Raw genomic sequence first — 56880 nt, 5'->3', positions numbered from 1 at the left:
CCACAAACGCACCGGCGCCGGAGCAAGGATCCACGCGGGCGCGGCGACGAGCCCCGACCTCCCGCCGGCGGACCGCAGCGACCTCGAGGACCCGCACAGGCGCAGCGACGAGACTCCGGCTCCGATAACGCGCGCCCGATTTACGTCATCACGACCCCCCGCTGCCACAACCAGAACCCCGTCGACTTTCGGGCCGGCGCGGATCCGGCCAACGGGGCCCGGGCCGGGGCGGGGCGGGTCCGGCTTGCGTAATTCCAGCTCCGCTCAACGAGATCCCGGGGCCGGGGGCCGGTGCGGGCCGGGTCCGGCTTGCGCAATGCGAGCCCAGCGCGACGCAGTCCACCCCACCTCGCGCCGTGCGAGCCCAGCGCGACGAAATCCGCCCCAGCTCGATCCGCGCGAGCCCGCCTCGCACAATGCGACCTGAGGTGACATCACCGAATCGACTCCCCCAGGGGCAGAGCAGCGGCGCCGCCTCCCGCTCGGCGCCGGGACAGCACCCGTCGCCGGGTCGTCGCCGCGGCGCATCGTCACCCGCCTCCCGCTCGGCGCCGGGACAGCACCGCCGCCCCGCGTCCTCCCGCGCCATCACGCCAAGGGACTCAACGACTCCTGCATCAACACGCCCTAGGCTCGGCCCGTGAACGCTCAGCGCCCCCACGGTCCGACGCCCTCCCGCCGCGCCCTCGCCCGCGTCGTCGTCGAGATCGAGCGGCGCGCCGCGGCGCGCGGCTGGGACGCGCCCGTCGGCGTCTTCGCCCTCGTGCGCACGGCGGCGGCCCTGGCCCAGGACCCGGATCTGGCCCGGCTCCTGGACGCCGCCGCCATCGAGGAGGCCCGCGCCGACCCCTGCGCCCTGACGGTCATCGAGCAGGAGGGGCTGCCCCCGGCCGCCGACCTGGGGGACCTGCTGGGCCGGCTGGCCTGGCCGTCCGCCGTCGACGGCGCGGCGGTGAGCGTGGAGCGGATCATGGTCGGCCCGGCGTCCGAGGCCGGGGCCGAGGCGATCGAGGACCCCGACGAGCGGATCGCCTTCCTCCGGGCCCGCCCCGACCGGCAGGACGTGCGCCTGGTGGCGGGCGTGCTGCGCTCGGGCGAGTCCTGGTGCGCGGTGCGCGCCCGCAGCCGGGACAGCGACGGGGCCGTCGTCCAGGGCGAGGCCGTCGTGCCCGGCCTCGTCGAGGCCCTGGCGGCCACCTTCGCGTGAGGATCCGGGCGGCGCGGAACCACCGGCGGAGGCGCGGCCGTCGGCCAGCCGGAAGTTCCGGCCGGCGCCCGTCGGGAAGTCCCGGCCACGGCTGAGGCCCGGGCCGACCAGACGGCCGTCGCCGTCGGCCTGTCAGTCCTGCGCCTGGTCCCCCAGGCCCTGCGGATCGTTCTCATCGGCCTCCCGGGCGCCGTCGGCCCAGCCGAGCGTCCCGTCCAGCAGCGAGGCCAGGTCCGCGTCGATCTGGGTGTCCATATCCGCCGCCGCCCGCCGCATGGTCAGGAAGTCCTCGGGACTGGCCAGCTCGGCGGCGGAGGGCATGACATCGGGGTGGAGCCAGAAGGCGTCGCGCTCGGCGTCGCCCACCTCCTGCCCCAGGCGGGTCCACAGGGCGGCGGCCTCGCGCACGCGGCGGGGGCGGAACTCCAGGCCGATGAGCCGGGAGAAGACCTTCTCGGCGGCCCCGCCCTGGATGCGACGACGCCGGATCATCTCCTGCAGCGGCACGGCGTGCGGCAGGTGGGGCGCGGTGGCGCGGGCGGTGACGACCTCGACCCAGCCCTCGACCAGCGCCAGGAGGGTCTCGACGCGCTCGAGGGCGTCCTTCTGGGCGGCGGTCTCCCGGGGGGCGAACATGCCGGACTCCAGGGCCCGGCGGATCGCCTCGGGGTCGTTCGGGTCGATCTGGGAGACGGCGGCCTCCAGGGCGTCGGTGTCGATGGCGATCTCCCGGGCATAGGCCTCGACGGCGCCCAGGACCTGGCCGCGCAGCCAGGGCACGTGGGCGTACAGGCGCGCGGTGGCCGCCTCCCGGACGGCCAGGAACATGCGCACCTCGTCCTCCTCGGACACCAGGCCCTCGGCGAAGTCCGTCACACCCGCCGTCACGAGGGCGGTGCCCGGCTCGCGGGTCAGCGGCAGCCCGACGTCGGTGGCGGAGACGGCCTCGGCGGCGAGCTCGCCGATGGCCCGGCCGAGCTGGAGCCCGAAGGCCGTCCCGGCCATGGACCGCATAATGCCGCCCAGGGCGCCCACCTGGCGGACGACGTCGTCCTCCTCGGGGGCCAGCCGGCTCATCTGGCTCTCCAGCGCGCCGGCGAGGGCCTGCGTCGCCGCGGCGGCCACGGGCGCGCACAGCTCCTGCCAGGTCGGCAGGGTCCGCTCCACCCAGTCCGACCGGCTCCAGGCCTCCCGCGCGCCGGGGGCGGGCATGAAGTCGGTAGCGGTGTCGAGCCACAGGTCGGCCACCCGCAGGGCCTGGCGGGTCCCATCGGCCAGCGCCGCGGTGACCTCGGGGTCGCCCTGGGCGCGGACGGTCTGCAGGGCCAGGTCCTTGCCCATGTCCCAGTTGACGGGCTCGTCGGAGGCCGAGTCGAGCATCTGCTGCATCTGGGCGCGCAGCGCCATCATCTGCCCGGGACTCATCGAGGACAGGTCGGGCATGGCGCCCATGCGGGCCAGCTCGCCGGGGTCGATCCCCGAGGCGCGCAGCGCGCCCACGGCGTCCGCCGCCACCTGCTGACCGAACAGGGAGGCGAGCATGCGCTCGATCTCGTCGTAGGGGTCCTCACTCATGGGCTTCCTCTCGCGCTCGCGTGTCCGGGCTACCGGAACGCTCCGATCGTGCCATGCATTCCTGAGCATCGACCATGAACCTGCGCATTCTCAGTTCCGTGCGCCATGATGGGCGCCGTGACCACCCACGCCACCCCCGAGCCCGACTCCGTCCGGGAAGACGGCGCCCTCGACCGGCCCGAGCCCGACGCCGCCCCCTCCCTCCCCTCGGCCGAGCCCCTCCCCCCGGCCGGGGCCGACGACGCGATGCCCCAGCCGTGGCGCCCGAGCCGCCGCCTCATCGTGCTGCTCACGATCCTGGCCGTCGTGGTGGCGGTCATCGTGGCGGCGGCCACCGTCCCCATCAATATGGTCATCGAGGCGCCCGGCCCCACGTGGAACGTGCTGGGCAGTGCCGACGCCGACGGCTCGCAGGGCTCGGACGGCCAGAGCTCCGTCATCAACGTCACCGGCGCCCGGACCTACCCGGCCGACGGCGCCCTGCGGATGACGACGGTCTCCGTGCGCGGCTGCCCCGGCTTCCCGGTGACGACCCTGGACGTCATCCTGGCCTGGTTCGACGACGACAAGACGGTCGTGGATCGCAATACGGTGTGCCCGGAGTCGATGAGCGCCCAGGAGGTCGAGCAGGTCAACCAGGCCCAGATGACCAGCTCCCAGGACGCCGCGGTGGTGGCCGCCCTCATGGAGACCGGCCTGGCCACCCGCATGGTGCTCCAGGTCGAGGGCCTCGCCGAGGAGCAGACCTCCACCGAGATCCAGGTCGGCGACGTCCTGACCTCGATCGCCCCGGAGGGCGGACCCACCACGCAGGTGACCGATTTCGGCCAGCTGCGCGCCCTGCTGACCACGATCCCCCCGGGCACGCGGGTCACGCTCGGGGTCGAGCGGGACGGCGCCGCCGTTGAGGCCCACCTGACCACCATCGTCCCCAAGGACGCCGACGGCGACGGCAATCCCGACTCGGAGGGCTCCCTGCTCGGGCTCGTCCTCAGCGCCCGGGCCGACTCCGACATCGACGCGACCTTCGGGCTCCAGGACGTGGGCGGGCCGAGCGCCGGCAGCATGTTCGCCCTGGGGATCGTCGACTCCCTGACCCCGGGCGACCTGACCGGGGGCAAGGACATCGCCGGCACCGGCACCATCGCGATCGACGGCCAGGTCGGGGCGATCGGCGGGATCCGCCAGAAGATGGCGGGGGCCCGGGCCGCGGGCTCCGACTACTTCCTCGCCCCGGCGTCCAACTGCTCGGAGGTGATCGGCCACGAGCCCCGGGGCATGGAGGTCTTCGCCGTGTCCACGCTGCACGAGGCGGTCGGGACCGTCGAGGCGATCGCCGCCGGCGACACCTCCGGCCTGGCCACCTGCGAGACCGTCGTCGCCGCCCCCTCCTCCTGACCGCCCCGCCCCTCCCCTTCGCCGCGACCGGCGGAAACGACGCGCGAGACCGGCGGAGAACGCGCCCGGCGCCCGAGTTATCCACAGGTTGCGGGCGGCGTCTGGCGCCGGCGGCGCTCGCGTGCCACGCTCGTAACCGCCCCGGCCCGGCGAGCCGGGCGCCGAGCGGCCCGCGCGGGCGGACGCCGCGCTCGGCGGCGCCCCGCCGGGCCGGGCACCGAGGAGGGACCATGCGCGTGCGCGGAGACGCCCCCGTCCTGTGGCGGACCACCGGGCAGACCCAGATCGGCGTCGAGCCGGGACGCTCCCTCGTCCTGACCGGGCTGACCGCCGCTGAGCAGCAGCTCCTCGACCACCTGCCCCGCAGGATGTCCCCCGACGACGTCTACCGGGCCTCGCGCCGCTGCCGCGTCCCCCTGCCGCGCGCCCAGGACCTCCTGGGGCGCCTGCGCGCGGAGGGCGTCCTGCGCGGAGCCGGCTCCAGGCCGACGACGCCCGAGGAGCAGTACTGGGAGCGGCTCGTCCACTCGCCCCGCTCCCGCGCGGTCCGCCTGCGCGCCAAGAGGGTCGCGCTCTTCGGCTCGGGCCCTCTGGCCCACGAGCTCGCCGCCCTGCTCGCCGAGGCCGGCCTGGGCGCGGTCCTGCCCGAGGACGAGGCCGTCGGGGCGCAGATCGTGGCGCGCTTCCCGGGCACCGACACCGGCGCCCCGCTCGACACCATCCCCGACCTCACCCTCACGCTGGACCCGCACGTCATCGACCCCGTGCGCGCCCGGGCCCTGGCCCAGGCGGGCGCGCGCCACCTGCCCGTCACGCTGCGGGAGGTGTCCGTGCGCGTCGGCCCCCTGTTCGAGCCCGACCGGCCCGTGTGCCACGACTGCCTGGACCTGTGGGAGGCCGACGCCGACGCCTGCTGGCCCGCCATCGCCACCCAGGCGCGGCTCCTGCCCGAGCCCGTGCTCGAGCGCCTCCTGCTCCACCAGTGCGCGGCGCTCGCCGTGCGCGCCGCCCTCGACTGCCTGGGCGACGCCCCGGACCGGTGGCGGGCCGTCAGCACGGAGCTGAGCGCCGACGAGCCCCTCGGCGTCGAGCGCCGCTGGAGCCCCCACCCCCGGTGCCTGTGCTCCCAGACCTCCCGGGCCGCCGGGACCGCCGGGACCGCCGGGGCTCCCCGGGCTCCCCGGGCCTCCCGGAGCGCCGGGGCCTCTCGGACGGACCCCCGGGCCGCCGGGCGCCCGGCCGCGTCCGGCGTCGACATCGCCGTCGTCGCGCCCGCTACGCCCCGTGCTCCCGCACGATCCGCAGCAGCTGGTCCCCGTACTCCTGGAGCTTGACCGGCCCGACGCCGTGGATGGCGGACAGCTGGGGGAGCGTCGTCGGCTTGATAATGGCGATCGAGCGCAGGGAGACGTCGGCGAAGACCGTGTAGGGCGGGCGCGACCTCTCCTTGGCCACCGCCTGGCGCCAGGCGCGCAGCTCCTCGAACAGGGCGACCGTGGCCGGGTCGTTGTCCTGCTCGAACTCCAGGGCGGCCTGCTTGCGCGTCGTCCTCGCCCCCGCCCCGCCCGCGCGGCGGCGCGCCCCGGCCTCCTCGTTGACGGGCCAGATCCCGGCCAGGAAGCGGGAGGGCTTGCGCGAGGCGCGCCCGCCGGCGTGCCGGGCGCGCGCGTAGGTGATGACCAGGTGCTCGCGGGCCCGGGTGACCGCGACGTACAGGAGGCGGCGCTCCTCCTCGACGGCCTCGGGCCCCTCCGCCAGGTTGATCGGCAGCAGGCCGTCCGAGGCGCCGACGATGATGACCGCGTCCCACTCCAGACCCTTGGCGGCGTGGATGGTGGACAGGGTGACGCCGTCGACCGTGGGGGCGTTCTGGGCCTCCGCCCGGTCCCCGAGCTCGCGCACCAGGCCGTCCAGGTCCGTCCCGCGCACCCGGGCGAGCTCGTCGGCCAGGTCGACGATGGCGTTGAGGGAGTCCCAGCGCTCGCGCACGGCGCCGCGCTGGGCGGGCGCCTGCTCGGTCCAGCCCTCCCGGCCGAGCACGTAGCGCACGTCCCGCCCGAGGTCGCCGGTCAGCTCGGCCCGCTCCGTGCGCATGGCGCCGCGCAGGGCGACCATGGCGCGGCGCACCTCGGCGCGCTGGAAGAAGCGGGCGCCCCCGCGCACGAGCAGGCCGATGCCGGCCTCGGACAGGGCCTGCTCGACGGGCTCGGACTGGGCGCCCGTGCGGTAGAGGACGGCGATCTCGCTCAGCGCCACCCCCGCGGCCCGCAGCCGGCGGACCTGGGCGACGACCCCGGCGGCCTCGGCCTCGTCGTCGTCGAAGGCCTCGAAGCGGACGGCCGGGCCGGAGGGGCGCTGGGCGACGAGCTCGACGGCGCCGGCCGGCAGCACCAGCCGACCGGCGCGCCGCGAGCGCGAGAGCACCCGGTTGGCCAGGGACACCACCTGCGGGGTGGAGCGGTAGTCGCGGGTCAGGCGCAGGGTGCGGGCGCCGTCGAACTCCCCGGTGAAGCCCGTGAGGTAGTCGGGTGTGGCGCCGGTGAAGGAGTAGATCGTCTGGGAGACGTCGCCGACGACGCACAGCTGGGAGCGGCGCGGCCCGAGCCACAACCGCAGGAGGCGGTGCTGGAGCGGGGAGACGTCCTGGTACTCGTCGACGACGAAGTGCTTGTACTGGCCGCGGACCTGGGCCGCGATGTCCTCGCGGCTGCGCAGCATGCCGACCACGGACAGCAGGACGTCCTCGAAGTCGATGACGCCGCGCTCGTCCTTGGCGGCCTCGTAGCCGGCGTAGACGCGCGCCACGGCGTCCGCGTCGAGGCCGCCGATCTCGTCGCGCCGCGCCGCCCGGGCGCGCTCGGCGTAGACGGCGGGGCGGATCATGGTGACCTTGGCCCACTCGATCTCGGCGGCCAGGTCGCGCACGAGGGCGCGGTCGGAGGGCAGGCCCAGGCGCCGCGCCGCGACGGCGACCAGTCCGGCCTTGTGCTCCTCCAGGGGCGGGCGGCGCCCGCCGACGGCGCTGGGGTAGAAGTAGTCGAGCTGGCGCAGGGCAGCGGAGTGGAAGGTGCGCGCCTGCACTCCGCCCACGCCCAGGTCGCGCAGGCGCGAGCGCATCTCGCCGGCGGCGCGGGCGGTGAAGGTGACGGCGAGGACCTGGGTGGGGTCGTAGGCGCCCACGGCGACGCCGTAGGCGATCCGGTAGGTGATGGCCCGGGTCTTGCCGGTGCCGGCGCCCGCGAGCACGCACATGGGCCCCTCGAGGTGCTCGGCCACCGCCCGCTGGTCGGGGTCGAGGGCGTCGAGGAGCTCCTGCGGGCTGCGCGGGCGCGGCGCGGCGGGGCCGGGCGCGGGGCTCGGGTCTGTCTGGCTCATCGGGTCCAGCCTGCCACGGGCCGCCGACACGGGGGTGGACCCGGCCCGTCCGTCGCGCGCCGGGCGGCGGGCGCGGTCCGTCGCGCAACGTGCCGGGCGGGGCCGCGACTCCGGCGACGCGCCGGACCGGCGGCCCCGGCGGGCTCAGGTCCAGTCGGAGCGGGGCCCGACCGGCCCGCCGTACCAGTCCTCGATGAGCATGCGCGCGATCGACGTGGGACCCGGCAGGACGATCCGGCCGGCGGCGACGGCCCGGGCGAGCTCGGCGCGCGAGAGCATGACGGCGTCGGTGACCTCGTCGCCGTCGGGGCGGGGCAGGCGCTCGCCGTCGGCCAGGCGGGCCCGGTAGCCGAGCATGAGGGAGCGGGGGAAGGGCCAGGGCTGGGTGGCCACGTGCTCGACGCGGGCGACCCGCAGGCCGGTCTCCTCGGCGACCTCCCGCACGACGGCGGCCTCGGCGCACTCCCCCGCCTCGACGAAGCCGGCCACGACGGAGTAGCGCCCCGCATCCCAGCGGGAGCCGTGGACCAGGAGGAGGCGGTCGGCGTCGTCGGTCACCGACATGATGACGGCCGGGTCCGTGCGCGGGAAGCTCAGCGCGGCGCAGCCGGTGCAGCGCCGCGCCCAGCCGGCCTGCACCGGCCGGGTGCGGGCGCCGCACCGGGGGCAGTGGCCGGCGCGGGCGTGCCAGGCGGCCAGGGCGACGGCGGGCGCGGCCAGGCCCGCGTCCCGGGCAGACAGGTCGGAGCCCACGGCCCGCAGGGCGGACAGCGGGTAGCGCTCCAGCAGCGCGGCCAGGTCGGTGCGGGGGCGGGCGGCGCCCTCGGCGTCGTCGGGCTCGGCGCCGGGGGCGTCCTCGGGCGGGACGACGACGGCGATCCAGGCGGGGCGCCGGTCGGAGGCGGGGCCGGGCGCCGGACCGGGACCGGGCGCCAGCGCCTCGCGCCCCAGGTAGCAGGTCAGCAGGCCGGTGACGTCCAGGTCGGCGGCGCTCAGCGGGGGCAAACCAGGGCGCGCCTGCGCGCCGGCGGGGAGGGCGGGCCCGTCCGCGGGCGCAATGGCGGGGGCCGGCGGGGTCAGGCCGTCGTCGGGCAGGTCGGGGTGGACAGCGGGGACGTCGAGGGCGACGCGCCCGCGGGCGTCGACCAGGACCAGGCGGGTGCCGCGGTCCGCGGCCAGTGCGGCGAGCAGCCCCGGCTCGCCGCGGCGGGCGGCGTCGCGGTCGATGGTGGTGCGCGACAGGGACCGTCGGCCGTAGTCGTCCTGCTGCCGGCGGCTCAGGGGGCGGGGGCGGGACGCCGGAGTGCTCATGCGCCCCACCCTAGGGCCGCGCGGCGCCGGAGCGCGCAGCGCCGATATCCTGGCGCCCCGGCCGGCCCCCGACGCGCACAAGGACGAATCGACCATGCCCACCTCCGAGCCCGCGGCACGCAGCTACCTCGACCACGCGGCCTGCGCGCCGGTGCGCCCCGAGGTGGCCGCCCAGATCACCCGGGACCTCGCCCGGGCCACGGCGGGCCGGGCCAACCCCGCCGCCCTGCACGCCTCCGGGCGCCGCGCGGGCGCCGCGCTCTGCGAGGCCAGGGCGCGCCTGGCCGCCGCCCTGGGCGTCGACCCCCACGAGGTCCTCTTCACCTCCGGGGGCACCGAGGCGGACGGCCTCGTCGTCGTCGGGCGGGTGCTGGCGGCCCGGGCGGCGGGGGTCGAGCGCCCGCACCTGGTCGTCTCCCCCGTCGAGCACCCGGCCGTGCTCGACTCGGCCCGCCGCGCCCGGGCCCTGGGGGCGGATCTGACCCTCCTGGACGTCGACGCCGCGGGCCGGGTGGCGCCCGGGGACGCGGGGCGGGCGGTGGAGCCGGGGCGCACGGCGCTGGTGAGCGTCATGACGGCGAACAACGAGACCGGGCTCGTCCAGGACGTGGCCGGGCTCGTCGCCGCGGTGCGCGGGCGCACCGGCCCGGCCCGCCCCGGCGATCCCGGCTGGGTGCCGGTCCACTCCGACGCGGTGGCGGCGGTGGGGCGGGTGGACGTGGACATGGGCGGGTGGGGCCTGGACGCCATGACGCTGTCGGGTCACAAGCTCGGGGCCCCGGTGGGCACCGGGGCGCTGGTGGTGCGCCGCGAGGTGGCGCTGACGGCGCCCACGGGCGGCGGCGGGCAGGAGCGCGGCATCAGGTCGGGCACGCAGGACGTCGTCGGCGCGCGGGCCCTGGCGCTGGCGGTGGAGCTGGCCGTCGCCGAGCGCGAGGCGCAGGCGGTGCGCCTGGAGGCGCTGCGCCGTCGGATCCTGACCGGTGCGACGGCGCTGCCGGGCGTGCACGCGACGCTGCCGGAGGGGGCGTCCCACCTGCCGGGGACGGCGCACCTGTGGTTCGAGGACGTCGACGCCCAGGCGCTGCTCATGGCACTGGACCTGGCCGGCATCGACGCCTCGGCGGGGTCTGCCTGCCACGCGGGGGTGTCCCGGCCCAGCGGGGTCCTGCTCGCCATGGGCTTCGCCGAGTCGGCGGCGCGCTCGACCCTGCGCTGCTCCATGGGACGCGAGACGACGGCGGCCGACGTCGAGCGTCTGCTGAGCGCGCTGCCGGGGGCGCTGGAGACGGCCCGGCGCGCGGCCAGGGCCGCGGGGGCGGGGTGAGCGGCGCCCCCGTTCACCGTTACCGGGCGGTGGTGGAGCCGCGCGAGAAGCTCAGGCGGCTCCTCATGAGGACCCAGGACAGGACGAGGAGGAGGCCGGCGTACACCGCGAGGACGACGAGCGCCGCGCACGGGGCGAGCCCGATCGCCCGACGGGTCGTCTCCTGGCCGACCCCGGCGGGCCAGGAGACCGCCCAGTTCAACGGCCCCGGCAGCCACTTGACGATCCTCATGACCGACGGGTCGGCGTTGCCGGCGGCGCTGATCGTCGGCTCGATGAAGATGGCGAAGGCGAGGACGCCGCCGATAACCGCCGTCTGATTGCGCACGAGCCACGCCAGCCCCGCGCCGATGGCGGACCACAGAACCCCGAGCGCCAGGATGCCGCCGTACATCGCGAGATGCCGCGGCGTCGCGAACCTCGACTCCTGGCCGTTGAGGGCGAATACGGCGCCCGAGGCGAGGTGGGCCAGAGTCGCGAAGACCGCGCCCAGGACACTGCCGGCGAGGGCCGCCGTCACGACGTCGGCCGCGAAGGCCCGGTCGCGCCCGCGCAGAATGACGATGGACCTGGCGATCTGCCCCGACCGGTACTCGGAGGTGACGATCAGGGACGCGACCGCGAGGGGAACGATGTACCCGACGCGGCCTCCGAAGGAGTACACGTAGCCGTACGAGACGTCCTCGACCTCGGTCCCGGCGTACCCGCTCGCCACCAGGTGAGTGATCACGCAGTCGAGCCCGAGGAGGACGACGACGAGCGCGCAGACGGCGAGGCGGAGCCGCCGATCCCGGTAGTGGAGCCGCGCCTGATAGACGATCGACCTCATCATCGCGGCGGCTCCCATCCCTCGGCCCCGCTCGTCTCGAACCGGTGGGACAGCCACGCGTACGCCGTCTGCAGGGACAGGGTCGCGCCGTCGACCGGCTCGAGACCCGGCTCGGCGCCGGACGCGCCGGAATCCGTCCTGGTTGCGGGGTCGACGACGATCCGGCGCCCGTCGTCATGGGCGAAGCGGTACTCCTGCGGGGGCGAGGCGCCGCCGGCCGCGCCGGAGGGGCCGGGTGCCAGTGCGCGCAGGCGCTGGGCCAGCAGCTCCCGCAGCCGCGAGAACTCCCCGTCGTAGAGCAGCCGCCCCTCCCGCAGGAATATGCACGCGTCGATGAACGACTCGACCTCCTGGAGGAGGTGCGAGGACAGGATGACGGTCTTGCCCCGCTCCTTCAGACCCCGCAGGACCGTCGAGAACCAGCGGATCCCCTCGGGGTCGAGCCCATTGAGGGGCTCGTCGAAGACCATGAGGTCGGCGTCCTCCACGAGCATGAGCGCGATCATCAACCGCTGCCGATTCCCCATCGACAGGTGCCTGACCCGCGTGCTCATGTAGGAGTCGATGCCGCAGGTGCGCGCAACGTCGCGCTCGACGCCGCTCCTGGCGACGACCCCCGCCGTGGCGGACAGGTAGTCGCCCACGGTGACGTCGCCCAGGAGCCCCGCGCTCTCCATGGAGGCGCTCACATTGTCCAGGGGGAACAGGGCGCGGCCCTCGGTGGGGCGCACGAGCCCGAGCAGCATGAGCAGCAGGGTCGTCTTCCCCGACCCGTTGGGCCCGAACAGCCCCACCACCGAGCCGTGCTCCACCCCCAGCGACAAGGGTCCGAGGACGAAACCCGGATATGACTTCTTCAGGCCCTCGCACAGGGCGACTGCGCGGCCGGAGGCCCTCACCTCTGACCGCTCGGCAGGTAGACCGACGCCCAGCACACGAGGGAGACGAGGGCGGAGATCCCCGCGAACATGGGGGACCCGGCGATCCACAGAACGGGGATGCCGATCAGTCCGCAGACCCCGCCCGCGGTCGCCGCTTTCCTATTCATGATCCACTCCTATACCGGCAGGGACTGAATCAAGTTGACGGATCAGACTATACCCGTGACATCGGACACAGGCAATGCCGGGGATCTCGGCGCCCCCGTTCACCGGGGGCGGCGGCTCACCGGGGGCGCTGGATCGTCGCCAGGGCGCGGTTGATGCGCCCCGGCCAGGCGGGCCCGTTGTAGATGAAGGCGGTGTAGGCCTGGAGGAGGTCGGCCCCGGCGTCGAGCATGAGCTCGGCGTCCATAATGGAGGAGATGCCGCCCACGCCGATAATGGTGGGCCCCTCCCCCAGCCGCGAGCGCAGGCGGCGGACCACCTCCAGCGAGCGCGGCAGCAGCGGGGCGCCGGACAGGCCGCCCTCCCCCAGGTCGTGGTCGACGGTCGTGTTGGTGGCCACGACCCCGTCCAGCCCCATCTTCAGGACGAGGTCGGCGACGGCGTCGATGTCCTCGTCGGCCAGGTCCGGGGCGATCTTGACCAGGAGGGGCACGTGGCGGTGGGCGGCGGCGTCGGCGGCCTCGCGCACGGCGGCCAGGATGGGTCGCAGCGCCTTGACGTTCTGCAGGTCGCGCAGGCCGGGGGTGTTGGGGCTGGAGACGTTGACGACGAGGTAGTCGACCCAGCGGGCGACCCGCGAGGCCGAGTAGCGGTAGTCCTCGACGGCGTCGTCCAGGGCGACGGCCTTGGTCTTGCCGATATTGGCTCCGACGACGATGCTGCGCCCGCGCACGGTGGAGCGCAGGGCGCGCAGGCGGCGGGCGGCCTCGTCGGCCCCGGAGTTGTTGAAGCCCATCCGGTTGCGCAGGGCGCGCGTGGCGGGGTGGCGCCACATGCGGGGCCTGTCGTTGCCGGGCTGGGGCCAGGCGGTGAAGGTGCCGACCTCGATGAAGCCGAAGCCGAGCATGTCCATGCCCTCGACGGCCTGCCCCTCCTTGTCCATGCCGGCCGCCAGTCCGAGCAGGCCGGGCACGGGCCGGGCGAAGGGGCCGCCCCGGTCGTCGCCGGGCACCGGGACGGCGGGGCGACGGCCCCACATCTGACGCACGGCGTCGCGCACCAGGGGGACTTTGCTCGTGACTTCGATGGCCTTCACGCAGATGTCGTGGATGACCTCGGGGTCGATCCTGGTGAAGACGGTCTTGTACATCAGGTCGTAGAGCACGCGCCCAACAGTACTCGGTCGCGGGTCGCCCCACCCGGCGGCGGCGCGCTGGGCGGCGTCGTCCGCGGCGCATCCGACGGCGCGCCGGGCGCCCCCCATCTGGCGATGCGCTGAACGGCCCCGCGGCGGCGCGCTCGATCACACCGGGCCGGCGGCACTACGCTGGGCGCATCACGTCCCTTCGACCCCATGAGGCCGACATGTCCTTCAACCGCGATATCAAGATCGATTCCAAGCGGGTGAGCACCCGCGGCGGCCGGGGCGCGCTGATCGGGGGCGGCTCGATCGTGGCCGTCATCGCCGTCCTCCTCGTCTCGCGCCTGACGGGGCTGGACCTCAGCGGCCTGCTCGGCTCGAGCGCGGGGTCGGCGGGCTCCTACGCGACGTCGTCGAATATCGACATGTCCGTGTGCGACGACGGCGCCTCGGCCAATGAGTACACCCAGTGCCGCATGGTGGCGGTGGCGGAGTCGCTGGACGCCGTGTGGGGCGAGCAGCTGCCCGCACAGGGGGGCGCCACCTACCAGAAGCCGGGGTTCGTGCTGTGGGACGGCGCCCGGGTGTCCACGGCCTGCGGGAACGCCTCCTCGGCGGTGGGGCCCTTCTACTGCCCGGGCGACTCGACGGTCTACCTGGACATGAGCTTCTTCTCGCAGATGGAGTCGACCCTGGGGGCGACGGACACCCCGCTGGCCGAGGAGTACATCGTCGCCCACGAGTTCGGCCACCACATTCAGAACCTGCTGGGCGTCATGAACCGCGCCGACCGGGCCGGGGCCGGCGCGACCTCGGACTCGGTGCGCGTGGAGCTGCAGGCGGACTGCTACGCCGGGGTGTGGGTCCACTACGCCGCGACGACGGCGGACCCCGACACGGGCACGCCCTTCCTCGTCGAGCCGACGCGGGAGGAGGTCCAGACGGCGCTCGACGCCGCCGCGGCCGTGGGCGACGACCACATCCAGCAGCGCTCGGGCAGCGGGGTCGACTCCGACACCTGGACGCACGGCTCGTCGGAGCAGCGGGTGCGGTGGTTCACCACGGGCATGGACTCCGGCTCGCTGGCGCAGTGCGACACCTTCGCGGTCTCCGGCTCCGAGCTGTAACTCGCGGAACCGGCGGAAAATCACGCGAGACCGGCGGATATGACTTGCGATTCGGTGCGTCGGGTGATCGACCGCCGCGCCCCTTCGCCCTCGCCGCGCCCGTCCACCCCAACATAATCCGACCCCATGTCCAACCCCTCGGCTTCTCCCCCGCCGCGCCCGTCCGCCCTCTACTACGCCCCTTCACCCTCCGCTGTACGGGAAAAAGGGGCGTAGCGGAGAGTGAAGGGGCGTAGCGGACGGAAAAGAGCGCAGCGGACGGATCCCGGGTCGGCGGCGTCACGACATGCGAGACGCCGTCCCGCCATGCAAGACGACCGGCGGGACGGGGGCGCCGGGCGCGCTCGTCGAGCGCCGCCGGCCCCGTCGCGGGGACGACCGGCGGGGCGGGGGTGCCCGAACCGGCCCGGCGCGCCGCCCCGGAGGGCCCCGCCGCCCTCATCCGGGTTCGCCGTCGCAGGGGCGCCGGCGCGGTGGTGCGCATGGGGCTCCTGGGACGACTCGGGGCGGGCAGTTGTCCAAATCTGTTGCAAAGGCGCCCCGGGCCGGGATCGGCCCCGAGAAGAAGCGCGGAATATCAACGATTCGCTTCCGGCACTTCGACGGGATCCGGGCCTTTGCAACAGATTTGGACAACCCGCGCCGCCGCGGGCCCCCGGGACGAGGACGCCACCCGTCTGACGGCGACCACGACGAGCACCCCGACGACCAGGCGGGCCCCTGACGACCGGACGGGGTCCGCCGGGACGTCACGCCCCCGGTCGGACGACGGCGACGCGATCCTCACGGTCGGATGGGGCCCACGGGAGCGCCGCCCGGCCCGCGAGGACGCGCGCCCCCGCCCCGCCCGTGCGCCCTGGGCCGCCCGTAGACGCGCCCCGCGACGCGCGAGATCGTCACTTGATCCGCGAGAACGTACCTCTAGCAGACGTGCTCGCGGGTCAAGTGACGATCTCGGCGGTTACCCGGCGATCTCGCGGGCAGCGGCGCCGGACCGGACGCCGGGTCACCGAGCCGCCCCGTCAGTCCGGTCGGATTCACCGGCTCCGCTTGCGTGCGACGTCGCGTCACACCTCAGGCTGCGGTCATGGCACCCGCACTCAGGAGGACACCATGACCGCAGCGACGACGGCAGCGACGGCACTCGTGATCGTCGAATCGCACTTCGGCAATACCCGCACCATCGCCCGGGCCGTCGCCGCCGGGCTGGCCGACGCCGGAGTGCGGGCCTCCGTCCTCGACGCCGACCGGGCCGGCGCCCCGCCCGCGGACCTCGACCTGCTCGTCCTGGGTGCCCCCACCCACAACCGGGGCCTGCCGACCGCCGGCAGCCGGGCGGCGGCACGCAGACAGGGGGCGACGGCGGCGGTCGGGGACGGAGGTGTGCGCGAGTGGCTGGCGACGGCGTCGATCCCGGCCCGCACCCGTGTGGCCATCTTCGACACGGTCACCGCGAGGAACTGGTTGAGCGGCTCGGCGGCCGGGGCGATCGCCAAGACGCTGCGGCGGGCGGGCCGGGGTGAGCCGGCCGTCAGGAGCTTCGTCGTCGACTCGAGCCGTGGCCCGCTGGCCGACGGCGAGGAGGCGGCCGCCCGCGCCTGGGGGCGCGAGTGGGCCGGCGCGCAGGTCGCGCAGACCGGCCAGGCTGGCCCGGGCGCCGGTCGGTGAGAGAAGAACGAACGGAAGGAGACGGACGATGAGCGCGAGGCGCGGAACGGGCGCGGACGAGAGCATGAGGAGCGGAGCGACCGGGAGCGGCACGACCATGGGCGGGAGGACCAGGAGCGGAACGGCCATGAGCGGTCGCGGCATCACCGGGATCTGCCTGGCGGTGTGCGGCGTCCTGACCGTGATCTGGGGAGGCGCGCAGGGGCCCGTCGACGTGATGAACCCCGATTTCATGTCCTTCGCCACCGGCGGGATGGTCCTGCTCGTGATCGGGGCGCTCCTGATCCCGGGGCTGCCGAGCGCCTGCACCATCGTCGCCGTCTGGGCGGCGGCGCTGACGTCGGTGGTCTACATCTTCGCCCTCCCGGACACGGAGGTGCTCGTGAAGCTGATCGGCGCCGTGCCGGTCGTCGGCCTCGCCGCCTGGCTGACCATCAGGGTCCGGAACTGACCCCTCGCCGAAACCGGAGGAAGTGACGCGCGAAACCGGCGGAAGTTGCGCGACCTGCGGTCGGTCGACCGGCTCCGCCCCCGTCGTTCTCCGCGAACGCGCAGGTTTCCACGCCGGGCCGCCGAGCGGGACGCCAGCCGGCGACCGTTCTCCGCGAACGCGCAGGTTTCCAGTCGAACGCGCATCTCCCGCCCGCGCGTTCGACTGGAAACCTGCGCGTTCGCGGAAGTCGGGAGAGGCCTTGCGGCGTCGCGGCGGGGCCAGTGGGGCCGGTGGAACCAGTGGGGCCGGCGGGACCCGGCAGTCAGCCGCCAGCGGGGCCGACAAAACCCGGCGGGACTCGGCCGCCGGCGGTCGGCCGCCAGCGGTCAGGAGTAGCGCCACTGGGCCATGTCGTCGTTGTAGACCTGCACGATCGTGGGGTGCAGGAGCGTGGAGGGCTCCATCGGGCTGGTCCGGGCGGGGTGGTCGAGCACGATGAAGCGCATCTCCTCCATGGTCTGGTACCTCAGGCCGCCCGGCAGGGGATGGGACAGGACCAGGTCCGGCGCCCTGGTCGACAGGACGAAGCCCCACTCCCCGAACGAGGGCACATTGACCGCGAACGGGAGGACCCGGCTGTCGGGCTGCCCCGCCGCGACAGTGCTGGCCACCGTGGAGAAGGCGCGGGGGGAGAAGAACGAGGATGTCGCCTGGGTGACCATGACCCCCTTCTCGCTCAGAAGGGCCTCCACCCGGCGGTAGAACTCGACGGAGTAGAGCTTGGCCGGTTTCTCGTTGGACGGGTCGACCAGGTCGATGAGCACGACGTCGTAGGTCCGCCCGCCCTCGGCGGTGAAGCCGAAGGCGTCCCGGTTGACCACGTGCACCCGCGGGTCGTTCAGGGATCCGCCGTTGAGCTCGACCAGGCGGGGGTTGGTCGCGGCCAGGTCGGTGACGGCCGGGTCGATGTCCACCACGGTGACCTGCTCGACGTCGGGGTAGCGCAGCACCTCCCGCGCCAGGAGCCCGTCCCCGCCGCCCAGGATGAGGATCCGGGCCGGGCGGTCCACCGAGGTCATGGCGGCGGCGGCGAGCGTCTCGTGGTAGCGGGCCTCGTCCAGGCTGGAGAATTGCAGCTGCCCGTTGAGGTACAGGCGCATGTCCCGGCCGTACTGGGTCAGGACGATCTTCTGGTACTGGCTCTGCTCGTAGTAGATGATCGGGTCGCCGTAGGTCCTGGCGTCGATGCCGCGCTCGAGGTGGCCGGCGCCGCAGAACAGCGCCATGAGCACCACGACCGCCGCCGCCCCGGCGGCCACCAGCCGGCGGGGCGCGTCGACGTGCCTGAGCACCACCATGGCCACGGCCACGTTGAGCGCCCCGACGAGGTAGGCGCCCCGCAGGAGCCCCAGCTGCGGCAGGAGCACGAGGGGGAAGATCAGCGAGGCGACGAGCGCGCCGAAGTAGTCCAGCGCCAGGACCCGGCTGAGCAGCTCGACGCTCGAGCCGCGGCCGAACTGGGCGAAGGTCTTGATCAGCAGCGGGATCTCCAGGCCGATGAGGATGCCGATGAGCAGGCTGACGGCGCTGAAGACCCACCAGTGGATGCGGGTGAGCCCGAAGGCGGCGTAGAGGATGAGGACCGAGTTGCCGCCCACCAGGCCCAGGAGGATCTCGTTGGCGGCGAAGACGGTGGCGGGGCGTCCGCGCAGGCGGCCGGCCAGCAGCGAGCCGACCCCCATGCCGAACAGCGTGATGCCGGTGGCCAGGCTGAAGCTGAGCACCGAGTCGCCGATGAGGTAGGAGGCCGCTGTGCCCAGGATGAGCTCGTAGATGAGCCCGCCGACGGCGACCAGGAGGGCCGCCGCGAACAGCGCGGTGCTCCGGCGGCGCCGGGCCCGGCCCGCGGGGCGCTCCTGCGCGGGGGGCGTCCGGCCCGCGGGGCGCCCCGGCTCCAGGGCCGGCTCGGAGGACTCGGGGGCCGGCTCGGTGGGCTCGGGAGACTCAGGAGACAATGGTCGCCGCGATGATGATGGCGATGGCGATGGCCGTGCCCGCGAAGGCCAGTCCGAGGCCGATGTTCTGGTCCTCGATGAGCTCGCGGCGCAGGTCGAGTTTGAAGATCGTGTTGATCGCCCAGGCGAAGACCATGAGCAGGAGCACCCCCAGGATCGCGTAGGCCACGGTGCCCGCCAGGGACAGCGCGTCCAGGCCGCTCGCCGCCCTCGGCCCCTCCGCCATGACCGCCAGTGCGTGCAGTGCGTGCATCATTCCTCCTGCGCTACTTGCCGACACCGCCGCCGCCCCCGCCGTAGACGGGGCGCACCACGCCGCCCGACCCGCCGCCGCCCGATCCGTCCGACCCGCTGCCGTCGGCGTGGTGGGCGATGGCGATGATGACGATCATGATCACCAGCATCACCATGACCCAGACGATGCCCGAGTTCACCGACTGGTCCGACCCCGACCCCGGCCGCGTCATCGGCGCCGCGGCTGCGATCGCCTTGCCGAACAGTCGGCGCTGCTCGGCGCGGCCGAGCCTGCGCTTGCGGTAGGACACGAGGTCGCGGTAGCCGTGGCTGTCGAAGGTGACCCGGCTCGTCGCGCCCCGGGCGTCGGTCAGCTCCACCTCGGCGTAGCCCATCTCCTCGCCCCGGGCGAGGCTGCAGCTGGTGGTGCCCGCCGTCTCGTGCAGCACCCCCGCGCCCAGCTCGACGACCCGGGCGGCGTAGACGTCGGTCCCGCTGGTCAGGGTCAGGATCTGGCCCGGGTGGAGCGAGCCGGGGTCGAGCTGCTCGACGAAGCGCAGCGGCTCGTAGAGGTAGACGCGCCCGTCGTAGTGGTCGAGCTCGACCCAGGTGTCGTAGTCGTCCATCCCCGACAGCTGCCACTCCTCCCAGAAGTAGTGCCTGCGGTCCTCGGGGTCCCACTCCTTGAACAGCAGGCACCCCGTGACGCTCAGCGGCCTGCCCTCGCCCCGCAGCTGCTCGCCGGGACTCAGCCGGGCGCGCATGCCGGCGCTCACACGACCACCGTCCCGCTGACGACCGTCCCGGCGCCCAGGTCCCCCTTGAGCAGGCGGGAGACGGACACGATCGTGTCCGCGGGCAGGTCCCGGCAGCTGGTCAGCGTGACGTGGGCGGTGCGCTCCTCGGGCCAGGTGTGGATGGCGATGTGCGACTCGGCCAGGACGAGGACGGCGCTGATGCCCTGGGGCTGGAAGCGGTGGTGGACGGAGGCCACCGGCGTGAGCGCCGCGGCGTCGGCGACCCGGCGCAGGGCCCGCTCAACGGCCTCCAGATCGTCCAGGGTGTCGCACTGAGCCCCGCTGAGCCTGAAACCCACGGAGCAGATACTCGCCGGTTGCACAGCGGAACCCTAGCAAAGACCGCCGACGGCGCGCCAATGCCGGCCCGCCGTCGTGCCGCCCGGAGCCGGGCGGCCGTCGGAGGCCGCCGGGCGCCGTCGTATACGGCCGGACGGGCCGGGCCGTCGGCATCCGGCCCGCGCCCGCCGGACGGGCCGGGCCGCGCGCTCAGACGTTGAAGCCCAGCGCCCGCAGCTGCTCGCGGCCCTCGGGGGTGATCTTGTCCGGCCCCCACGGGGGCAGCCACACCCACTGGATGCGGACCCTGTCGGCGATGAGGGCCAGGGCCTGCTGGGCCTGCTCCTCGATGAGGTCGGTCAGCGGGCAGGCGGCCGTCGTCAGCGTCATGTCCAGCACGATCGTGCCGTCGGGCTCGATGGTCACGCCGTAGAGCAGGCCGAGGTCGACGACGTTGATGCCCAGCTCGGGGTCGATGACGTCGCGCAGGGCCTCCTCGACGGCGGCCACGTCGAGGTCGGCGGCCGGGGCGGGCTCGTGCCGGGCGGCCATGGGGTTGGCCGCGGCGGGCGGCGGGGCGGTGTTCTCACTCATGGGGTCTCCTCGGGTCGGTCCGGGACGGACGGGGCGGCGCCGCCGGGCCCGGCGGCGGGCGGGGCGGGCCGGAGCGGGGACGGCCGGGGGCCGTCGTCGGCGGCGGGCGGGACGATGCCGTCGTCGGCGCCGGGCCCGCCGCCGTCGGGGGCGGGCGGGGCGGCGCCGGACTTGGCCAGGGCGTCCTTGAGGGCCATCCAGCCCAGCAGGGCGCACTTGACGCGGTTGGGGTACTTCGAGACGCCCTCGAAGGCGGCCCCGTCGTCCAACTCGTCGAGGACCGCCTCGTCCACGCCCCGCCCCCGCGAGTGCATGAGCGCGTCGAAGTCCTCCTCCAGGCGGGCGACCGCGGCCAGGTCGGCGCCGACGACGAGGTCGTGCATGACGGAGATGGAGGCCTGCGAGATGGAGCAGCCCTCCCCCTCCCAGCCGATGGCCGCGACGCGCCCGTCGACGACGCGCACCCCCAGGGTCACCTCGTCCCCGCAGGTCGGGTTGACCTGGTGGGACCGGCCGTCGGGGTCCTTCAGCGCGCCCGCCCCGTGGCGCTCGCGCGAGTGGTCGAGGATGACCTGCTGATAGAGCTGGTCGAGTTCGTTCATGCTCACCCCAGGAAGTAGGAGCGGACGGAGGCGACGGCCTGAAGGAAGCGGTCGACCTCCTCCGGCGTGGTCGTGGGTCCGAGGGAGACCCGGGAGGAGGCGTGGACGCCGAAGTGGGCGTGCAGCGGCTGGGCGCAGTGGTGCCCGGTGCGCACGGCGACCCCGGCGGCGTCCAGGACCTGGCCGACGTCGTGGGGGTGGACGCCCTCGAGGGTGAAGGCGACCACGCCCAGGCGCTCGTCGGCGCCGGTCGGGCCGAGCAGGCGCAGACCGTCGATCCCGGCCAGGCCCTCCAGGATCCGTTCGGTCAGCGCCGCCTCCCCCGCGCGGAGGCGGTCCATGCCCAGGCCCGACAGGTACTCCAGGGCCGTGCACCAGCCGGCGGCCTGGGCCAGGGGCTGGCTGCCGGCCTCGAAGCGGGCCGGGCCGCTCATGTAGGTCGAGGACTCCATGCGCACGACCTCGATCATGGAGCCGCCGGTGAGCACCGGGGGCATGGCCTGAAGCAGGTCCTCGGCGGCCACCAGCGCGCCGATGCCGGTGGGGCCCAGCATCTTGTGGCTGGACAGGACCATGGCGTCGACGCCCGCCGCGCTCAGGGCCGCGAAGTCCAGGGGCAGGTGGGCGGCGGACTGGCAGGTGTCGAGCACGACGAGGGCGCCGGCGGCCCGGGCGGCGGGCAGGATGCCGTCCAGGGGGGTGATGGCCCCGGTGACGTTGGAGGCGTGGGTCAGGGCCACCACGCGGGTGCGCCCGGTGATGACGTCGGCCGTGGCCGGGTCGATGCGCCCGTCCCCGGTCAGGTCCAGCCAGCGCAGTTCGGCGCCGGTGCGCGCGGCCAGCTCCTGCCAGGGCACGAGGTTGGCGTGGTGCTCGGCGCGGGTGACCACGATCCGGTCGCCCGGCGCGACGAGGAGGCGGCGGGAGGGGTCCGCGGCGTCGGCGATCGCCCCGCCGCGCCCGGCGGGGCGCCCCAGACTGGCGTGGCCGATGGCCAGCGCCACGAGGTTGATGGCCTCGGTGGCGTTCTTGGTGAACACGACCTGCTCGGCGCGGGCGCCCACGAAGGCGCCCACGCTCTGGCGGGCCCCGTCCCACACGGCGGTGGCCTCGTCGGCGATCTGGTAGGTGGAGCGCCCGGCCGCGCCGTTGCTGCGGCGCAGGAATTCGGCCTCGCGGGCGATGACCGCGGCGGGCTTCTGGCTGGTGGCGCCCCAGTCGAGGTAGGCCAGGGCCCGTCCGTTGCGCGCGGGCCGCTCCAGGTAGGGGAAGTCGGCGCGCACCGCGGCGACCTCGGCCGCGCTGAGCGGTCGGGCCGCGGGGTCGGGCTGGTGGGTCATGGCGGGCGCCTCCTGGTACGTGGTGGGCGGGTGGACGGCGGGTCGACGGCGCTGGGCGGCCGGCGGGGCCGACGGCGGGCGCCGGGCGCGCGCCGTCGGCCGGCCTCTCAGGACAGGAACCGGTCGTAGCCCTCCAGCTCCAGGCGCTCGGCCAGGTCGGGGCCGCCGGCCTCGGCGACGCGCCCGTCGACGAAGACGTGGACGAAGTCGGGCTTGATGTAGCGCAGGATGCGCGTGTAGTGGGTGATGAGGAGGAAGCCCGCCTCGGAGGAGTCGTGGAGGCGGTTGACGCCCTCGGAGACGATGCGCAGGGCGTCGATGTCCAGCCCGGAGTCGGTCTCGTCGAGCACGGCGAAGCGGGGCCGCAGCAGCTCCATCTGGAGGATCTCGAAGCGCTTCTTCTCGCCGCCGGAGAAGCCGGCGTTGACGTCGCGCTGGGCGAAGGAGGGGTCCATGCGCAGGTTCTTCATGGCCTCGTTGACCTGGCCGACCCACTGGCGGACCCTGGGGGCGTGCCCGTCGATGGCGGTCTTGGCGGTGCGCAGGAAGTTGGCGACGGTGACGCCGGGGACCTCCACGGGGTACTGCATGGCCAGGAACAGGCCCGCGCGGGCGCGCTCGTCCACGCTCAGCTCCAGCAGGTCGACGCCGTCGAGCAGGACCTCGCCGTCGGTGATCTCGTAGTCGGGGTGGCCGGCGATGGAGTAGGCCAGGGTCGACTTGCCCGAGCCGTTGGGGCCCATGATGGCGTGGACCTCGCCGGAGCCGACGGCGAGGTCGACGCCCTTGAGGATGGGCTTGGGGCCGTCGTTGGTGGCGACCTGGACGTGGAGGTTCTTGATCTGGAGGGTGCTCATGGATGCTCTTCTCTGGAAGGGTCTTCGTGGACGTGTGCGGGGCCGGCCCGCTCAGGGCCTCTCGGCCGCCTCGGCGCGGGCGGAGACGAGGCCGGTGAGCTCCAGCTCCTCCTCGATGGCGCCCATGAGCCGCTCCTGGACCTCGGGGACCCCGATCTCGGCGACGATCTCGTTGAAGAAGCCCAGGACCACCAGACGCCGGGCCTCGATCTCGGTGATGCCGCGGGCGCGCAGGTAGAACAGCTGCTCGTCGTCGAAGCGCCCGGTGGCGCTGGCGTGCCCGGCGCCCTCGATATTGCCGTTCTCGATCTCGAGGTTGGGCACGGAGTCGGCCTTGGCCCCCTCGGTGAGGACCAGGTTGCGGTTGAGCTCGTAGGTGTCGGTGCCGCGGGCGGCGTGGCCGATGAGGCAGTCGCCCACCCACACGGCGTGGGCGCCCTCGCCCTGGAGCGCCCCCTTGTAGGCCACGCGCGAGTAGCAGTGCGGCTCGGTGTGGGCCACGTAGGGGCGGTGCTCCTGGTGCTGGCCGGCGTCGGTGAAGTAGACGCCGAAGGCCTCGATGCGCCCGCCCTCGCCGGCGAAGCCCAGGTCGGAGCAGATGCGCACGTCCCCGCCGAGGCTGACCACGACGTGCTTGAGGGCGCCGCGCCCCTCCACCCGCGCCCGGTGGTTGGAGGCGTGGACGGCCTTCTCGTCCCAGCCCTGGACGGTGACCACGGTCAGCTCGGCGCCGTCGGCGACGACGATCTCGACCGTCTGGGTCAGGGCCGCGACCCCGGTGTGGTCCACGATGACCGTGCCCGCCGAGCCGGGCTCGGCCACGACGAGGATGTGGCCGGCCGCGGGCGCGGCGAAGCCGTCGGGCCCGGGGGCGTCGCGGCCGACGACGTCCACGCGCACCGCGCGCTCCGGGCGGGCCCCGGCCCGCAGCGTCAGGGCGGTGGCCGCGTCGAAGGCGTTCCAGGCGACGACGCCGGTGCGGTCGATGGGCGCCCCGACGGCGCCCAGCCGGGGGCTGGTGCGATCCAGGGCCTCGACGTCGACGCCCTCGGGCGCGTCCACCGTCACGGCCACGCGGGCGGCGGCGGTCCCGGCGCGCACGGCGTCGAGGTCGAACAGGGGCCGGAAGCGCCTCATGGGGGTGAAGCGCCACTCCTCCTCGCGTCCGGCCGGGACGGGGATGTCCGCGGGGTCGAAGGAGGTGGGGCGGTCCGCCCGGGAGGAGACGTAGGCGCGGCGGGCCCCGTGGGAGTGGGCGCCCTCGAGCGTCGCGCTCGAATGGTCGGTGGAGAGGTCAGGCATATGGGGGTTCTCCTTGACCGGCCTCCGGCCGGTGGTGTCGGATGTGGATCGGATGACTGGGCCCGCCGGCAACTCGGGCCGGTGCGGCGGATGGTCCGGTGCGGCGGGTCAGCCGACCGAGTTCTCCATCTGCAGCTCGATGAGCCGGTTGAGCTCCAGGGCGTACTCCATGGGCAGCTCGCGGGCGATGGGCTCGACGAAGCCGCGCACGATGGTGGCCATGGCCTCGGTCTCGGTCAGGCCCCGCTGCATGAGGTAGAAGAGCTGGTCGGCGCTCACCTTGGACACGGTGGCCTCGTGGCCCATCTCGACGTCGTCGGTGCGCACGTCCACGTAGGGGTAGGTGTCCGAGCGCGAGATCTCGTCGACCAGCAGGGCGTCGCACAGCACGTTGGACTTGGAGTGGCGCGCGTTCTTCATGATCTGCACCAGCCCGCGGTAGCCCGAGCGCCCCCCGCCGCGCGAGATCGACTTGGAGACGATGTGGCTGGAGGTGTGGGGCGCCATGTGGATCATCTTGGCGCCGGTGTCCTGGTGCTGGCCCTCGCCGGCGAAGGCGATGGACAGGGCCTCGCCGCGGGCGTGGGGGCCCATGAGGAAGACCGCCGGGTACTTCATGTTGCGCTTGGAGCCGATATTGCCGTCGACCCACTCCATGGTGGCGCCCTCGGCGCAGGTGGCCCGCTGGGTCACCAGGTTGTAGACGTTGTTGGACCAGTTCTGGATGGTCGTGTAGCGCACGCGGGCGTTCTTCTTGACGATGATCTCCACGATGGCCGCGTGCAGGGAGTCCGTGGAGTAGATGGGGGCGGTGCAGCCCTCGACGTAGTGCACGTAGGAGCCCTCGTCGGCGATGATGAGCGTGCGCTCGAACTGGCCCATGTTCTCGGTGTTGATGCGGAAGTAGGCCTGGAGCGGGATCTCGACGTGGACGCCGGGGGGCACGTAGATGAAGGAGCCGCCGGACCACACGGCCGTGTTGAGGGCGGCGAACTTGTTGTCGCCGGCGGGGATGATGGAGCCGAAGTACTCGCGCACGAGATCGGGCTGCTCCCTCAGGGCGGTGTCGGTGTCCAGGAAGATGACGCCCTGCTCGGTGAGGTCCTCGCGGATCTGCTCGTAGACGACCTCCGACTCGTACTGGGCGGCGACCCCGGACACGAGGCGCTCGCGCTCGGCCTCGGGGATGCCGATGCGGTCGTAGGTGTTCTTGATGTCCTCGGGCAGGTCGTCCCAGGACGCGGCGGGCCGGTCCGTGGAGCGCACGAAGTACTTGACCGCGTCCATGTCGAGGTCGGACAGGTCGATGCCCCAGGTGGGCATGGGCTTGCGCATGAAGATCTCGTAGGCCTTGAGGCGCTTGGCGAGCATCCACTCCGGTTCGCCCTTGAGCGCCGAGATCTCCCGCACGACGCTCTCGTCCAGGCCGCGTCTGGCGTTGGCGCCGGCCTCGTCGGAGTCGCGCCAGCCGAAGTCGTAGGTCGTCGAGATCGAGTCGATGATCTCGTCGTCGCTGACGCGGGGCGCATCGGTGGCTGGTGTCATCGGGTTCCTTCCGTTCGCTGGGCCCGGGCCCTGCGGGTGTGGGCCGCCGCCGCCCGCACGGCGCGCTTGCGCAGGGCGGGCATGGCGATGGGGACATGGGTGGTGCACACGTGGTCGCCCCCGGCCAGGGTGGCCAGGCGCTGCACGGGCACGCCGATGAGGCGGGCGAAGGCCTGCGTCTCGGCGTCGCACAGCTCGGTGAACTGCCCGGCGACGTCGCGCACGGGGCAGTGCCCCTGGCACAGCTGGACGGCGAAGGTGCCGTCGCCGACGTCGCGCACGGTGGCGGCGTAGCCGTCGAGGGTCAGGGCGTCGGCCAGGGCGCGGGCCCGGTCCGAGGGGTCCTTGCCGGCGGCCTCGACGACGGGCATGTAGCGCCGCTCCAGGTCGCGCCCGCGCACGGCGGCGAAGGAGTCGATGGCCTTGTCCCCGGCGACCTGCTGGAGGTAGCCCAGGGCCCGCTTGGCGATGTCGGAGTAGCCCTCGGCGAAGGTGGTGCGGGCCTCGGGCGTGGCCACGTAGTGCCTGGCGGGCCGGCCCCGCCCCCGCTTGCCGGTGCCGGCCGGAGTGCGCACGACGATCTCACCGGATCCCTCCAGGGCGGTGATGTGCCGACGCACGGCGGCGGGCGTCAGCGAGAGTATCTTGGCGAGCTGGGCCGCGGAGACGGGCCCCTTCTCGGCGATGAGGTCGAGGACGCGTGCACGGGTCGAGTCGTCGTCTGTCTGGATCATGACTGCCCCTTCCTGCTCCCGATGCGCCGGGCGCATGTCCGGCGCGCACGTCATGGGGCGAGCGCGCCCCGTCCGGACCGCTCCCCTCGACCGATTTTAACTAAGATCATCGTTCCGAAATTCAACGCCGGCAAGTTCAAGACGGGCTGTCGGAACGTGGGATCCGGCACGCTTCGCAGTCACAGGCAGCACCTATGAGGCGCAGACGACAATCGCGGTGGCGGCTATGAGGGCGGTGCCCGCCCGTCACGACGGCGCCGCCCGCCCCGGAGGCGCCGGGCGGGCCGCTCAGGCCCGGGCGGGCCTGAAGGCCGCGTTGGAGAAGACGGCGCAGCCCCCGTGGGCGTACAGGCGCACGAGAGCGTCGTCGGCCTCGAAGTGCACCTGCTGGGAGAGGACGGCGCCCCCGTCGTCGACGAACACCTCGACGCTCTGCATGTCCACCTCGATGCGCAGGCGCACCCGGCGGGCGGCGGGGTCGATGGGCGCCTCCGCCCGCCAGTAGGGCAGGAAGGAGCAGTCAGCGCGGTCCGAGGGGCCCCGGTCGACGTAGACCCGGCCGTCGCGAACGCCGATATCGGTGCGCCGCGCGTCGTCGGGGGTGCAGCCCACCGAGACCCCGACGTCGTCGGCGGCGTCCCACTCGATGTCCACCTCGAGCTCGTAGGCGCGCCCCGACCAGGGCGCCTCCCACCGGCCCGAGACCTCCTGGCGCTTCAGGGTGCGCGGCTCGCCGAGCGCGTCGCGCAGCGCGGGCACCGGCTCGCTCAGCAGCGAGTAGCGCCCGTCGGGCCGGTGCGCGAGCCGGATGCGGCGCACCACGGACATCTGGCCGTTGTAGCCGTCCGTGGCATCGGTGGGCGCGTCGCGGGCCGCGTACTTCCAGTTGTTCATCCAGCCGATGGCGCAGCGCACGCGCTCGGGGTCCTGGGCGCTGGGCCAGGTCACGGCCGAGTACCAGTCCCAGCCCCAGTCGAGCCACTGCGGCGCGGGGTCGTGCGCCGTGAAGCGGGCGCCGTCCCACCGCCCCACCCAGTAGGCGTACGTCATGGGCAGCCCCGAGGCGCTGCCGTCCATGCTCGCGGCGATGACCCAGTGCTCGCCGCCGTCGTCGGCGGTGATGCGGAACAGGTCGGGGCACTCCATGCCGCCCAGGTCCGCCGCCCCGTCCACGAGGTAGTCGAAGTTCGAGGCCCAGGACCACTCCAGGAGGTCGCCGGACACGTAGACGGACAGGTACTTCCTCCTGCCGATCACGCAGACCCACTGCGAGCGCTCCGGGTCCCGCACGACCTTGGGGTCGCGGAACCACTCGGCGTTGCCGATCTGCTCGGGCGTGACGGCGCCGTCTGCGTCGGGGTTGGCGATGACCGGGTCGGGGCGGGCGGTGAAGCTCTCGCCGTCGCGCGACCAGTACAGGTACTGCTCCTGGTGGCGCGCCTCGCCCCCGGTGGGCCGCGTGGCCAGGACGACGAGCGCGCCCGCCCCGAAGCCGGCGGTGTTCTCCTCGTCGACGACGGCGGACCCGGTCCACACCGGCACGCCGTCCTGCATGGGGATGGCGACCCGGTTGCCGCTGAAGGCGACCAGGTCCTCGGTGGTGCACACGTCCCAGCCGCCGGGGCCGGCATTGGTCCGGGCGTGCAGGTAGTACAGGTGCGTTCTGCCGTTGAGGACGACGGGGCGCTGCCCGTCGCACAGCCAGCCGCTCGGCGGGGTCATGTGGAAGCGCGCGCGCAGGCTCTCCCCGGCCCGCGTCCGCGGGCGCGCGGGGCCGCACGCGCCCAGCGCTCCCGCGGCGCCCAGGCCGGCCAGCGCGGCCACGACGGAGCGGCGCGGGACCCCCGGCCGCCCCTGCGGGCCCGGCCGCTGAGACGGGCCCCGCGGCTCCGGCGATTCCGGTGAGTGCGGCATGCGCTTCCCCCCTTGAGCCCCCGCTCGGACGGCGATGGTCATCGCGCCCGGGGGGCGCCCGGCGCGCCCTCGGGGGCGGGCTCCCGCGGGGCCCGGGCGGGCGGGCGCCCCGGGGCGGCCACCGAGGCGCGCGCCACCGGCGGGCAGTCCAGCTCGAGCCGTCCGCCGGCGGGGACGTCCTGGCACCCCAGGAGCACCCGCACGCCCGCCGCGCCGAGCTCGTAGTGGGGCAGCGCCACGGTCGACAGGGGCGGATGGAGGTGGGCGGCGATGACCTCCTGGTTGTCGAAGCCGACGACCGACATCCCGCCGGGCACGTCCACGCCCCGGTCCCGCAGGGCGTCGTACAGGCCCATGGCCACGCGGTCGTTGTGGCAGCACACCCCCGTGGCCCCCGTGGCCAGCACCGCGTCCGCGCAGGCGAAGCCGCCCTCCTGGTCGGGGCGGGCGTCCAGGACCAGCGCCGGATCGAATTCCACCGAGGCCTCCTGCAGGGCCCGCCGGTAGCCGGCCAGGCGGCCCGTCCTGGCCGGCGAGCGGGAGGTGGTGTTGACCAGGGCGATGCGGCGGTGCCCGGCGTCCAGGAGCATCCGGGCGGCCCGCCGCCCGCCGGCGAACTCGTCGGGGACCACGGCGGGATCCGGGGCGGTCGCGTCGAAGCAGTTGACCAGGACGCCGGGCGCCTCGCCCAGCAGGGGCGGCACCCTCACCTCGTGGTGGTACCAGCGCGAGTAGAGGATCCCGCGCACGTTGTACTGGAGCATCATGGAGATCGCCCGCTCCTCGGCGCGCGCGTTGCCCTCCGTGTTGGTCACCAGCAGGACGTGCCCGCGCGCCCAGGCCTCCTCCTGGGCGCCGTGGACGATCTGCCCGGCGAAGGGCGTGGAGGCGATGGAGTCGGCGACCAGGCCGATGAAGGGGCTGCCTCCCTGGACCAGGGTCTTGGCCATGGCGTTGGGGCGGTAGCCCAGCTCCTCGACGGCGGCCAGGACCCGGCGCCGGGCGTCCTGGCCGATGCGGGCCCCGGGCTTGCGATTGACCACGTGCGAGACGGTGGTCACCGACACCCCGGCCCGCCGCGCCACCTCCTTCATGGTCGCCCGGGACTCCCCCTCAGGTCGTTTGCGCACCGGACCTCACCCCTTCGTCGAGCCGCTCTCCAGACCGTAGATCATCGCCTTGTTGAGCGCCAGGAAGACCAGCAGGAGCGGGGTCACCGTGACGGTGACCGCGGCGAAGGTGGCGGTCCAGTCGGTCTTGCCCATGTTCCCGATGTAGTTCTGCAGGCCCAGCGGGATGGTCTTGAGGCCCTCGGTCAGGACGAAGGTGTTGGCGAAGACGAACTCGTTCCAGATGAAGATCGCGTTGACCATGACGACGGTGATGACCGTGTTGAGCGACATGGGCATGGTGATCCGCATGAAGATGCGGTAGGGGCCGGCGCCGTCGAGGCAGGCGGCCTCGTAGATCTCCCGGGGGATGTAGCTGAAGAAGGACAGGAACAGGAACAGGGACATGGGCAGGGCGAAGCCGGCCAGCGGGATGATGATGGCCAGGCGGGTGTCCAGCAGCCCGATCTGGGAGTAGTCGATGAACAGGGGCACCAGGGCGATCTGCACGGGCACGACGATGCCCATGAGGAAGACGCCGCGCACGATCCCGGCGCCGGCGAATCCGAGGACCTGGATGGCGTAGGCGCCCGTCATGCCGCAGATCACGATGAGGGCGCACGCCCCGGCCGTGACGATCGCGCTGTTGAGGATGTAGGCGGGGATGTCGCCCTGCGCGAAGGCCCTGACGAAGTTGTCCGGGGTGAAGGAGGAGGGCGGGGCGAAGGGGCTGCCCGCCGCGAAGTCCTCCGGGGAGCGCACCGAGGTCAGGACGAGCCACACGAAGGGGTAGACCTGGATGAGCAGGACGAGGGCGAGCAGCGCCCGGTGGACGAGCCGGGCCGTGCGCAGGCGCCTCCTGCGCGCCGCGGGGGCCGGGGTCGGGCCCGGCGCGAGGATGGGCCGGGCGGTGGCGGTGGTGGTCATGATCAGTCGTTCCCCCTGCGCAGCAGTCCGAAGATGAGCGCCACGGCGATGAGGCACTCGATGACGATGAAGACCGCGATGGCCGAGGCGTAGCCGTAGTTCGTGCTGACGAACGCGGTCTTGTACATGTACGTGGTCACGAGCTCGGAGGACTGCCCGGGCCCGCCGTTGGTCAGCAGGTAGGGGACGTCGAAGCCCCGCAGCCCGTAGGTGACCGCCATGACCATGGTGGTGGCCCACACCGGTCGGATGTGGGGGAAGCGGATCCTGGTGAAGATCTGCCAGGCGTTGGCCCCGTCCAGGGCGGCCGCCTCCTCCAGCTCGCGCGGCACCGACAGCAGGGCCGCGTACAGGATGATCGTGTACAGGCCCAGGAACCTCCATCCCTCCGGGATCGAGACCGCCGCCAGGACCGTGCGGATGTCCGACAGCCACGCCCGGCCGAGCCCGTCGAGTCCGACCAGGTCCAGGACGCCGTTGACCAGCCCCGGCGGGTCGAGGGAGTAGATCCTCTGGAAGAGCAGCGCGATCGCCGTCGTCGACACGACCGCCGGCATGAGGTAGAGGACCTTGAGCGCCTCGCGCCCGCGGGTGATGGTCAGCAGCAGGCAGGCGATGCCCAGCCCGGCGCCCATCTGGATGACCACGCAGATGACCAGGTACAGGAGCTGGTTGACGAAGGCCCTCCAGAAGGTGGGGTCGGCGGTGAGCATTCTGGTGTAGTTGCCCAGGCCGACGAACTGCATGTCGGTGATCCCGTCCCACCTGAACAGGCTCAGGACGAGGGACTGGGCGATGGGCAGCAGGACCCCGCCGCCGAACAGGACGACCGGCGGGAGCAGGAAGAGCAGGACGGAGAGTCGGGAGCGGTGCGGGAGCATGAGTGCCTTCTCCAGGTGTGGGGGCGGGGCGGGGCCGGCCGGGGCGGGCCCGGCCGGCGGGGCCTCACTGGGCGAAGTAGGCCGGGGCGTTCTCGGCCAGGGCGGCGTCCATGGTCTGGATGAACTCGTCGACGCCGACGTCGCCCTGGACCAGGAGCACCTGCTCCTGGACCAGCTTGGTGTTGGTGGTGGGGTCGAGCTGGGTGTCCCAGGGCATGAGGGCCGTGCCGGTCACCTTGGCGGCCTCGTCGATGGCCTGCTGGTAGACGGGCAGGGCGTTGTCGGGCACCACCGGGGCGGTGGTGGTCGGCCCGAGCAGCCCCGTGGCCGCGTACTCGTCGGGGTAGCGGCTCAGGGCGAAGCGCAGGAAGTCGTGGATGAGGGGGTCGTAGGTCGCGGCGTTGACGGCCACGCCGATCCCCGAGGGCGCCGCGTACTCGTTGGCCCCCGTCTTGGAGTCGGCGATGGTGGGCAGGGTGAAGAAGCCGATGTTGTCCTGCATGTCCTGGGGCAGGTCGGTGGTGGCCAGGCTCGGCAGCTCCCAGGTGCCCATGTTGTACATGGCGGCCCTGCCGGAGGTGAACAGGTTCTGGGCGTCGGTGTAGCCCACCGAGGAGAAGCCCTTCTGGAAGGCGCCGGCCTGGCCCAGGTCGTGGAGCCACTGGGCCATGGTCCGCCCGGGTGCGTCGGAGAACTTCGCCTCGCCCTTCTTCAGGCTCTTGATGTACTCCTCCCCCGCCATCCGGAAGGGCTGGTAGGCGACGTAGCGCTCCAGGGGCCAGCCGTCCAGGCCGTCCAGGGCGATCGGGGTAACGCCCGAGGCGGCGAGGGTGCGGCACAGCTCGGGGAGCTCGTCCAGGGAGGCGGGGACCCGGGCCCCCGCGGCGGCGAAGAGGGCCTTGTTGTACCAGAACACCTCGATGCCGTACTCCAGTGGGATCATGTACAGCGACCCGTCGTCGAAGCGCTGGTAGTCCAGGGCGGAGGGGCGGTAGTTCGCGGTGATCCCGTAGTTGTCGAGCAGGGCGGCGACGTCGACCATCTGGTTCTTGCTCGCGAGCTTGCGGGCGAAGGGGGTGGCGTCGGTGTCGAAGAGCTCGGGGAGCTTGTTCGCCGCGGCGAGGGTCTCGTACTTCTGGATGTAGGAGGGCCGGTCGGGGGTGGTGATGAGGGTGAGCTTGAAGCCGGGGTGCTCCTGGGCGTACTCCTCGGCGATCGCCTGCATGGTGGTGATGACCGCCCCGCCCGCGGCCCGCGACAGCAGCCACGAGATCTCGCGGGGCTTGATCTCGCCGGGAGGGTCGATGGACACGGGGGACGAGGGCGCCCCGCCCTTGGCGCCGCAGGAGGCGACCAGGGGGGTCATGAGGGCCCCCGCCGCCAGGGCGAGGAACTGGGAACGCTTGAGCTGCATGGTGTGCTCCTTGGGATGGTGGTGGGTTGGCGAGGTGGGATGGCGGCGGGGCGGCCTCAGGCCCGGGTGCGCACGACGAGGGAGGAGCAGGTCGCCTCCCCGTCGAGGCAGGCCAGGCCGACGCGGCCGGCGGCGTGGTCGTAGACGCTGGTGGACAGGCACACGGCGTCGTCGACGCAGCACTGGAGGATCTCCCCGCGCAGGATCACCTCCAGGCGGGCCCGGCCCGCGCTCAGGTCGACGGGGCGCTCGAGCTCGATGAAGTGCGGCACGTCCCCCGACACGTGCCACTGCTCGGGGCCGTGGACGCGCCGCGGCCAGCGGTCCAGCACGAGCCGCGAGGCGCCCGGCTCCAGCCGGAGGCTGTAGCCCGTCTCCCCGCTCGCGTCGGTGCGCACCAGCAGGGAGATCTCCCGCGTGCCCGGCGCCCAGTGCAGGTCGGCGCTCACGCGCGCGTCGGCCGGCAGGTCCGCGCTCAGCACGCGCGAGCGGTAGGAGGCGGCGTCGCCCACGGTCACGGGGGCGGGCAGGGACCACGCCGCGCGGCCGTAGTGGTCCAGGACCTCGGGGGGTATGCGCAGGCGCAGGGAGCCGTCCTCGCGCGGCACGGCCTCCAGGGCCGCCATGGTGCCGGCCCACAGCCACTCGCCGTCGTCGCGCTCCCCCAGGCGCGAGGCGATCCAGCCGAAGAACAGGCGCCGGCCCGACCACGGGGCGGACTTGGCGGCGTAGAGGCCCCGTCCGTCGATGCTGTCGTGGGCGGGGGCGGTCCACGGCCCGTCCGGCGAGCGGGAGATGCGGTAGCGGGTGGTGAAGCGGTCGGTGAACTCGGAGTACACCAGGTACCACCACCGGCCCATGCGGAAGATCTCGGGGCACTCCTGGGTGATGAAGCGGTGCGGGTCCCACAGGGGCTCGACGGGGGTCCAGGTGCGCAGGTCGCGGCTCTCCAGGCGGGCGACGACGCCGCGCCTGCGGTCCGCCCCCCGCGCCCACCGGGCCGCCAGGATGAGGGACCAGGTGGACGACCCGGGGGTCCGGTAGACGAAGGGGTCGCGCCAGTCGGCCGGGTCGTAGCCGTCGGGGGCGCCGAAGGTGTCCTCGGGGTGCTTGGTCCACCGCTCCAGGTCCGGGCTGGTGGCGTGGGCGACCAGCTGGAGGGGGCGCCCGTCGGCGGCCCGCCGCTCGGGGTTGCTGGCCGTGTAGAACAGGTGGTGCAGGCCCGTCTCGTCGCGCACGACGCTGCCGGTGTAGGCGTTGAGGTCCTCCGCCCCGGGCCCGCCCGCCGGCAGGGCCTCGCCGCGGTCCTCGTAGTGGACGAGGTCCTCGGTGACGGCCAGGTGCCACGGCGTGCCCGGCTTGGGGCTCAGGCGCCGCTCGTAGAGGTAGTACAGCCGGATCCGCTCGCCGTCCGCGTAGGGGATGACGTCGCCGACCCAGTGCGGCCGGGGCCGGAAGAATACTTCGTGAACCATCGCCACTTCCTCGTGATCAATCGATTGATCACGAGGATAGGCAGCCCCGGCCGAACTGGTCAAGCGTTTAACCTATGATCGACGACACAGCCGCCGGGCCCGCGCCCGGCCGCCGTCACAGACCCCGGGCGCCCCTACAGGCTGCGCGGACTCCTCAGCCAGCCCGCGCCGGCCTCCCGCAGCCCCTCCCAGCCGCGGGCGCGGGCCCGGTCGGCGGCCAGCACCCCCATGACGGTGGACGGGTTGTGCAGCCTCCCGGCCAGGACGGCGTCGACGACGTCGTCGAAGCGGAACCACGTGGGCACGAACTCGGCCTCCTCGGCCTCGCGCGGGATCCTGGCGGCCTCGGGCAGAGGGCTCAGGCCCCGGGCCAGGAAGGAGCGGCCCCCCTCGGTGGTGAAGCCCGGCGAGGCGTAGACGTCGACCAGCACGTGCCAGGAGGCGGCCTCGTAATCGGTCTCCTCGGCCAGCTCGCGCCGGGCGGCCGTCAGCGGATCCTCCCCGGCCACGTCGAGCAGTCCCGCCGGGATCTCCCACAGCATGGCCCGCACCGGGTGGCGGTACTGGCGCACCATGAGGATCTCCGCGGCGCCGTCGGCCTGAGCGGAGTCCTCCCCCTCCCGCCAGGCGACGACGTTGACGGCGTCATGATGGACCACCGTCTGGCGCCGCACCGGCTCCTGGCCCTCGGACAGGACCAGCCGCTCGTCGTCGACCGCGAAGATCGGGCCCGACCACACCCGGGCGCCGGCCACCACCGCCCGGCCGGAGTCGCGCACGTCGACCAGCTGCTCGCGGCGCCCCCGCGCCCCGCTCATGCCGCCCGCCCCCCGCCGGGGCGGGGCGCGACGCCGCCGACGACGAAGACGTGCGCGAGTGCGGGGGTGCGGGGGCCGGTGCGGCCGTACGTGCTCATCACGGAACGCCACCCTAGCGCCGGTGCGCGCCCCCGGGCGACCTCACCGCGCCGCGCCGGGGCCCGGCGCGGCCACGACCCGGCGCAGCTGGTCGCGCAGATCCCCCTCGTCGGGCAGCCGCGCCCCGGCCTCGGCGGAGCGGTGCCGGGCCCCGGCCAGCGCCCCCGGGTCGCCCAGGAGGGCGGCCACGGCCCCGGCCAGCGCCTCGGCGCGCGGCTCGACGAGCACCGCCCCGCCCCGCGCCGTCTGCGCCGTGCCGCCCACATCGGTGGCCACGACCGCAGCCCCCGCCCGCAGGGCCTCCTGCACGACGATCGGCTGACCCTCCCACAGGCTGGTCTGGACCACGACGTCGGCCGCCCCCAGCAGCGCCGGAACGTCCTCGCGGCGCCCCAGCAGGCGCACGGGCAGACCCCGGGCGCCGATGCGCTCCTCCAGGGCGCCGCGCTCGGGCCCCTCGCCGGCCACGGCCCAGGTCAGCGGGCCCCGCCCGTCCTCCTCCAGCCGGTCGGTCAGCAGCGCGGCCGCGTCCAGCAGCAGATCCAGCCCCTTCTGCGGGGCCAGCCTGGCCACGGTCAGCACGCGCGCGCGACCCCCGCGCCAGGCCGACTCGATGGACGAGGCCGGCGGGGCCAGGCCGTCGGTCGAGCGCGGCGGGGTCGGCACGACGGCGAGCTCGACGTGCTGCGCGCCGCGCTCGCGGGCGCGGCGGGCCAGGTCGGGGCTGACGACCAGGACGTGATCGGCCCGCCCGGCAATGACGGCGGCCAGACGCTCCCCCACGGCGACGGTCAGCCGCCCCCCGACGGGCAGGTTGTGCTCGGTGACCACCAGGCGCGCCCGGCCGGGCCTGCGCCCGCCCAGGGCCAGCGCGGCCAGGGCCCCGGCCCGCAGGCCGTGGGCGTGGACGACGTCGGCCCGCCGCCCCAGCCGGCGCAGGCGGGCCAGGACGCCCGCGTCCCCGGGACTGGGCCGGGCGCCGATGCGCAGGACCCCGGTGCGCGCCCCGCCCGCGTCGGCGCCCGCCAGGACCTGCTCCGGGGCCAGCAGGACGACGTCGTGGCGGTCGGCGGCCAGGAGGCGGGCACACTCCAGGACGTGGCTGCGCACGCCCCCGGCGGCGGAGCCGCACACCTCGAGCACCCGCAGGCACCGCCCCCCGTCGCGCCCGCGGGCGGCCCCGGCGCCCGGCCCGGGGCTCATCGGCCCTCCCGGGTGCCGGCGGGGCGGGGCGCCGGCGCATCCGCGCCCCCGCCCGGGGCCGGACCCGTCCCGCGCAGCGCGCGCAGCAGGGACCGGTCCGCGGCGATCACGGCGGCCAGGACAAGCCCGGCCACGGCCAGGGCCCCGAGCAGCGAGCACGCCAGCGCGGGCGCGGCCCCGCCCGCCGCGAGCGCCACCGAGCGCACCGCGGCCCCGCCGACGGCGGCGACGGGCACGGCGACCCCGGCCGCGCGCGCCACCGGCGCGAGCACCCCCCGCCCCAGCGAGGCCGCCAGGACGGCCAGCAGGCCCGCCCCCGCCACCGTCATGCCCGCGCTCTGCCCCAGCCCCAGCGCCAGGAGGGTGGCCGCCCCGTCCCCCCCGGCGGGCGCCAGGGCGCGCACCATCAGGGCCGAGGCCCCGACGACGGCCAGCCAGCCGGCGGCGGTGGCCAGGGCCGCGCCCCGGGCGCGGTCCGCGGCGAACAGGACCCGGGTGACCTGGTAGATGAGGGCGTAGCCCACCAGGCCCGGCGCCATGGCCACCAGGGCCGCCCCCATGCCGGTGACATCGGTCAGCAGACCGAAGAGCCGCTCCGCCCCCCCGCTCACGGCCACGAGCGCCCCGGCCCCGGCGACGGCGACCGCGCACACCAGGGCCGTGGACGTCGCCGCCAGCCCCCTGGCCCCCCCGCCGGCGTCGTCGGCGGCGAAGGCGGCGGACAGGCGCGGGAAGAGGACCGTGGCCACCGGAACCGCCAGCACCGCGTAGGGCAGGACGTAGACGGCCTGCGTGTACTGGTAGACGGCGACCGTCCCCGCCCGCCCGCCGGCGCGCGCCAGCACGAGGACCGCCAGCACGCTCGCCTGCTGGGCCAGCAGCGTCCACAGGCCGGCCCCGCCCAGGCGCAGCGCCCGCGTGGCGACGGAGCGCTCCAGGCGCAGGGTCGGCCGGATGCGCAGGCCCAGCCGGCGGGCGGGCCGGATCAGGGGCAGGCTCAGGGCCGCCACCCCCAGCGTCGTCCCCCAGCCCAGGACCCGCAGCGCCGCGGCCGAGGGCTCCTGCGACCCGCCGGCGCTCATGCGCCCGTAGACGGCGTAGGCGGCCATGACCACGAGACTGGAGGCGACGGGGGTCAGGGCCGGCCAGGTGAAGCGGCCGTGCGCCTGGAGGACCCCGGTGAGGACCACGCCCACCCCGTACAGGGGCACCTGGAGGGCGAACATGCGCAGGAAGGAGGCGACGAGCCCGTGCTGAAGGGCCGGATCCGCCCCCTGGGAGACGGGGAAGAGCGAGGCCACGGGGCCGGCCAGGAGGGCCAGGGCCAGGCCCGCGGGGACCAGGACCGCCAGCACCGGACCGAGCAGGCCGGAGGCGATGCGCCCGGCGTCCTCGCGCCTGCCCGCGCCCGCCGCCGAGGACAGCAGCGGGACGACGGTGGCCGCCAGCGCCCCCCCGACGACCACCTCGTACAGGACGTTGGGAACCTGGTTGGCGGTCGCGTAGGCCCCGGCGACCGTGCCCGCGCCCACCGTCGAGGCCTGGACGAGCCAGCGCACGAAGCCCAGCGCGCGCGACGCCAGGGTCAGTCCGGCGACCCCGCCCGCCGCGGCGAGAACGCCCCCGCCCCGGGACCGGGACCGGCCGCCCGCCGACCCGGCGCCCTGCGAGGCCGCGCCCATCGCCGCCTCAGGCCTCGCCGCGCCCGACGGCGTCGAGCGCCGCCAGGGCGGGGGTGCGGGCGATGACCCGGGTGAAGGAGACCCTCTCGCTGGCCAGGACCAGGCCGGTGCCGGCGGCGGCGGCCGCGACGCGCACCGGCCGGGCGGGGTGGGCGGCCAGCGCGGTGCCCGCGAGCGCGCCCAGGGCGTTGGCGCCGGTGTCCCCGAGCATGGTCTCCTCCATGAGGTCGCCCGGCAGGGCGGCGGCCGCCGCGCCCAGGCAGCCGGCGGCCAGGGCCCGCGACGCGGCCGCGGCACGGCGCCGGTCGGCCAGGAGGGGCGCGGTCAGCAGGGCGGCGGCCTTCAGGGCCCGGCCCGGACGCAGGTCGAGGAGGTTGTGGACGTCGGCCCACGAGGCGATGGTGACCGCGCTCACGACGGCGTCCAGGGCCGTGGCCGCAGGTCGGCGCAGCGGGGCGGCGGCGGCGCGGTGCCGGGCGAGCAGGACGCCAGCCACCAGGGCCCCCGACCCGATGACGGCGATCTTGACCGCGCCGGTGGTCACGCGCCCGCGGGCCAGGGCGCTCAGGTGCCCCTTGAGGCCCTTGGCGGGGGTCTGGCCGTCGTGGGCCCCGGCGTCCAGGTCGTCGATGAGCCCGGCGGCCCCGGCCGCGCCGGTGGCCGCGACGGCGGCCACGGCCGGGCGCGTCCCGGCGCCAGCGCCCAGGGCCCGGCCGAGCTGCGCGCTCGCGGCGACCGCGCCTGCGGCCACGCCCACCCCCCCGCGCAGGCTCACGGTGCGCCCGCGGAAGTTCACGCGCTCCAGGCGCCGGGCGACGGCGTCGAACTTGGCGATCCCCTGCGACCAGGACAGGGTGGTTCCCAGGGCGGCGAGGGCGGTGGAGACGGCGCCCTCCGGGCGGTGCGGACGGGCTTGGGGTGCGTGGGGCGACATGGGGTCAGCCTATCGGGCCGGTGCGCGGAGGGCCCCGCCGCTAGCCCCGGCCCGGCGCCGGGGGCATGACCGCGTCCGCGCCGTCGTCGAAGCCGTAGGCCCCGCGCGCGCCCCCGATCGTGGCGACCAGGGCCAGGGGCACGGAGACGGCGGCGGCGACCTGGCCGACGGAGTCGACGGTGGTGACCGCGGTCTTGGAGGTGCGCAGCTGGGCGACGAGGTCGGTGGACACGTCGGCGGCCCCCAGGACCACGGTCGGGCTGACGGAGGCCGCGCCGCCCAGGGCGGAGTTCCACGCGGCCGGGGTCGTGCCCTCGGTCGGCGCGGGGCTGGGCGCGGTCCCGGGGACGACGGTCGTGCGCGGGCCGATGACGACCAGGGAGTCGGCGGGGCCGGTGGGCGCGGCGTCAATGGTCATCAGGGGCGTGTCGGAGGCGGTCAGCAGGTCGGACAGCGCGGTGGCGTTCTGGCCGCTCGTGGTCAGGGCGGTGGCCAGGCCCTGGCCGAGGACCGCGTTGGTGTCGTTGGAGGCGGCGCCGCCCAGGTAGCCGGCGAACTGGCCGGAGTAGGTCGAGCGGAAGGTCTCGCGGGCGGCGTCGGCCCACACCGTCGTCAGGGAGACGCGGCCGACGATGGTGGCGCCCGCCGTCTGGAGCTGGGAGGTGACCAGGTCGATGTCGCCGCCCTGGGCCTCGGGCAGCACGACGAGGACGGTCTTGCGCCCCGTCAGGGCGCCGGGCAGGTAGGCGCTGGCGGCGGCCGCGATGTAGTCGTCGCGGTCGTTGACGGCCGCCTCGGTCTGCTCCAGCCGGGTCTTGGTCTCGTTGCGGTCCGCCCGCAGCGAGGTGACCTGGTCGTTGAGGGCCGTCCCCAGGGAGTTCTGCAGCGGGCCGGCGCCCAGGACCACGCCGACGGCGAGGGCCAGGAACACGGAGATGAGCGAGACCAGGTGGTAGCGGAAGTCGATCATGGTGGTGCCTTTACCTGCTCAGACGGAGGGCGTCTTCGGAGCCAGTCCGAGGACGGAGCGGAAGAAATTGATGACGTCGTCCCACATGGCGCCCGACAGCCCCAGGAGGGTCCGGCCCGCCGGGGTGGCCGCCAGGGCGACGAACAGGGCGATGAGCCCGGCCAGGGCCAGGGCCACCAGGTGCCAGCCCGATATGCGGGTGCGGTACAGCCGGGAGACCCCCTTGGCGTCGATGAGGCGCCCGCCCACCTTCAGACGGGTGAGGAAGGTCGAGGACATGCCGGCGCGCCCCTTGTCGAGGAACTCCAGGAGGGTCGCGTGGGTGCCCAGGGCGACGATGAGCTCGGCCCCGGCGGCGTCGGCCAGCAGCATGGCGACGTCCTCGCTGGTGCCCGTGGCGGCGAAGACGAGGTGCTCGACCCCCAGGTCCTCCACGCGCTTGAGCCCGGGCGCCCGCCCGTCGCGGTAGGCGTGGACGATGACCTCGGCGCCGCAGCCCAGGGCCCTGTCGGAGACGGAGTCCATGTCGCCCACGATCATATGGGGCTTGAAACCGGCCTCGAGGACGGCGTCGGCGCCGCCGTCGACCCCGATGATGACGGGCTTGTACTCCCGGATGTAGGGCTTGAGGGCCCGCAGGTCCTCCTTGTAGGAGTAGCCGCGCACGACGATGAGCACGTGCCGCCCGTTCATGTCCGTGCGCACGTCGGGCATGCCCACGCCGTTGAGCAGCAGGTCGCGCTCGCCGCGCATGTACTCCATCGTGTTCGCGGCGAAGGCCTCGAGCTGGACCGCCAGCCCCGCCTTGGCCTCCTCCATGGCGGCCGCCACGCTCGCCGCGGTCTGGACGGTTCCCTGCGCCAGGATCTCATCGGACCCGACCGGGCGGACGGAGCCGCGGTCCGGGGAGTCCTCGGCCAGGTCCAGCACGACGCGCTGGCCCTCCTTGAGGCGCATGACATCGGGGCCCAGATCGTCGATGAGGGGGATTCCCGCCTCTATCAGGATGCCGGGGCCCAGGTTCGGGTAGCGCCCGGAGATCGAGGGGGCGGCGTTGAGGACGGCGGCGGGCCGGCACTCGACGAGGGACTCGGCGGCGACGCGGTCCAGGTCGGAGTGGTCGATGACGGCGAACTCGCCGGCCCTGAGGCGCTTGGCGAGCTTCTTGGTGCGCGCGTCGACCCGGACCACGCCGACGGGCCGGCCCGGTTCCGGGGCGGAGGGCTTGCGGAAGGGGTTCCTCACGCCTGGGATTGTGCCACGGCGGCCTCCTCCAGGAGTTCAGCGGCATGCCTCAGGGCGGCGTCGGAGTCCTCGTGGCCCGAGAGCATGCGGGCGAGCTCCTTCTCCCGCTCCGCCCCCTCGACGGCGGCGACCCGGGTGCGGGTTCGGCCCGCCGGACCGGGCCCGGCGCCGCCGCCCGCCCCGTCCCCGGCCGGCGCCTGCTCCTTGAGGACGACGAGCTGGGTGGCGGCCCAGGCCGCCACCTGGGCCAGGTGGGTGACGACCACCACCTGCGTGCTCCGGGCCAGCCGGGCGAGTCGTCGTCCGACCTCCAGGGCGGCGCGGCCGCCGACCCCGGAGTCGACCTCGTCGAAGACGAGGGTCCGCCGGGTCCCGGCGGCCTCGCGCTCGTGCTCCCCGGCCTCGGCGAGGACCACTTCCAGGGCGAGCACGATGCGGCTGAGCTCGCCCCCCGAGACCCCCTTGCCCAGGGGCAGGGCCGGCGCGCCGGGGTGGGCGGTCAGCAGGAGGGTCACCGTCTCGGCGCCGGTCGGGCCGGCCTCGGCGAGCGGCTCGAACGCGACGCTCAGGCGAGCGCCCCTCATCTGCAGGCCCTCCAGCTCGCCGGTCACCGCCGCCTCGAGCCGCTCCCCCAGGGCCCGGCGGGCGGCGGAGAGCTCGGCGGCGCAGCGGTCGAGGCGCTCATCGGCCTCGGCCAGGGCCCCGGTCAGGGCCTCCGAGGCGTCTTGCGGGCCGTCGAGCTCGGCCAGGCGCTCGGCGATGCGGGCGCGCAGGGCCAGGAGCGCGTCGACGTCCTCGAGCCGCTCCCCGTCGCCGACCTCGCGCAGCACCCGGGTCAGGGCGGCGCGCCGGTCCTGGACCCGGGCCAGGCGCTCCGGGTCGGCGTCGAGGGAGTCCAGGTACTCCCCCAGCTCGGCGGCGATATCGGCCGAGTCGATGGCCAGCCGCCGCATGCGCCGGGCCAGGGTGGACAGGACCGGGTCGACGTCGTGGACGGGGGCCAGGGCGCGCTCGGCCGCGGCGACGAGGGCCAGGACGTCCGGGGCCTGCGAGACGACGGCCTCCTCGTCGCCGGCCAGGGCCGCCCGGGCCGCCGAGGCGGCGCGGCGCAGGTCCTCGGCGCGCTCGAGCCGGGCCGCCTCGGCGGCCAGGCGCGCGTCCTCGCCGGGACCGGGGTCGAGCCGCTCGACGGCGGCAAGCCGGGAGCGCAGCCGGGTCGCCTCGGCGCGACGGGCCCGCGCGCCGGTCCGCCACTCCTCCAGGGCCTCGGCGGCGGCCTGGCGGGCGCGGTAGGCCTCGGCGTAGCGGCGGCACAGCGCGGCGTGCTCGCGCCCGCCCAGGCAGTCCAGGGCGCGCCGCTGGGCCGAGGTCGAGCGGAGCCTGAACTGGTCCCCCTGTCCGTGGACCGACACCAGGTGGGCGCCGACCTCGGACAGGACGGCGGAGGGGACCGCCCGCCCGCCCAGGTGGGCGCGCGAGCGCCCGGAGGCCGGCACGGTGCGCGAGACGATGAGCTCATCGTCCTCCAGCTCGGCCCCGGCCTCGGCGGCGCGCCGGATGGCGGGGGAGTCGCCGTCGAGGGTGAAGACCCCCTCGACGAGGGCGCGCTCGGCCCCCGTGCGCACGATCGTGGACTCGGCGCGCTGCCCCAGCAGCAGGCCGAGCGAGGTCAGCACCATGGTCTTGCCGGCCCCGGTCTCGCCGGTCAGGGCGGTCAGCCCCGGGGACAGGACCAGGTCCGCCTCCTCGATGACGCCCAGGTCCTCGATGTGCAGCGACTCGATCACGAACGCCCCTCCGCGCCGCCCGTCCCCGCCGTCTCGGCCCGCCAGCCCTCGACGGGCAGATCGAATTTGCGCACCAGCCGGGTCGAGAAGGGGGCGTCGTTGAGCCTGGCCAGGCGCACCGGGCGCGGGGCGCGCGTCACCCGGATCCGGCTGCCCGTGGGCACGTCGAGGCAGCGGCGCCCGTCGCACCAGATCTCGGCGCCGCCGAAGCCGGTGCGCTGGACCACGACCTCCAGGCAGGAGTCGGGGCCCACGACGAGGGGCCGGGTGAACAGGGCGTGCGCGGCCAGCGGCACGAGCAGGATCGCCTCGACCTCCGGCCAGATGACGGGGCCGCCGCCGGAGAAGGCGTAGGCGGTCGAGCCGGTGGGCGTGGACACCACCAGCCCGTCGCAGCCGAAGGAGGACACGGCCTGCCCGTCGACGCCGATGGCGACCTCCAGCATCCGGGCCCGGTCGCGCTTCTCCAGGGCGGCCTCGTTGAGCGCCCAGTCGCGGGTGACGGCGCCCTCGGGGGTCTCGACCGCGATGTCGAGGGTCATTCGCGTCTCCACGCAGTAGCGCCCGGCGACGACATCGGCGACGACCTGCTCGACGGCCTCCGGGTCGGCCTCGGCGAGGAAGCCCACGTGCCCGGTGTTGACGCCGACCAGCGGCACGTCGTGCTCGCGGGCGATCTCGCAGGCCCGCAGGATGGTGCCGTCGCCGCCCAGGACGAGGACGAAGTCGACGCCGTCGTCCCCGCCGGGGCCGACGGGCTCGACGCCGTGGGCGCGCAGGGCCGCCTCGGCGCGCGCGACGGCCAGGGCCGTGGGCGCGGCCTTGCGGTGCGGCGGGACGGGCTTGTCGTTGAGATCGCGTTGGAGGACCATGACGCGCCGTATCGGGCGGATGGCGGCGTCGGGGTCGGTCACGGGCGTCTCCCCCCTCTGCCCGCGCCGGGCGATCCGGCCGGGCCCTCGGCAACGGCACGGCGCGCCTCGTCCTCCAGCCCGGGGCCGGTCAGGTCCCCGGGGCCGTGGGCGCGAGCGGCGTGCATGGAGACAAAGTACTCGACGTTGCCGGCGGGCCCGGGCAGCGGGGAGGCGGTGACGGCGTCGACGCCCAGGCCCAGCCCGTGGGCCGCGGCCGCGACCTCCAGCACGGTCTCGACGTGCAGCTCGGGGTCCCTCACCACGCCCCCGCGTCCCAGCCGCCGCCTGCCGACCTCGAACTGCGGCTTGACCATGAGCAGCAGGTCGGCGTCGGGCGCGGCCGCCCGCACGAGGGCGGGCAGCACCAGGGTCAGGGAGATGAAGGACAGGTCGCCCACGACGAGCCCCGGGGCGGGGGCGACCGCCTCGGGCGCGAGGGTGCGCGCATTGGTGCGCTCCAGGACCGTGACCCGCGGGTCGGACCGCAGCGACCAGGCCAGCTGGCCGTACCCGACGTCGACGGCGACGACGTGCTCGGCGCCGCGGCGCAGGAGGACGTCGGTGAATCCCCCAGTGGAGGCCCCGGCGTCCAGGCAGCGGCGGCCCTCGACCCGCGGCGCCAGCCCCCGGGCGCTCAGGGCGTCCAGGGCGCCGGCGAGCTTGTGCGCCCCGCGCGAGACGTAGTCGTCCCCTCCGGGGTCGATGATCTCGATCGCCCGGGCCGGGTCGACCTGCCTGGCGGGCTTGAGGACGACGGCGCCGTCGAGTGTGACGCGCCCGTCGGTCACGAGCCGGGCGGCCTGGTCGCGCGAGCGCGCCAGGCCCCGGCGGACCAGCTCGGAGTCAATGCGTATGAGACGTGCCATGGGGGCGGCGCGCCGCTCAGTCCTCGGCCTCGCGCAGCGCCGCGCTGAGATCCTCGTGGATGTCGGCCAGGGCGGCGGCGCGCTCGTCCAGGGCGAGATCGCCTATGGCCGCCAGGTCCCCGGCGTGGTCCGTCAGGGCCCGACGGGCGGGGGCGCCGGCGCGGGGAGGGGCCGGGACGGGGCGGGGCGCGGGCGGGGCGGGCCGGGCGCTCACCCTCAGCTCCTCGGGGCGCCGACGACGCGCAGCTCGGGGACCTCGGGGGCGCCCCCCGCGTCGAGGCGCTCCCAGACCGCGCAGGCCAGCGCCCGGTAGGCGTCCAGGGCGACGTCGACCGGCCGGCCGGGCCGCGCACGGCGGCGCGCGCCGTCCTCCTCCCACTCCAGGGCGGTCCCGGCCACCCGGGCGCGGCAGGCCCCGGCCCGCCACCAGGGGCCCTCGTCGTCCGCGACCCGGGTCACCCGCGGGTGGGGCTCCAGCAGGCCGCGCAGGTCGGTGTGGAGGAATCCGGGGCGCTCCTCGGGCGCGGCCAGGAGGACGTCGCGGGCGGAGCTGACGCCGGTGAGCACGTGCAGGCCGGCGATGCCGGCGGCGCGGGCCCCCACGTGGTCGGTGTTGAGGCGGTCGCCCACGGCCAGCGGGCGCTCGCCCCCCGCGCGCTCCAGGGCGCGGCGGTAGATGCCGGGGAACGGCTTGCCCGCGGCGAGGTAGTCCTCACCGGTCGCGTTGGCGACGGCGGCCACGAGGCTGCCGTTGCCCAGGGCGAAGCCGCGCTCGGTGGGCAGGGTGGCGTCGGTGTTGGTGGCGACGTGGATCGCGCCCGCGCGAATCGCGTAGGCGCCCTCGCTCATCATGGCCCAGTCGACCGCGGGGTCCCAACCCTGCACGACGGCGGCGGGGTCCTGGTCGGCGCTGTCCACGACGGTGAAGCCCTCGTCCGTCAGGGCCCGGCGCACGCCGTCCCCGCCGACCACGAGCACCCGGGCGCCCGGCTCGAGGCGCTCGCGCAGGAGGGCGGCGGCGTCCATGGCGGCGGTGAAGACCTCGCGGGCGAGGGCCTCGATGCCGTTCGCGGCGAGCTTGTCGACGACGGTCTGCGGCGCCCGGGAGGCGTTGTTGGTGATGAAGGACAGGCCCATGCCCAGCGCCCGGGCGCCGTTGGCGCCCTCGGCCGCGTGCGGGATCCTCGCCTCGCCGGCGAAGCAGACGCCGTCGAGGTCGAGCAGGGCGACGTCGTAGGCCCGGGCCAGCGGCCGGGAGCTGGACAGCAGCGGGGTGGACGGCGCGGAGTCGTCGATCGGTTCGGTCATGTCTCACTCCTCCTCATCCGCCGGGGGCGTCGCCCGGGGATCCTCGGCGTTCTCGACACCGTCGGCGTCGTCGGCCGGGTCCGCGGCCCGGTCCCCGGGATCGGCGGCGCCGACGGGATCGTGGGCGGCGCCGACGGGATCGCCGGACTCTTCGTCGTCGGGCTCCTCCGGTCCCCCCGGCTCCTCCGATTCCTCATCGTCCTGCGCGACGTCGTAGACCTCGATCTCCTCCTCGTCCTCCTGCGGCCCCTCGCCGATGCGCACGCGCACGGCCTCGGCCTCCTCGATGCGGCCGAGCTCCTCCAGCCGATCGGCGCGCACCGAGTGCAGGCGGCGCAGGGTCTCGCGGTCCCCGCGGAACATGAGGATGGCCTCCTCGATGACGACGAGCCCGAGCTCGGTCTGGCCCATCTCGTGGCGGACGCCGGAGACCACCATGGCGATCTCCGCCTCCTCCCGATCGTCGAGCTGAGCGGGGTCCGCCCCCTGGGCCGCCTTGAGCGCGCGGTCCAGGTTGCCCAGGGCGCGCTCGCAGTCCGCCTCGATCGCCCGGTGGAGGTCCAGGCCCGACAGCCGCCTGGCCGCACGGATATCGCGCAGGGCCTCCTGGTAATGGCCCGACAGGTAGGCGGCGATGCCCGCGGACTCGCGGACCACGGCGACGCGCCCGGCGTGCGAGGCGGCGTAGCGGGCGTGCTGATGGGCCAGCTCGGGGTCGGAATCGAGCAGGCGCTGCAGCATGATGAGGTGACGGGCGACGTTCTCGGCGTTGGCGCGTCCGAGGGCCCGCAGCTCGCGTCGCGCGGAGGCCTCGAGATCCTGGGGCATGACGTCCTCGGGCACCGGCGGCTCGGGGACGCGGGCCCGCTGCGGCGGCCGGGAGTCGCGGCGCTGGGCGCCGCCGCGCCGGCCTCGTCCCGCGTCCGCCCTGCTCCGGTCCCGCTCGCCGCGCGCCTCGTCCCATTCGCGGCGCCGTCCGTCGCGCCCGGAGGGGCGGCGGCCGCCGTCCTCGAAGTCGCGACGGCCCGCTCTGCGGCGGTCGTCGAAGGAGCCGCGACGGCGGTCGTCGAAGGAGCCGCGGGGATCATCGCGCCATGCGCGGGCCCCGTCACGGGAACTGCGTCGGTCGTCTCGCGCCTCCCCGGTGCGACGGCGATCGCCGTCGTCCCTGCGGGGCCGGCCTCGCCCGTCGTCGCGCGAGAAGCGGCGCTCGCCGAAGGAGTCCCGATCCTCCCGGCGTCCCCTGGCGGGACGTCCGAAGCCGTGCCGGGCCGATCCCGATGCTCCGCGGCGGGGGGACGGCTCGCGCCTGCTGTGGGCCATGTAGTGTCTCGTTTCCTGGTCGTTGGGGGCGGGTGAACGGCCCGACGATACGGATCCAAGCCTATCGCGTTCCGGCTGGGGGGTGGTCCAGCGCCGCGGCCCCGCTACTCCTCGTGCGGGGTGGCGGGGCCGGTTGGTTGGTGTGTGTTCCGGTGGTGTCCTACTCTTCCGCTCCCTGGTGGGGGCAGTACCATTGGCGCTGGGGGGCTTAGCTTCCGGGTTCGGTATGGGTCCGGGCGTTTCCCCGCCCGCTGTGGCCGCCGGGACGGTGGTGGGGTTGTGGTGCGCGGCCCTGGTGGCCGGCCCCCCCGCGTGTGGGGGGGGGGTGGGGTGGGTTGGTTCTGGGCTGCGTAGTGGACGCGGGGTCTGGTTCGCCGCCCGCCCCGGCGCGCTCTGTTGGCGCCCGTCAGCCCCGGCGCCTGCGGGGCTCCGAGGCGCTGCCGTGCGACTCGGGCAGGACGATGTGGCCGGAGGTGGACACGTCGTGGCGCCAGTTGTGGTCGGTGAGGATCCGGGCCATGGCCAGGCCGACCCCGATGGCGGTGATGACGAAGAAGACCTCGGCCAGGTTGGCGGCGGCCTGCCCGACGGCGACATTGGCGTCCACGGCCCGGTTGTTGAGGGCGGAGATCGCCCGGTAGAAGGGCACGCCGGGGATCATGATGACGACGGCGGGCACCGACAGGGCCACGCGCGACAGCGAGGCGCGCGAGACGAACAGCTGTGCGAGCACGCCGATGGTCACGGCGGCCAGGCCCACGGCGAGCTGCCAGGGCACGTGGAACTCGTCGATGAGGACGAGCCGTCCGGTGTTGGCCAGCGCGCCCACGACGGCGGCCAGCGCCGACGCCTTCGCGCCGGCGTTGAAGAGCATGGAGAAGCCGTAGGCGGCGACGAAGGAGCACAAGCAGCGCAGGACGTGCAGGACCCAGCCCGTGGGGACCGCGGTGCTGGTCGCCTCGACCTGCCAGTCGAACATGAAGGTCACGGTCCACACGGCCACGCCCGCCGAGGCCATGACCATGAGCACGTAGGCCGCCCGCGACAGGGCGCTGGAGAAGTCCTGGCGCACCAGGTCGAGCATGGCGGTGACCATGGGGAACCCGGGGATCAGGAACAGGATCGCCGAGATGACCCCGCCCTCGTGATTGCCGCCGACCGCGCCCGTGGCCTCGAGCAGGCCCACGATGCTCATGTAGACGCCCGAGGCGGCCACGCCGCAGACCAGCCAGGTGAAGAAGTGCTGGTAGCGCCGCGTGAGCATCTGCCGGCGCACCGCCTGCCCGATGAAGGCCGCGACGAGCACCGCCAGGCACTCGACCCAGCCGCCCCGGTTCAGGAAGCAGAATCCCGCGCAGGCGACGCCGGAGGCGGCCGCATTGAGCAGGGGCCCGTAGAGCCCCCTCATGCGCTCCACCTCGTCGAGCTTGGTCTGGAGGTGCTCCACGGTCTCGTGGGCGCGCAGGTCGTGGACGATGCGGCGCAGGGCCTCCAGGCGCGCGACGTTGACGCCGACCCCGCGCACCTCCGCCGTCTCGGTGCGGAACCGGTTCCCCACGTAGGAGGAGGTCACGATCTCGGTCATGGTGACGGTGGCCTCGTGGCGGTCGAGGCCGACGGCGGAGGCGGCCCGCGCCATGGAGGACTTCACCCGGTAGGAGCCCGCGCCCGAGGCGAGCATGAGACAGCCCAGGCGCAGGACGACGGCGGACTGAAGCATGAGGCGATCCGCGTCGAGCTCGGGCCGTGTCGGGTCATAAGGAACTGTGGAATCACTCACGGGTCAATGGTGGCCGACCGGCCGTCCCCGCCGTGGGCGAAAGCCCCCGGGCCCCGCGTGGTCCTCGGCACGTCCCCGTCCGCCGGGGCGGGGCCATCGGATTGACACGGCGCGAAGCGGCTGGTGACATGGGGCCATGACGGGCTCGAAGGGACGGGCGCGCGTGCGCGCCGCCGACGTCGCCGCCGCGGCCGGAGTCTCCACGACGGCCGTCTCGTTCGTGCTCAACGGACGCGACGCCGGGAACATCTCGTCAGCCACCCGGGACCGGGTCCTCAAGGCCGCCGAGGAGCTGGACTACCGGCCGAACTACGTCGCCCGGAGCCTGCGGCGCAACTCCACCAGCTCCATCGGCCTGGTCACCGACGCCTTCGCCTCCTCCCCCTTCGGCGGCAGGCTCCTGGCCGCCGCCACCGAGACCGCCGACGCCGCCGATCACGTCCTGCTCATGATGGACCTCGGCCACCGCACCGAGCGCGCCGCCGAGGCCATCGCCGCCCTGGAGAGCCGTCGGGTCGACGCCATCATCTACGCCACCATGGGCTTCACGCGGCTGAACGAGCCGCCCGCCTCCCGCGTTCCCCTCGTGCTGGCCAATTGCGTGACGCGCGGGCCGGACCGGCCCTCGGTCAGCCCCGACGACGCGGGCGGGGCCGCCGCCGCCCTGCGCCACCTCGCCGATCTGGGGCACCGCCGCGTCGCCATGCTGGGCGGCCACCACTCCCCCGAGCTGCCGGAGGCCGACTCCGGCAATGTGTCGGGACCCATCCGCTGGCGGGCGTTCCGCGCCGCCGCCGCCGAGGCGGGGGTCGAGGCCCGGCACGCGGGCCGCGGCTGGTCGATCCACGACGGCCACGCGGCGGCGATGCGGGTCCTGGACGTCCCGCCCTCCCGCCGGCCGACGGCGCTGTTCGCCGTCTGCGACAGGGTGGCCGCGGGGGCCCTGCTGGCCGCCGCCCGGCTCGGGGCGTCCGTCCCCGAGGACCTGTCGATCATCGGCTTCGACGACCAGGAGGCCCTGGCGGAGAGCCTGGTCCCCCCGCTGACCACCGTCGCCCTCCCGCACGCCCTCATGGGGAAGACGGCGGTCGAGCTGGCGCTCGCCGTCGCGCGGGGGGAGCGGCCCGATCCGCCCCAGCGGGTCCTGCCCTGCCCACTCGTCGTGCGCGACTCGACGGCGCGGCCGCGCTGATGCGCGCCGCCGCGCCGTCGAGTCCCCGCTCCACCGCGCCGGGCCGGACCTCAGGGGACCCGGGGGACGACGTCTCCGGCCTCGACCGCGCCGTCGGCCGGGACCAGCAGCGTCCACGGCTCGTCGTGGCGCCACGTCGCGGGCACGCCCGAGGCCCGGTAGAGCTCGAGCACCGAGCCGTCGACCCAGACCCGGTCGCCGGGGGCGACGTCGTGCTCCCCCAGGTCCGGGTGATCGAGCCGGACGCCCCGGCCGATGACGTCGAGCGCCCAGCGCCGGTCGGCCAGGCTCGTGCGCCCGGCCGGCAGCGGACGGGCGGGCCCCGGCGTCAGGGCGGAGGCGGCGCCCGGGTCGACCTCGCCGGTCACCAGGCCGTCGACCAGCCGCAGACGGCGCGGCAGGCTGAGGCAGCCGGCGTGGTCGCGGACCCGGGGGTCCTGGCCGTCCTGGCGGATCCAGCCCATGAGGAGCGGCGCCTGTCCGGCGGCGGCCACGACCTGGGGGGAGTAGAAGTCCGCGCCCTCGTCCACCGCGTGCGCGCTCCGGGCGGCGAAGCGCAGCGATCCGCCCTCGTCGACGAGGTCGCCCACGGCCGCGACGACGCCGCCGAGCACCCCCCTGTCGTACAGGGACACGATGAGCACCCAGCGCCCGTCGAGGGGGAACAGCTGGGGGCACTCCCAGACGTCCGCCCGGCCGACCGCCGCGAGGACCGGGTCGTCGGCGAGGAGGATCCCCTCGTAGCGCCAGGAGAGCTCGTCGCTGCGGTCGAACAGCGCGATGGCGGGCGCGCCGTCGGCCAGGCCGACCCCGAGGACGGCCAACCGGCGCCCGTCGTGCTCGAAGACGAAGGGGTCGCGCATAATGGCGATGCCGTCCTGCCGGGGCGTGCGCCCGACGACGATCGGCGCTCCCCAGTCGCGCAGATCCGCACTGCCCCACCTCAGGCAGATCGTCGACTGGCGCGAGTCGTCGGCGATGCCCGAGTAGACGACGGCGGGCCTGTCGTGACCCGGGACGAACACCCCCGTCCAGCAGCCGAAGGCGTCGGGCGCCCCCGGTGAGGGCGAGAAGGCGACCGGCTGGAGCTCCCAGTGGGCCAGGTCGCGGCTCGTGGCGTGGCCCCAGGCGATCCGATCGTGCACGGGGGCGTGCGGGTTGTGCTGGAAGAACACGTGCCACACGCCGTCGACGCGGGCCATGCCGTTGGGGTCGTTGAGCCACCCGCTGCGGGGTCGCAGGTGGTAGCTGGTGGTGGGCGCGGTCATAATGCTGCTCCTCTCAGCGGTGCGAGCCGGCGGTCAGGCCCTCGCGCAGCGTCCGCTGCCCGAAGACGAACACGAGGAAGGCCGGAATCATTGAAAGTACCACGCCCGCCAGGACGGTGGCCACCGAACCGGTGCCCATATTGCCCTGAAGGGAGACCAGCCCCAGCGGCAGCGTGAAGTTCTGCTCGCTGATGGTCATGATGAGCGGGCGGAAGAACTCGTTCCAGTGGAAGTTGAACGCCAGGATCCCGACGATGGCCATGCCCGGCATCGCCAGCGGCGCGTAGATGGACGCGAAGATCCGCCACGGGCCGGCGCCGTCGATTTCCGCCGCCTCCCCCAGCTCCGCGGGCAGGCCCAGGAAGTACTGGCGCATGAGGAAGGTGCCGAAGGCCGTCGGAATGGCGGGCAGGATGAGGGCGAGCAGGGTGTCGGCCAGGTTCATGCCCCGGATGAGCATGAAGACCGGCACGATGGTCACCTGCATGGGGACCATCATGGTCGCCAGGATGAGGGCGAACAGGAGGTTCTTGCCCCGGAATTCGAATCGCGCGAACACGTAGCCCGCCATGGCGGCGGAGAGCATCTGCCCGACGGCGATGATTCCGGTGACGAGCACCGAGTTGAGGGTGAGCATCCACATGTCGACTTCCTTGAACACCGCCGGGTAGGAGGAGAAGTCGAGGCTGCTGGGGATGAATGAGCCGTCGGCGGACAGGGACTCGGCGGGGGGCCGCATGGACGACAGGACCGTCCAGATCACCGGGGCGAGGGTGATCAGACTGGCCAGGGCGAGGATGACGTAGGTGGCTGCCTTCTTCATGTCGGAACTCCTCAGCCGTAGAAGACGAAGCGCCGGGACAGGCGGAACTGGACCGCCGTGACCAGCATGATGACAACGGTCAGGACGATCCCGATGGCCGAGGCCCTGCCGAATTCGAGCTGCTTGAACGCGGACTCGTAGATCACCATGACGGCGGTCCGGGTGGAGTCGCCGGGTCCGCCTCGGGTGAGCACGTAGGGCTGGTCGAAGATCTGCAGGGCCGAGATGATCGCCATGACGGAGGCGACCAGCGTCGTCGGGCTCACCAGCGGGAACGTGATCCTCCAGAACTGCTTCCAGCCCGTGGCGCCGTCGACCTGCGCGGCCTCGTAGACCTCCTTGGGGATCGAGGACAGGCCGCCCAGGAACAGCAGGAAGGAGAAGCCGAAGTTCTGCCAGACGTACACGAGGATGACCACGATCATCGCCCCGTGCGTCGAGGTCAGCCACGGGACGTCGGCCATGCCGAGCAGGTTGAGGACGTGGTTGACCAGCCCGAAGTTCTCGTTGAACAGGTAGCCCATGATGATCGACACCGACGCGGCCGACAGGACGAGCGGGAAGAACAGCACGGAGCGGAAGAACGACTTGAGGAGCCCGGGCATCCTGGTGTTGACGAGCACCGCGAGCACGAGGGCGACGGCGAGCTGCAGGGTGACGGCGACGACGACGAAGCCGATGGTGTTGAGGAACGACACCCGGATCGTCGGGTCGGCCGCGATATCGGCGAAGTTCTCCAGGCCGACGAATCTGGGGGGCGTGATGATGTCCCACGAGAAGAAGGCCAGGACGACCGAGGCCAAGATCGGCAGGAAGGTGAACAGGCCCAGTCCGATGACGGTGGGGGCCAGGAACAGTCCGATGAGAAGCTTGCGCTGCATGTTCATGCCTCCAGGGCTCGGGTGAGGTCCTCGTCCAGCCGCTCCAGTGCCGCGGGGAGTTCTGCGGCGGAGCCGGTGACGGCCCCGAGGACGTTCTTGATGAGAGCGGTCTCGACGGCGGCCTGCTGCGGCGGCGCCGGGATCGGCGCGCAGGGCAGCTGGTCGAGGGTGTCGTAGAAGACCTTCCAGTGGGCGGGGCCCTTCTGCGAGTACAGGGCCTCGTTGCACATCGAGCGGCGGGTGGGCGTGGTGTTGGGGGACGGGAAGGCGAGCTGCATCCCCTCCCGCGACGTGCAGAACTTCACCCACTCCCAGGCCTCGTCCTTGCGCTCGGACGTTTTGAGGATCGCGTATCCGGCGGCGCCGAACTGGTGCCGCTGGGTGCGCCACTTGGGGAAGTAGGCGACGTCGTAGTCCTGAGGCGTCAGGCCGGCCTCGCTCAGTCCCTGGACCCAGAAGCCCCCTGCGGGGGTCATACCAATGGAGCCGCCGGAGAACTGGCCGACGAGCTCGTTGCCGCCGCCCTGGGCGGGGCTGGTGCCCAGCCCCTCCTCCACCAGGGCGCGCACGAACTCGAAGGACTCGGCGACCTTCGGGTCGGAGGCGTTGGAGCCCTCCCACAGGAAGCCGCCGGAGTAGGCGCCCTTGTGGTCGGGGTAGAAGCGGTCCCACAGCCACTCCCCGCCGGGGGACTTGGTCTCGGTCAGGAAGCTGGTGTCGTTGATGTAGAGCCACGGCACGATCCCGCCCCACAGGCGGTTGGTCCAGTAGAACGGCACGAAGCCCGAGCCCGCCGCCTGGCGCATCTGACGCGCCATTGTCAGGAAGTCCTGGTGGGTCCAGTCCGCGGCCGGGTAGGGGACGCCGGCCCGCCGCATCGCCTCGGTGTTGAAGTACATGTTCGCGGCGTTGAAGTCGATGGGCATCTGGTAGAAGGAGCCCTTGTACATGAAGGCCTCGATGAGGCTGGGGTGGACGTCGTCGAAGTAGTCCTGCACCTGGGCGGCGTCGCGCTTGATGAACTCGTCCAGCGGCTCGGCCAGACGCTCGGCGAAGAGCTGGGCCCCCTCCGTGGCGACGACGCACACGTCGGGCGGGGTGCCGGCCGCCACCATGGTGAGGATCTTGGCGAAGAAATCGGCCCAGTCCGTCCCCTGGATGGCTTGGAGGCGGACGGGGATGTCGGGGTGGCGGGCGGTGAACGCGTCGACGAGGGACTGCCTCGCCGCGGCGTCCTGGTTCGTCCCCAGGATCGCGATCGACAGCGAGTCGTCGTGCCTGCCGGGGATGTCCGCGCCCGTGAGGCGCGGCCACTGGCTGCCGAGGAGGGCGAGGGAGCCTATCCCCACCGCCCCGGCCAGCAGACCGCGCCGGGTGAGCTGTGTCATCGTTGACCTCCTACCTAATTCGATTTAGGTTTCGGTCAGAGTAGCCGGTGGCGTGATCGGTGTCAAGGAGCCGACGGGACTCGTCGGTGCCCGCCAGCGGGGTTTGCTCCGCTGCGTCTCCTCGCCCTTCGCCGCCTTCGCCGCGTCTCTTCTCCCGTGCGGCGGTGGGGTGCGGCGGGTGTGGGTGTGGGTTTGGCCCGCGTGGGGGTGGGCGCCTGGTTGGGGCGCCGGCCCCGCGCGGGCCGGTGGTGTGTGTTCCGGTGGTGTCCTACTCTTCCGCTCCCTGGTGGGGGCAGTACCATTGGCGCTGGGGGGCTTAGCTTCCGGGTTCGGTATGGGTCCGGGCGTTTCCCCGCCCGCTGTGGCCGCCGGGACGGTGGTGGGGTTGTGGTGCGCGGCCCTGGTGGCCGGCCCCCCCGCGTGTGGGGGGGGTGGGGTGGGTTGGTTCTGGGCTGCGTAGTGGACGCGGGGTCTGGTTCGCCGCCCGCCCCGGCGCGCTCGGGCGCTGGTGCGGGTGTGCGTGGGCGTGTGGGTGTGTGGTTCGTGTCGGCCTATTAGTACCGGTCGGCTGAGCCCGTTGCCGGGCTTGCACCTCCGGCCTATCGACCCAGTGGTCCACTGGGGGCCTTCCACAACCCCCCGGGGGGGTTGTGCGGGGACCTGGTCTTGGAGGTGGTTTCCCGCTTAGATGCCTTCAGCGGTTACCCTTCCCGGACGTGGCCAACCAGCGGTGCCCCTGGCGGGACAACTGGCGCACCAGAGGTCCGTCCGTCCCGGTCCTCTCGTACTGGGGACGGGTCTCCTCAAGTCTCCTGCGCGCGCAGAGGATAGGGACCGAACTGTCTCACGACGTTCTAAACCCAGCTCGCGTACCGCTTTAATGGGCGAACAGCCCAACCCTTGGGACCTGCTCCAGCCCCAGGATGCGACGAGCCGACATCGAGGTGCCAAACCATGCCGTCGATATGGACTCTTGGGCAGGATCAGCCTGTTATCCCCGGGGTACCTTTTATCCGTTGAGCGACGGCCCGTCCACACGGAGCCGCCGGATCACTAGTTCCTGCTTTCGCACCTGCCCGACCCGTCGGTCTCGCAGTCAAGCCCCCTTGTGCACTTGCACTCGACACCTGGTTGCCGACCAGGCTGAGGGGACCCTTGAGCGCCTCCGTTACCCTTTGGGAGGCAACCGCCCCAGTTGAACTACCCGCCAGGCACTGTCCCTGACCCGGATCACGGGCCCAGGTTCAGGCGCACGACACGGCCGGAGTGGTATCTCAACGACGACTCCGCGCACCGCTGACGCGGCGGCCTCACAGTCTCCCACCTATCCTGCACGAGCCGAACCGGGCGCCAATACCAAGCTGCAGTGAAGGTCCCGGGGTCTTTCCGTCCTTCTGCGCGCAACGAGCATCTTTACTCGTAATGCAATTTCGCCGGGCCCGTGGTGGAGACAGCGGGGGAGTCGTTACGCCATTCGTGCAGGTCGGAACTTACCCGACAAGGAATTTCGCTACCTTAGGATGGTTATAGTTACCACCGCCGTTCACTGGGGCTTGAATTCACCGCTTCACCCCCGCAAGGGGGGCTGACGGGTCCTCTTGACCTTCCAGCACCGGGCAGGCGTCAGTCCGTATACATCGCCTTGCGGCTTCGCACGGACCTGTGTTTTTAGTAAACAGTCGCTCCCCCCTGGCCTCTGCGCCCCTCCCCCCCAACGGGCCAGCCGTTTCAGGGTTCGGGCCCCCCTTCTCCCGAAGTTACGGGGGCGTTTTGCCGAGTTCCTTCACCACGGTTCGCCCGTGCGCCTGGGCATGCTCTGCCCGACCACCTGTGTCGGTTTGGGGTACGGGCGGACCGGCCCCTCGCGTCGAGGCTTTTCTCGGCGCCACAGGATCACCCTACTTCCCCGGCCCCACCGGGCCGGGTCACCATCGCGCCTCACC

The 56880-nt window shown here is 74.1% G+C and carries 49 protein-coding genes and 3 rRNA genes; 8 read left to right on the top strand and 44 right to left on the bottom strand.

What is annotated here, in order from left to right; all coding sequences use genetic code 11:
• Window positions 1–640: 640 nt before the first annotated feature.
• Window positions 641–1207, top strand: coding sequence for a PPA1309 family protein (locus G446_RS0102950; RefSeq protein WP_026409018.1), 567 nt, complete (start codon window positions 641–643; stop codon window positions 1205–1207).
• A 132-nt stretch (window positions 1208–1339) separates the two neighbouring features.
• Here the strand turns inward: G446_RS0102950 and G446_RS0102945 are convergent, their stop codons facing one another.
• Window positions 1340–2782, bottom strand: coding sequence for a zinc-dependent metalloprotease (locus G446_RS0102945; RefSeq protein WP_026409017.1), 1443 nt, complete (start codon window positions 2780–2782; stop codon window positions 1340–1342).
• Between the two features lie 108 nt (window positions 2783–2890).
• Between G446_RS0102945 and G446_RS15590 the strand changes: the two genes are divergently transcribed.
• Entirely contained in the window at window positions 2891–4180 is a 1290-nt protein-coding gene (locus G446_RS15590) for a YlbL family protein (protein WP_084778929.1), read from the top strand.
• A 230-nt stretch (window positions 4181–4410) separates the two neighbouring features.
• A complete protein-coding gene (locus G446_RS15585) occupies window positions 4411–5514 on the top strand; it encodes a thiamine biosynthesis protein ThiF (protein ID WP_211228226.1) in 1104 nt (367 codons plus the stop codon).
• Here the strand turns inward: G446_RS15585 and G446_RS0102930 are convergent.
• Complete coding sequence (locus tag G446_RS0102930) at window positions 5456–7555, bottom strand: ATP-dependent DNA helicase UvrD2 (RefSeq protein ID WP_026409016.1); 2100 nt, start codon at window positions 7553–7555, stop codon at window positions 5456–5458. The two genes, G446_RS15585 and G446_RS0102930, sit on opposite strands and share 59 nt — an antisense overlap.
• Before the next feature lie 144 nt (window positions 7556–7699).
• Window positions 7700–8866 carry an NAD(+) diphosphatase gene (nudC, locus tag G446_RS0102925; protein ID WP_051285598.1) on the bottom strand — a complete coding sequence of 389 codons (1167 nt, stop codon included), beginning with the start codon at window positions 8864–8866 and terminating at the stop codon, window positions 7700–7702.
• A 94-nt stretch (window positions 8867–8960) separates the two neighbouring features.
• Here nudC and G446_RS0102920 point away from each other — a divergent pair, with 94 nt between their 5' ends.
• Window positions 8961–10193, top strand: coding sequence for a cysteine desulfurase family protein (locus G446_RS0102920; protein ID WP_026409014.1), 1233 nt, complete (start codon window positions 8961–8963; stop codon window positions 10191–10193).
• Window positions 10194–10212: 19 nt separating this feature from the next.
• Here G446_RS0102920 and G446_RS18595 read toward each other — a convergent pair whose 3' ends face one another.
• The 4 genes from G446_RS18595 to G446_RS0102900 form a co-directional block, all read right to left on the bottom strand.
• Window positions 10213–11025 carry an ABC transporter permease gene (locus G446_RS18595; RefSeq protein ID WP_156916490.1) on the bottom strand — a complete coding sequence of 271 codons (813 nt, stop codon included), beginning with the start codon at window positions 11023–11025 and terminating at the stop codon, window positions 10213–10215.
• On the bottom strand, window positions 11022–11921 hold the full coding sequence (locus G446_RS15575) for an ATP-binding cassette domain-containing protein (RefSeq protein ID WP_156916489.1): 900 nt from the start codon (window positions 11919–11921) through the stop codon (window positions 11022–11024). Before G446_RS15575 ends, G446_RS18595 begins: the two co-directional genes overlap by 4 nt.
• Window positions 11918–12070: a hypothetical protein gene (locus G446_RS19745; protein ID WP_156916488.1), complete on the bottom strand. Its 153-nt coding sequence runs from the start codon at window positions 12068–12070 to the stop codon at window positions 11918–11920. Before G446_RS19745 ends, G446_RS15575 begins: the two co-directional genes overlap by 4 nt.
• A gap of 116 nt (window positions 12071–12186) precedes the next feature.
• On the bottom strand, window positions 12187–13233 hold the full coding sequence (locus G446_RS0102900; RefSeq protein WP_026409013.1) for a quinone-dependent dihydroorotate dehydrogenase: 1047 nt from the start codon (window positions 13231–13233) through the stop codon (window positions 12187–12189).
• A 200-nt stretch (window positions 13234–13433) separates the two neighbouring features.
• Between G446_RS0102900 and ypfJ the strand changes: the two genes are divergently transcribed.
• The 3 genes from ypfJ to G446_RS0102885 all read left to right on the top strand — a co-directional run bounded on the left by ypfJ (window position 13434) and on the right by G446_RS0102885 (window position 16455).
• The gene (ypfJ, locus tag G446_RS0102895; RefSeq protein WP_026409012.1) at window positions 13434–14336 is read left to right on the top strand and encodes a KPN_02809 family neutral zinc metallopeptidase; all 903 of its coding nucleotides are present in this window, start codon (window positions 13434–13436) and stop codon (window positions 14334–14336) included.
• Window positions 14337–15449: 1113 nt separating this feature from the next.
• Window positions 15450–16004 carry a flavodoxin family protein gene (locus tag G446_RS0102890; RefSeq protein ID WP_026409011.1) on the top strand — a complete coding sequence of 185 codons (555 nt, stop codon included), beginning with the start codon at window positions 15450–15452 and terminating at the stop codon, window positions 16002–16004.
• A gap of 28 nt (window positions 16005–16032) precedes the next feature.
• Window positions 16033–16455 carry a hypothetical protein gene (locus G446_RS0102885; protein ID WP_245574560.1) on the top strand — a complete coding sequence of 141 codons (423 nt, stop codon included), beginning with the start codon at window positions 16033–16035 and terminating at the stop codon, window positions 16453–16455.
• A 368-nt stretch (window positions 16456–16823) separates the two neighbouring features.
• On the opposite strand, the gene G446_RS0102880 is transcribed toward G446_RS0102885, so the two are convergent.
• The 31 genes from G446_RS0102880 to G446_RS0102720 all read right to left on the bottom strand — a co-directional run bounded on the left by G446_RS0102880 (window position 16824) and on the right by G446_RS0102720 (window position 49325).
• Window positions 16824–18452, bottom strand: coding sequence for a polyamine aminopropyltransferase (locus G446_RS0102880; protein WP_245574559.1), 1629 nt, complete (start codon window positions 18450–18452; stop codon window positions 16824–16826).
• Window positions 18442–18678 carry a DUF350 domain-containing protein gene (locus G446_RS0102875; protein ID WP_034468881.1) on the bottom strand — a complete coding sequence of 79 codons (237 nt, stop codon included), beginning with the start codon at window positions 18676–18678 and terminating at the stop codon, window positions 18442–18444. Before G446_RS0102875 ends, G446_RS0102880 begins: the two co-directional genes overlap by 11 nt.
• Before the next feature lie 40 nt (window positions 18679–18718).
• A complete protein-coding gene (locus G446_RS0102870; protein WP_026409007.1) occupies window positions 18719–19462 on the bottom strand; it encodes a hypothetical protein in 744 nt (247 codons plus the stop codon).
• Window positions 19459–19782, bottom strand: a complete 324-nt coding sequence (locus G446_RS0102865; RefSeq protein WP_026409006.1) for an S-adenosylmethionine decarboxylase family protein — start codon at window positions 19780–19782, stop codon at window positions 19459–19461. Before G446_RS0102865 ends, G446_RS0102870 begins: the two co-directional genes overlap by 4 nt.
• A gap of 190 nt (window positions 19783–19972) precedes the next feature.
• The gene (locus G446_RS0102860) at window positions 19973–20356 is read right to left on the bottom strand and encodes a metal-sulfur cluster assembly factor (RefSeq protein ID WP_026409005.1); all 384 of its coding nucleotides are present in this window, start codon (window positions 20354–20356) and stop codon (window positions 19973–19975) included.
• Window positions 20353–20958, bottom strand: a complete 606-nt coding sequence (sufU, locus tag G446_RS15570; RefSeq protein ID WP_156916496.1) for a Fe-S cluster assembly sulfur transfer protein SufU — start codon at window positions 20956–20958, stop codon at window positions 20353–20355. The genes G446_RS0102860 and sufU overlap by 4 nt, the downstream gene beginning before the upstream one ends.
• 2 nt (window positions 20959–20960) lie before the next feature.
• Window positions 20961–22298 (bottom strand): aminotransferase class V-fold PLP-dependent enzyme, encoded by a 1338-nt coding sequence (locus tag G446_RS0102850; protein WP_026409004.1) that lies wholly within the window; start codon window positions 22296–22298, stop codon window positions 20961–20963.
• A gap of 107 nt (window positions 22299–22405) precedes the next feature.
• Window positions 22406–23155 (bottom strand): Fe-S cluster assembly ATPase SufC, encoded by a 750-nt coding sequence (gene sufC, locus G446_RS0102845; protein WP_026409003.1) that lies wholly within the window; start codon window positions 23153–23155, stop codon window positions 22406–22408.
• A gap of 51 nt (window positions 23156–23206) precedes the next feature.
• On the bottom strand, window positions 23207–24457 hold the full coding sequence (locus G446_RS0102840; RefSeq protein WP_026409002.1) for a SufB/SufD family protein: 1251 nt from the start codon (window positions 24455–24457) through the stop codon (window positions 23207–23209).
• Between the two features lie 108 nt (window positions 24458–24565).
• The gene (gene sufB, locus G446_RS0102835; protein WP_026409001.1) at window positions 24566–26002 is read right to left on the bottom strand and encodes a Fe-S cluster assembly protein SufB; all 1437 of its coding nucleotides are present in this window, start codon (window positions 26000–26002) and stop codon (window positions 24566–24568) included.
• A complete protein-coding gene (locus G446_RS0102830; RefSeq protein WP_026409000.1) occupies window positions 25999–26736 on the bottom strand; it encodes a helix-turn-helix transcriptional regulator in 738 nt (245 codons plus the stop codon). The genes sufB and G446_RS0102830 overlap by 4 nt, the downstream gene beginning before the upstream one ends.
• A 288-nt stretch (window positions 26737–27024) precedes the next feature.
• Complete coding sequence (locus G446_RS0102825) at window positions 27025–28650, bottom strand: glycoside hydrolase family 32 protein (protein ID WP_084778913.1); 1626 nt, start codon at window positions 28648–28650, stop codon at window positions 27025–27027.
• A gap of 38 nt (window positions 28651–28688) precedes the next feature.
• The gene (locus tag G446_RS15565; RefSeq protein ID WP_245574557.1) at window positions 28689–29780 is read right to left on the bottom strand and encodes a LacI family DNA-binding transcriptional regulator; all 1092 of its coding nucleotides are present in this window, start codon (window positions 29778–29780) and stop codon (window positions 28689–28691) included.
• Between the two features lie 6 nt (window positions 29781–29786).
• Window positions 29787–30686: a carbohydrate ABC transporter permease gene (locus tag G446_RS0102815; protein WP_051285595.1), complete on the bottom strand. Its 900-nt coding sequence runs from the start codon at window positions 30684–30686 to the stop codon at window positions 29787–29789.
• Window positions 30687–30688: 2 nt separating this feature from the next.
• Complete coding sequence (locus tag G446_RS0102810) at window positions 30689–31567, bottom strand: carbohydrate ABC transporter permease (RefSeq protein ID WP_026408997.1); 879 nt, start codon at window positions 31565–31567, stop codon at window positions 30689–30691.
• A gap of 64 nt (window positions 31568–31631) precedes the next feature.
• Entirely contained in the window at window positions 31632–32981 is a 1350-nt protein-coding gene (locus G446_RS0102805; protein ID WP_034468870.1) for an ABC transporter substrate-binding protein, read from the bottom strand.
• Between the two features lie 56 nt (window positions 32982–33037).
• A complete protein-coding gene (locus G446_RS0102800) occupies window positions 33038–34456 on the bottom strand; it encodes a glycoside hydrolase family protein (RefSeq protein ID WP_026408995.1) in 1419 nt (472 codons plus the stop codon).
• 134 nt (window positions 34457–34590) lie between these two features.
• Window positions 34591–35274 (bottom strand): NUDIX domain-containing protein, encoded by a 684-nt coding sequence (locus G446_RS0102795; RefSeq protein WP_026408994.1) that lies wholly within the window; start codon window positions 35272–35274, stop codon window positions 34591–34593.
• Between the two features lie 141 nt (window positions 35275–35415).
• Entirely contained in the window at window positions 35416–36576 is a 1161-nt protein-coding gene (locus G446_RS0102790) for a glycosyltransferase family 4 protein (RefSeq protein WP_026408993.1), read from the bottom strand.
• Entirely contained in the window at window positions 36573–38258 is a 1686-nt protein-coding gene (murJ, locus tag G446_RS15560; protein WP_051285594.1) for a murein biosynthesis integral membrane protein MurJ, read from the bottom strand. The genes G446_RS0102790 and murJ overlap by 4 nt, the downstream gene beginning before the upstream one ends.
• Window positions 38259–38265: 7 nt before the next feature.
• Window positions 38266–39192 carry a hypothetical protein gene (locus G446_RS0102780; protein ID WP_026408992.1) on the bottom strand — a complete coding sequence of 309 codons (927 nt, stop codon included), beginning with the start codon at window positions 39190–39192 and terminating at the stop codon, window positions 38266–38268.
• A gap of 40 nt (window positions 39193–39232) precedes the next feature.
• Window positions 39233–40162 carry a copper transporter gene (locus tag G446_RS0102775; protein ID WP_026408991.1) on the bottom strand — a complete coding sequence of 310 codons (930 nt, stop codon included), beginning with the start codon at window positions 40160–40162 and terminating at the stop codon, window positions 39233–39235.
• A gap of 18 nt (window positions 40163–40180) precedes the next feature.
• Entirely contained in the window at window positions 40181–41407 is a 1227-nt protein-coding gene (steA, locus tag G446_RS0102770) for a putative cytokinetic ring protein SteA (protein ID WP_026408990.1), read from the bottom strand.
• Window positions 41404–43194, bottom strand: a complete 1791-nt coding sequence (recN, locus tag G446_RS0102765) for a DNA repair protein RecN (RefSeq protein WP_026408989.1) — start codon at window positions 43192–43194, stop codon at window positions 41404–41406. The genes steA and recN overlap by 4 nt, the downstream gene beginning before the upstream one ends.
• Window positions 43191–44066: an NAD kinase gene (locus G446_RS0102760; protein ID WP_026408988.1), complete on the bottom strand. Its 876-nt coding sequence runs from the start codon at window positions 44064–44066 to the stop codon at window positions 43191–43193. The genes recN and G446_RS0102760 overlap by 4 nt, the downstream gene beginning before the upstream one ends.
• 38 nt (window positions 44067–44104) lie before the next feature.
• On the bottom strand, window positions 44105–44974 hold the full coding sequence (locus G446_RS0102755) for a TlyA family RNA methyltransferase (protein WP_026408987.1): 870 nt from the start codon (window positions 44972–44974) through the stop codon (window positions 44105–44107).
• A gap of 16 nt (window positions 44975–44990) precedes the next feature.
• Entirely contained in the window at window positions 44991–45188 is a 198-nt protein-coding gene (locus tag G446_RS0102750; RefSeq protein WP_026408986.1) for a hypothetical protein, read from the bottom strand.
• Between the two features lie 2 nt (window positions 45189–45190).
• A complete protein-coding gene (locus G446_RS0102745; RefSeq protein ID WP_026408985.1) occupies window positions 45191–46282 on the bottom strand; it encodes an HAD-IIA family hydrolase in 1092 nt (363 codons plus the stop codon).
• 3 nt (window positions 46283–46285) lie between these two features.
• Complete coding sequence (locus G446_RS21415; RefSeq protein WP_342664140.1) at window positions 46286–47605, bottom strand: hypothetical protein; 1320 nt, start codon at window positions 47603–47605, stop codon at window positions 46286–46288.
• 147 nt (window positions 47606–47752) lie between these two features.
• Window positions 47753–47870, bottom strand: a 5S ribosomal RNA gene (gene rrf / locus G446_RS0102730).
• Between the two features lie 141 nt (window positions 47871–48011).
• Complete coding sequence (locus tag G446_RS0102720; RefSeq protein ID WP_084778909.1) at window positions 48012–49325, bottom strand: threonine/serine exporter family protein; 1314 nt, start codon at window positions 49323–49325, stop codon at window positions 48012–48014.
• A gap of 196 nt (window positions 49326–49521) precedes the next feature.
• On the opposite strand from G446_RS0102720, the gene G446_RS0102715 reads away from it, so the two are divergent.
• The gene (locus G446_RS0102715) at window positions 49522–50577 is read left to right on the top strand and encodes a LacI family DNA-binding transcriptional regulator (RefSeq protein ID WP_026408983.1); all 1056 of its coding nucleotides are present in this window, start codon (window positions 49522–49524) and stop codon (window positions 50575–50577) included.
• A gap of 50 nt (window positions 50578–50627) precedes the next feature.
• On the opposite strand, the gene G446_RS15550 is transcribed toward G446_RS0102715, so the two are convergent.
• The 6 genes from G446_RS15550 to G446_RS0102685 form a co-directional block, all read right to left on the bottom strand.
• Window positions 50628–51845: a glycoside hydrolase family 32 protein gene (locus G446_RS15550; RefSeq protein WP_051285593.1), complete on the bottom strand. Its 1218-nt coding sequence runs from the start codon at window positions 51843–51845 to the stop codon at window positions 50628–50630.
• Window positions 51846–51858: 13 nt separating this feature from the next.
• Window positions 51859–52668 (bottom strand): carbohydrate ABC transporter permease, encoded by an 810-nt coding sequence (locus G446_RS0102705; protein WP_026408982.1) that lies wholly within the window; start codon window positions 52666–52668, stop codon window positions 51859–51861.
• Window positions 52669–52679: 11 nt separating this feature from the next.
• A complete protein-coding gene (locus G446_RS0102700; protein WP_026408981.1) occupies window positions 52680–53549 on the bottom strand; it encodes a carbohydrate ABC transporter permease in 870 nt (289 codons plus the stop codon).
• Window positions 53550–53551: 2 nt separating this feature from the next.
• Window positions 53552–54937 (bottom strand): ABC transporter substrate-binding protein, encoded by a 1386-nt coding sequence (locus G446_RS0102695; protein WP_026408980.1) that lies wholly within the window; start codon window positions 54935–54937, stop codon window positions 53552–53554.
• Window positions 54938–55192: 255 nt separating this feature from the next.
• Window positions 55193–55310: ribosomal RNA gene (gene rrf / locus G446_RS0102690) — 5S ribosomal RNA — on the bottom strand.
• Window positions 55311–55470: 160 nt separating this feature from the next.
• Window positions 55471–56880: ribosomal RNA gene (locus G446_RS0102685) — 23S ribosomal RNA — on the bottom strand; the annotation flags it as partial.

It is taken from the genome of Actinomyces dentalis DSM 19115, assembly GCF_000429225.1.
Lineage (GTDB): Bacteria > Actinomycetota > Actinomycetes > Actinomycetales > Actinomycetaceae > Actinomyces > Actinomyces dentalis.
Note: the sequence above shows the minus strand (reverse complement) of the source record. Positions and strands in the feature narration are given on the sequence as shown.

Excerpts from the sequence above, each read along its gene's own strand:
- G446_RS0102705 (WP_026408982.1), bottom strand. The coding sequence starts at position 52,668 with ATGAAGAAGGCAGCCACCTACGTCATCCTCGCCCTGGCCAGTCTGATC.
- G446_RS0102790 (WP_026408993.1), bottom strand. The coding sequence starts at position 36,576 with ATGAGCCCCGGGCCGGGCGCCGGGGCCGCCCGCGGGCGCGACGGGGGG.
- G446_RS15550 (WP_051285593.1), bottom strand. The coding sequence starts at position 51,845 with ATGACCGCGCCCACCACCAGCTACCACCTGCGACCCCGCAGCGGGTGG.
- G446_RS0102715 (WP_026408983.1), top strand. The coding sequence starts at position 49,522 with ATGACGGGCTCGAAGGGACGGGCGCGCGTGCGCGCCGCCGACGTCGCC.
- G446_RS0102780 (WP_026408992.1), bottom strand. The coding sequence starts at position 39,192 with ATGTCGCCCCACGCACCCCAAGCCCGTCCGCACCGCCCGGAGGGCGCC.
- G446_RS0102920 (WP_026409014.1), top strand. The coding sequence starts at position 8,961 with ATGCCCACCTCCGAGCCCGCGGCACGCAGCTACCTCGACCACGCGGCC.
- G446_RS0102795 (WP_026408994.1), bottom strand. The coding sequence starts at position 35,274 with ATGAGCGGGGCGCGGGGGCGCCGCGAGCAGCTGGTCGACGTGCGCGAC.
- sufU (WP_156916496.1), bottom strand. The coding sequence starts at position 20,958 with ATGAACGAACTCGACCAGCTCTATCAGCAGGTCATCCTCGACCACTCG.
- ypfJ (WP_026409012.1), top strand. The coding sequence starts at position 13,434 with ATGTCCTTCAACCGCGATATCAAGATCGATTCCAAGCGGGTGAGCACC.
- G446_RS0102700 (WP_026408981.1), bottom strand. The coding sequence starts at position 53,549 with ATGCAGCGCAAGCTTCTCATCGGACTGTTCCTGGCCCCCACCGTCATC.
- nudC (WP_051285598.1), bottom strand. The coding sequence starts at position 8,866 with ATGAGCACTCCGGCGTCCCGCCCCCGCCCCCTGAGCCGCCGGCAGCAG.
- G446_RS21415 (WP_342664140.1), bottom strand. The coding sequence starts at position 47,605 with ATGGCCCACAGCAGGCGCGAGCCGTCCCCCCGCCGCGGAGCATCGGGA.
- G446_RS0102875 (WP_034468881.1), bottom strand. The coding sequence starts at position 18,678 with ATGGCGGAGGGGCCGAGGGCGGCGAGCGGCCTGGACGCGCTGTCCCTG.
- G446_RS15585 (WP_211228226.1), top strand. The coding sequence starts at position 4,411 with ATGCGCGTGCGCGGAGACGCCCCCGTCCTGTGGCGGACCACCGGGCAG.
- sufB (WP_026409001.1), bottom strand. The coding sequence starts at position 26,002 with ATGACACCAGCCACCGATGCGCCCCGCGTCAGCGACGACGAGATCATC.
- G446_RS0102830 (WP_026409000.1), bottom strand. The coding sequence starts at position 26,736 with ATGATCCAGACAGACGACGACTCGACCCGTGCACGCGTCCTCGACCTC.
- G446_RS0102755 (WP_026408987.1), bottom strand. The coding sequence starts at position 44,974 with ATGGCACGTCTCATACGCATTGACTCCGAGCTGGTCCGCCGGGGCCTG.
- G446_RS0102840 (WP_026409002.1), bottom strand. The coding sequence starts at position 24,457 with ATGCCTGACCTCTCCACCGACCATTCGAGCGCGACGCTCGAGGGCGCC.
- G446_RS0102810 (WP_026408997.1), bottom strand. The coding sequence starts at position 31,567 with ATGCTCCCGCACCGCTCCCGACTCTCCGTCCTGCTCTTCCTGCTCCCG.
- G446_RS0102775 (WP_026408991.1), bottom strand. The coding sequence starts at position 40,162 with ATGATCGACTTCCGCTACCACCTGGTCTCGCTCATCTCCGTGTTCCTG.
- murJ (WP_051285594.1), bottom strand. The coding sequence starts at position 38,258 with ATGGGCGCGGCCTCGCAGGGCGCCGGGTCGGCGGGCGGCCGGTCCCGG.
- G446_RS0102885 (WP_245574560.1), top strand. The coding sequence starts at position 16,033 with ATGAGCGCGAGGCGCGGAACGGGCGCGGACGAGAGCATGAGGAGCGGA.
- G446_RS0102945 (WP_026409017.1), bottom strand. The coding sequence starts at position 2,782 with ATGAGTGAGGACCCCTACGACGAGATCGAGCGCATGCTCGCCTCCCTG.
- G446_RS0102930 (WP_026409016.1), bottom strand. The coding sequence starts at position 7,555 with ATGAGCCAGACAGACCCGAGCCCCGCGCCCGGCCCCGCCGCGCCGCGC.
- G446_RS0102890 (WP_026409011.1), top strand. The coding sequence starts at position 15,450 with ATGACCGCAGCGACGACGGCAGCGACGGCACTCGTGATCGTCGAATCG.
- G446_RS0102850 (WP_026409004.1), bottom strand. The coding sequence starts at position 22,298 with ATGACCCACCAGCCCGACCCCGCGGCCCGACCGCTCAGCGCGGCCGAG.
- G446_RS18595 (WP_156916490.1), bottom strand. The coding sequence starts at position 11,025 with ATGATGAGGTCGATCGTCTATCAGGCGCGGCTCCACTACCGGGATCGG.
- G446_RS0102805 (WP_034468870.1), bottom strand. The coding sequence starts at position 32,981 with ATGCAGCTCAAGCGTTCCCAGTTCCTCGCCCTGGCGGCGGGGGCCCTC.
- G446_RS0102760 (WP_026408988.1), bottom strand. The coding sequence starts at position 44,066 with ATGGTCCTCCAACGCGATCTCAACGACAAGCCCGTCCCGCCGCACCGC.
- G446_RS0102695 (WP_026408980.1), bottom strand. The coding sequence starts at position 54,937 with ATGACACAGCTCACCCGGCGCGGTCTGCTGGCCGGGGCGGTGGGGATA.
- sufC (WP_026409003.1), bottom strand. The coding sequence starts at position 23,155 with ATGAGCACCCTCCAGATCAAGAACCTCCACGTCCAGGTCGCCACCAAC.
- G446_RS15590 (WP_084778929.1), top strand. The coding sequence starts at position 2,891 with ATGGGCGCCGTGACCACCCACGCCACCCCCGAGCCCGACTCCGTCCGG.
- G446_RS0102860 (WP_026409005.1), bottom strand. The coding sequence starts at position 20,356 with ATGAGTGAGAACACCGCCCCGCCGCCCGCCGCGGCCAACCCCATGGCC.
- G446_RS19745 (WP_156916488.1), bottom strand. The coding sequence starts at position 12,070 with ATGAATAGGAAAGCGGCGACCGCGGGCGGGGTCTGCGGACTGATCGGC.
- G446_RS0102825 (WP_084778913.1), bottom strand. The coding sequence starts at position 28,650 with ATGCCGCACTCACCGGAATCGCCGGAGCCGCGGGGCCCGTCTCAGCGG.
- G446_RS0102815 (WP_051285595.1), bottom strand. The coding sequence starts at position 30,686 with ATGACCACCACCGCCACCGCCCGGCCCATCCTCGCGCCGGGCCCGACC.
- G446_RS0102745 (WP_026408985.1), bottom strand. The coding sequence starts at position 46,282 with ATGACCGAACCGATCGACGACTCCGCGCCGTCCACCCCGCTGCTGTCC.
- G446_RS0102720 (WP_084778909.1), bottom strand. The coding sequence starts at position 49,325 with ATGCTTCAGTCCGCCGTCGTCCTGCGCCTGGGCTGTCTCATGCTCGCC.
- G446_RS0102800 (WP_026408995.1), bottom strand. The coding sequence starts at position 34,456 with ATGGTTCACGAAGTATTCTTCCGGCCCCGGCCGCACTGGGTCGGCGAC.